The sequence below is a fragment of the Ruminiclostridium cellobioparum DSM 1351 = ATCC 15832 genome (genome assembly GCF_000621505.1).
GTDB lineage: Bacteria > Bacillota > Clostridia > Acetivibrionales > DSM-1351 > Ruminiclostridium > Ruminiclostridium cellobioparum.
Genome location: NZ_JHYD01000003.1, coordinates 173,014 through 230,684, shown reverse-complemented (window position 1 = coordinate 230,684; position 57,671 = coordinate 173,014). Strand labels below are relative to the sequence as shown.

The 57,671-nt window shown below is 41.0% G+C and carries 55 protein-coding genes (1 of these 55 running past the window's edge); 4 read left to right on the top strand and 51 right to left on the bottom strand.

Going from position 1 to position 57,671, the window contains the following annotated elements; translation table 11 throughout:
- The 3 genes in view from T344_RS0105025 to T344_RS0105015 are tightly spaced (at most 60 nt apart) and all read right to left on the bottom strand, a layout consistent with a single transcriptional unit that may run on beyond the window.
- Positions 1-4,367, bottom strand: partial view of a non-ribosomal peptide synthetase gene (locus tag T344_RS0105025; RefSeq protein ID WP_242842028.1) — the 5' portion only. 1,681 nt of this gene lie to the left of the window's left edge; 4,367 of the gene's 6,048 nt are visible here — the first part of the coding sequence; the start codon lies at positions 4,365-4,367; its stop codon lies off the left edge, out of view.
- A 40-nt stretch (positions 4,368-4,407) separates the two neighbouring features.
- Positions 4,408-4,839: an FMN-binding protein gene (locus T344_RS0105020; protein ID WP_027627795.1), complete on the bottom strand. Its 432-nt coding sequence runs from the start codon at positions 4,837-4,839 to the stop codon at positions 4,408-4,410.
- Positions 4,840-4,899: 60 nt separating this feature from the next.
- Entirely contained in the window at positions 4,900-6,936 is a 2,037-nt protein-coding gene (locus T344_RS0105015; RefSeq protein WP_027627794.1) for a non-ribosomal peptide synthetase, read from the bottom strand.
- Positions 6,937-7,395: 459 nt separating this feature from the next.
- Between T344_RS0105015 and rpmB the strand changes: the two genes are divergently transcribed.
- Together rpmB and T344_RS0105005 are read left to right on the top strand one after the other, a co-directional pair.
- On the top strand, positions 7,396-7,584 hold the full coding sequence (gene rpmB / locus T344_RS0105010; protein ID WP_004617754.1) for a 50S ribosomal protein L28: 189 nt from the start codon (positions 7,396-7,398) through the stop codon (positions 7,582-7,584).
- Positions 7,585-7,963: 379 nt separating this feature from the next.
- Positions 7,964-8,644 carry a PsbP-related protein gene (locus T344_RS0105005; RefSeq protein WP_027627793.1) on the top strand — a complete coding sequence of 227 codons (681 nt, stop codon included), beginning with the start codon at positions 7,964-7,966 and terminating at the stop codon, positions 8,642-8,644.
- Position 8,645: 1 nt separating this feature from the next.
- Here the strand turns inward: T344_RS0105005 and T344_RS0105000 are convergent, their stop codons facing one another.
- The 42 genes from T344_RS0105000 to T344_RS0104790 form a co-directional block, all read right to left on the bottom strand.
- On the bottom strand, positions 8,646-10,340 hold the full coding sequence (locus tag T344_RS0105000) for a sensor domain-containing diguanylate cyclase (protein WP_027627792.1): 1,695 nt from the start codon (positions 10,338-10,340) through the stop codon (positions 8,646-8,648).
- A 42-nt stretch (positions 10,341-10,382) separates the two neighbouring features.
- The gene (locus tag T344_RS0104995) at positions 10,383-12,470 is read right to left on the bottom strand and encodes a cell division protein FtsA (RefSeq protein WP_027627791.1); all 2,088 of its coding nucleotides are present in this window, start codon (positions 12,468-12,470) and stop codon (positions 10,383-10,385) included.
- A gap of 33 nt (positions 12,471-12,503) precedes the next feature.
- A complete protein-coding gene (gene nth, locus T344_RS0104990; RefSeq protein ID WP_027627790.1) occupies positions 12,504-13,136 on the bottom strand; it encodes an endonuclease III in 633 nt (210 codons plus the stop codon).
- On the bottom strand, positions 13,129-14,613 hold the full coding sequence (locus T344_RS0104985; RefSeq protein ID WP_027627789.1) for a glycogen synthase: 1,485 nt from the start codon (positions 14,611-14,613) through the stop codon (positions 13,129-13,131). The genes nth and T344_RS0104985 overlap by 8 nt, the downstream gene beginning before the upstream one ends.
- An 18-nt stretch (positions 14,614-14,631) precedes the next feature.
- Positions 14,632-16,104, bottom strand: a complete 1,473-nt coding sequence (locus T344_RS0104980; RefSeq protein ID WP_027627788.1) for an HD domain-containing phosphohydrolase — start codon at positions 16,102-16,104, stop codon at positions 14,632-14,634.
- 182 nt (positions 16,105-16,286) lie between these two features.
- A complete protein-coding gene (locus tag T344_RS27610) occupies positions 16,287-17,972 on the bottom strand; it encodes a S1C family serine protease (RefSeq protein WP_027627787.1) in 1,686 nt (561 codons plus the stop codon).
- A gap of 72 nt (positions 17,973-18,044) precedes the next feature.
- Positions 18,045-19,568: a sensor histidine kinase gene (locus tag T344_RS0104970; RefSeq protein ID WP_027627786.1), complete on the bottom strand. Its 1,524-nt coding sequence runs from the start codon at positions 19,566-19,568 to the stop codon at positions 18,045-18,047.
- A gap of 3 nt (positions 19,569-19,571) precedes the next feature.
- Positions 19,572-20,258 carry a response regulator transcription factor gene (locus tag T344_RS0104965; protein WP_004623862.1) on the bottom strand — a complete coding sequence of 229 codons (687 nt, stop codon included), beginning with the start codon at positions 20,256-20,258 and terminating at the stop codon, positions 19,572-19,574.
- 225 nt (positions 20,259-20,483) lie between these two features.
- Positions 20,484-21,320, bottom strand: coding sequence for a sporulation transcription factor Spo0A (spo0A, locus tag T344_RS0104960; protein WP_027627785.1), 837 nt, complete (start codon positions 21,318-21,320; stop codon positions 20,484-20,486).
- A 322-nt stretch (positions 21,321-21,642) separates the two neighbouring features.
- On the bottom strand, positions 21,643-22,968 hold the full coding sequence (gene spoIVB / locus T344_RS0104955) for a SpoIVB peptidase (RefSeq protein WP_027627784.1): 1,326 nt from the start codon (positions 22,966-22,968) through the stop codon (positions 21,643-21,645).
- Positions 22,969-23,394: 426 nt separating this feature from the next.
- Positions 23,395-25,101, bottom strand: coding sequence for a DNA repair protein RecN (recN, locus tag T344_RS0104950; RefSeq protein ID WP_027627783.1), 1,707 nt, complete (start codon positions 25,099-25,101; stop codon positions 23,395-23,397).
- A 318-nt stretch (positions 25,102-25,419) separates the two neighbouring features.
- A complete protein-coding gene (locus T344_RS0104945; RefSeq protein WP_004625711.1) occupies positions 25,420-25,872 on the bottom strand; it encodes an arginine repressor in 453 nt (150 codons plus the stop codon).
- Between the two features lies 1 nt (position 25,873).
- Positions 25,874-26,734, bottom strand: coding sequence for an NAD(+)/NADH kinase (locus T344_RS0104940; RefSeq protein WP_004625682.1), 861 nt, complete (start codon positions 26,732-26,734; stop codon positions 25,874-25,876).
- Positions 26,735-26,826: 92 nt separating this feature from the next.
- Positions 26,827-27,642 carry a TlyA family RNA methyltransferase gene (locus T344_RS0104935; protein ID WP_027627782.1) on the bottom strand — a complete coding sequence of 272 codons (816 nt, stop codon included), beginning with the start codon at positions 27,640-27,642 and terminating at the stop codon, positions 26,827-26,829.
- A 41-nt stretch (positions 27,643-27,683) separates the two neighbouring features.
- Positions 27,684-29,540 (bottom strand): 1-deoxy-D-xylulose-5-phosphate synthase, encoded by a 1,857-nt coding sequence (gene dxs, locus T344_RS0104930; RefSeq protein ID WP_027627781.1) that lies wholly within the window; start codon positions 29,538-29,540, stop codon positions 27,684-27,686.
- 23 nt (positions 29,541-29,563) lie between these two features.
- Complete coding sequence (locus T344_RS0104925; RefSeq protein ID WP_004625717.1) at positions 29,564-30,223, bottom strand: hypothetical protein; 660 nt, start codon at positions 30,221-30,223, stop codon at positions 29,564-29,566.
- Between the two features lie 1,011 nt (positions 30,224-31,234).
- The gene (locus T344_RS0104915; RefSeq protein WP_027627780.1) at positions 31,235-32,119 is read right to left on the bottom strand and encodes a polyprenyl synthetase family protein; all 885 of its coding nucleotides are present in this window, start codon (positions 32,117-32,119) and stop codon (positions 31,235-31,237) included.
- Positions 32,116-32,358: an exodeoxyribonuclease VII small subunit gene (xseB, locus tag T344_RS0104910; protein WP_004625684.1), complete on the bottom strand. Its 243-nt coding sequence runs from the start codon at positions 32,356-32,358 to the stop codon at positions 32,116-32,118. Before xseB ends, T344_RS0104915 begins: the two co-directional genes overlap by 4 nt.
- Before the next feature lie 20 nt (positions 32,359-32,378).
- The gene (gene xseA, locus T344_RS0104905; protein ID WP_027627779.1) at positions 32,379-33,581 is read right to left on the bottom strand and encodes an exodeoxyribonuclease VII large subunit; all 1,203 of its coding nucleotides are present in this window, start codon (positions 33,579-33,581) and stop codon (positions 32,379-32,381) included.
- A gap of 121 nt (positions 33,582-33,702) precedes the next feature.
- Entirely contained in the window at positions 33,703-34,179 is a 477-nt protein-coding gene (nusB, locus tag T344_RS0104900; protein WP_027627778.1) for a transcription antitermination factor NusB, read from the bottom strand.
- Positions 34,180-34,315: 136 nt separating this feature from the next.
- Positions 34,316-34,546 carry a DUF2273 domain-containing protein gene (locus T344_RS0104895; protein WP_004625708.1) on the bottom strand — a complete coding sequence of 77 codons (231 nt, stop codon included), beginning with the start codon at positions 34,544-34,546 and terminating at the stop codon, positions 34,316-34,318.
- A gap of 121 nt (positions 34,547-34,667) precedes the next feature.
- Positions 34,668-35,219 carry an alkaline shock response membrane anchor protein AmaP gene (amaP, locus tag T344_RS0104890; RefSeq protein WP_004625694.1) on the bottom strand — a complete coding sequence of 184 codons (552 nt, stop codon included), beginning with the start codon at positions 35,217-35,219 and terminating at the stop codon, positions 34,668-34,670.
- Positions 35,220-35,371: 152 nt separating this feature from the next.
- Positions 35,372-35,767, bottom strand: a complete 396-nt coding sequence (locus T344_RS0104885) for an Asp23/Gls24 family envelope stress response protein (protein ID WP_004625704.1) — start codon at positions 35,765-35,767, stop codon at positions 35,372-35,374.
- A 286-nt stretch (positions 35,768-36,053) separates the two neighbouring features.
- A complete protein-coding gene (locus T344_RS0104880; protein WP_004625676.1) occupies positions 36,054-36,626 on the bottom strand; it encodes a SpoIIIAH-like family protein in 573 nt (190 codons plus the stop codon).
- A gap of 152 nt (positions 36,627-36,778) precedes the next feature.
- Positions 36,779-37,420, bottom strand: a complete 642-nt coding sequence (locus T344_RS0104875) for a stage III sporulation protein AG (protein WP_027627777.1) — start codon at positions 37,418-37,420, stop codon at positions 36,779-36,781.
- A 43-nt stretch (positions 37,421-37,463) separates the two neighbouring features.
- On the bottom strand, positions 37,464-38,108 hold the full coding sequence (locus tag T344_RS0104870) for a stage III sporulation protein AF (RefSeq protein ID WP_027627776.1): 645 nt from the start codon (positions 38,106-38,108) through the stop codon (positions 37,464-37,466).
- Positions 38,109-38,116: 8 nt separating this feature from the next.
- Positions 38,117-39,421, bottom strand: coding sequence for a stage III sporulation protein AE (spoIIIAE, locus tag T344_RS0104865; protein ID WP_051571586.1), 1,305 nt, complete (start codon positions 39,419-39,421; stop codon positions 38,117-38,119).
- Positions 39,422-39,522: 101 nt separating this feature from the next.
- The gene (gene spoIIIAD / locus T344_RS0104860) at positions 39,523-39,909 is read right to left on the bottom strand and encodes a stage III sporulation protein AD (protein ID WP_004625702.1); all 387 of its coding nucleotides are present in this window, start codon (positions 39,907-39,909) and stop codon (positions 39,523-39,525) included.
- A 64-nt stretch (positions 39,910-39,973) separates the two neighbouring features.
- The gene (spoIIIAC, locus tag T344_RS0104855) at positions 39,974-40,168 is read right to left on the bottom strand and encodes a stage III sporulation protein AC (RefSeq protein ID WP_004625685.1); all 195 of its coding nucleotides are present in this window, start codon (positions 40,166-40,168) and stop codon (positions 39,974-39,976) included.
- A 121-nt stretch (positions 40,169-40,289) separates the two neighbouring features.
- Positions 40,290-40,808 (bottom strand): stage III sporulation protein SpoIIIAB, encoded by a 519-nt coding sequence (gene spoIIIAB / locus T344_RS0104850; protein WP_027627774.1) that lies wholly within the window; start codon positions 40,806-40,808, stop codon positions 40,290-40,292.
- Positions 40,808-41,782, bottom strand: a complete 975-nt coding sequence (spoIIIAA, locus tag T344_RS0104845) for a stage III sporulation protein AA (protein ID WP_027627773.1) — start codon at positions 41,780-41,782, stop codon at positions 40,808-40,810. Before spoIIIAA ends, spoIIIAB begins: the two co-directional genes overlap by 1 nt.
- Before the next feature lie 152 nt (positions 41,783-41,934).
- A complete protein-coding gene (locus T344_RS0104840; RefSeq protein WP_027627772.1) occupies positions 41,935-42,753 on the bottom strand; it encodes a hypothetical protein in 819 nt (272 codons plus the stop codon).
- Positions 42,747-43,445, bottom strand: coding sequence for an ABC transporter ATP-binding protein (locus tag T344_RS0104835; protein ID WP_027627771.1), 699 nt, complete (start codon positions 43,443-43,445; stop codon positions 42,747-42,749). The genes T344_RS0104840 and T344_RS0104835 overlap by 7 nt, the downstream gene beginning before the upstream one ends.
- 16 nt (positions 43,446-43,461) lie before the next feature.
- Entirely contained in the window at positions 43,462-43,824 is a 363-nt protein-coding gene (locus T344_RS0104830) for a GntR family transcriptional regulator (protein WP_027627770.1), read from the bottom strand.
- A gap of 26 nt (positions 43,825-43,850) precedes the next feature.
- Entirely contained in the window at positions 43,851-44,279 is a 429-nt protein-coding gene (locus tag T344_RS0104825; RefSeq protein ID WP_027627769.1) for a hypothetical protein, read from the bottom strand.
- A gap of 133 nt (positions 44,280-44,412) precedes the next feature.
- Positions 44,413-46,425, bottom strand: coding sequence for an elongation factor G (locus T344_RS0104820; protein WP_027627768.1), 2,013 nt, complete (start codon positions 46,423-46,425; stop codon positions 44,413-44,415).
- Between the two features lie 123 nt (positions 46,426-46,548).
- Positions 46,549-46,965 (bottom strand): CD1247 N-terminal domain-containing protein, encoded by a 417-nt coding sequence (locus T344_RS0104815; protein WP_027627767.1) that lies wholly within the window; start codon positions 46,963-46,965, stop codon positions 46,549-46,551.
- Positions 46,966-47,001: 36 nt separating this feature from the next.
- A complete protein-coding gene (gene efp / locus T344_RS0104810) occupies positions 47,002-47,562 on the bottom strand; it encodes an elongation factor P (protein WP_027627766.1) in 561 nt (186 codons plus the stop codon).
- A 184-nt stretch (positions 47,563-47,746) separates the two neighbouring features.
- On the bottom strand, positions 47,747-48,814 hold the full coding sequence (locus T344_RS0104805) for a M24 family metallopeptidase (RefSeq protein WP_117407495.1): 1,068 nt from the start codon (positions 48,812-48,814) through the stop codon (positions 47,747-47,749).
- 155 nt (positions 48,815-48,969) lie between these two features.
- Positions 48,970-49,416 (bottom strand): type II 3-dehydroquinate dehydratase, encoded by a 447-nt coding sequence (aroQ, locus tag T344_RS0104800; RefSeq protein WP_027627764.1) that lies wholly within the window; start codon positions 49,414-49,416, stop codon positions 48,970-48,972.
- A gap of 79 nt (positions 49,417-49,495) precedes the next feature.
- Entirely contained in the window at positions 49,496-50,356 is an 861-nt protein-coding gene (locus T344_RS0104795; protein ID WP_027627763.1) for a TIM barrel protein, read from the bottom strand.
- A gap of 101 nt (positions 50,357-50,457) precedes the next feature.
- Complete coding sequence (locus T344_RS0104790) at positions 50,458-51,894, bottom strand: aminopeptidase (RefSeq protein ID WP_027627762.1); 1,437 nt, start codon at positions 51,892-51,894, stop codon at positions 50,458-50,460.
- A 209-nt stretch (positions 51,895-52,103) separates the two neighbouring features.
- Here T344_RS0104790 and T344_RS0104785 point away from each other — a divergent pair, with 209 nt between their 5' ends.
- Together T344_RS0104785 and T344_RS31700 are read left to right on the top strand one after the other, a co-directional pair.
- Positions 52,104-52,907: a histidinol-phosphatase HisJ family protein gene (locus tag T344_RS0104785; protein ID WP_027627761.1), complete on the top strand. Its 804-nt coding sequence runs from the start codon at positions 52,104-52,106 to the stop codon at positions 52,905-52,907.
- Positions 52,908-52,984: 77 nt separating this feature from the next.
- The gene (locus T344_RS31700; protein WP_004625678.1) at positions 52,985-53,116 is read left to right on the top strand and encodes a hypothetical protein; all 132 of its coding nucleotides are present in this window, start codon (positions 52,985-52,987) and stop codon (positions 53,114-53,116) included.
- Between the two features lie 21 nt (positions 53,117-53,137).
- Here T344_RS31700 and T344_RS0104775 read toward each other — a convergent pair whose 3' ends face one another.
- From T344_RS0104775 to mnmA, 6 genes are all read right to left on the bottom strand, one after another.
- The gene (locus T344_RS0104775; protein WP_027627760.1) at positions 53,138-53,608 is read right to left on the bottom strand and encodes a GNAT family N-acetyltransferase; all 471 of its coding nucleotides are present in this window, start codon (positions 53,606-53,608) and stop codon (positions 53,138-53,140) included.
- 58 nt (positions 53,609-53,666) lie between these two features.
- Positions 53,667-54,437 (bottom strand): GNAT family N-acetyltransferase, encoded by a 771-nt coding sequence (locus tag T344_RS0104770; RefSeq protein ID WP_117407492.1) that lies wholly within the window; start codon positions 54,435-54,437, stop codon positions 53,667-53,669.
- Between the two features lie 82 nt (positions 54,438-54,519).
- Positions 54,520-54,744: a helix-turn-helix domain-containing protein gene (locus T344_RS0104765; RefSeq protein WP_027627758.1), complete on the bottom strand. Its 225-nt coding sequence runs from the start codon at positions 54,742-54,744 to the stop codon at positions 54,520-54,522.
- A 399-nt stretch (positions 54,745-55,143) separates the two neighbouring features.
- Positions 55,144-55,641 (bottom strand): hypothetical protein, encoded by a 498-nt coding sequence (locus T344_RS0104760; RefSeq protein WP_027627757.1) that lies wholly within the window; start codon positions 55,639-55,641, stop codon positions 55,144-55,146.
- A 520-nt stretch (positions 55,642-56,161) separates the two neighbouring features.
- Entirely contained in the window at positions 56,162-56,356 is a 195-nt protein-coding gene (locus tag T344_RS0104755) for a hypothetical protein (protein WP_027627756.1), read from the bottom strand.
- Positions 56,357-56,467: 111 nt separating this feature from the next.
- Positions 56,468-57,547 carry a tRNA 2-thiouridine(34) synthase MnmA gene (gene mnmA / locus T344_RS0104750; protein WP_027627755.1) on the bottom strand — a complete coding sequence of 360 codons (1,080 nt, stop codon included), beginning with the start codon at positions 57,545-57,547 and terminating at the stop codon, positions 56,468-56,470.
- Between the last annotated feature and the right edge of the window lie 124 nt (positions 57,548-57,671).

Below are 57,671 nucleotides of genomic sequence, written 5' to 3'. Positions count from 1 at the left end.
TCGGAAATCAAATGATGCCCTACTACTGCAATATCATAAAGCGAATCGGACACCCGTAGAATTATTACCTTGAGCAGAGGCCACTGTTCTACACTGAAACCCGAGACCGTCTCCCTGACCAAATTCCGCATAGCCTCCTCCCGCTCAACCGGTTCCATTGAACCGGCGTCATATACAGCTGCTGTCAAAATTTCTCTATGAGTGATGATTTTCTGATACCATCTGGAGTTTTCCTGAACAAATATGCATTGCAGAGAAGTATGCCGGTTTACCAGCTCGTTGAGCGCACGATTAAAAAGTTCCAGGTCTAAAGGCATTTTGTATAAAAACCGTGTGTATCCGGTCCAACTGTATGGATAGTCAAAATAAGTCATCAGCCAGCTTTGTGCCGGTGTCAGGGCAAGAAGTCCCCCAGGCCCGGCATCCTGCCTGGTTTGGATATTTGAGGACTCTGCCGCCGGAACAGCGAGGCCCGCAGAGTCAAACCTGCTGGCTTTATCCGCAGAAAGTGCCTTTCTGTCCAATTTCCCGTTTGGATTTTTCGGCAGGCACTCCAGCCATTGAAACCTGTGGGGAATCATGTATTCGGGAAGCTTTCGGGAGATACTCTCCTTCACTTTCCTATCCTCCAACCGTATTCCTGCCAACCAGGCAACAAGGAATTTCCGACCTGAGCCTTCCGGTTCTTCCATCATGGTCACCGCTGCCTCACTAATCCCGGGAACAGTTGATAATACCGCCTCGATTTCACCCAATTCGATACGGAAACCGCGAATTTTAACCTGATGATCAGCCCGTCCATGGAATTCATAGCTTCCGTCAGGTTTTCTCACAGTTAGATCTCCGGTTTTGTAGAGAAATTCACCGGGAATTTCAGGGAATGGATTTTGTTTAAAAACTTCGGCGGTTTTTTCAGGATTATGTAAATACCCCTTTGCCAGCTGTATACCTCCTATCCAGAGTTCACCCAGCTCTCCTTCGGGAAGCTCCCGCATATTATGGTCAAGATTCCGGATATATACATTGTCGATAGGTTTGCCTATCGGTATGCTGGTTTCTCCGTCCAGGCCGGGACGCTTATCGATGATGTGACAGGTCACGTCTATTGAGGCTTCTGTAGGACCATACAGGTTCGCCAGCCCGGTTGACGTACCGTACCTGTCCATCCATTTCTGTATCAGGGACATAGGTAATGCTTCCCCGCTGAATATCAGCCATCTTAATTTTTTAAAGGTATATTGATCATCTTCCAGTGCATTGACAAATTCTCCGAATAGTGAGGGTACAAAATGCATAATGCTGATTTCGTTATCTTCCATCCATTGTGCCAGTTTCCAGGGATTCCGGACGATATCCTTCCTGACGGGGCAAACTGCCGCACCGTACATAAGCGGCCAGAATAGCTCCCACACCGAGATATCAAAACAGCAGGAAGTCCTTTGGGCCACACATTCTCCCGGTTTCACCCGGAAGGTCTTCTGATGCCAGACCAAACGATTCATATAACCCCGGTGGTTTAACATTACCCCTTTGGGTTTACCGGTGGAACCGGAAGTATACAACACTGTCATCAAATCGTCCGGGCTGCTTTCATACACCGGTTCGGCAGCAGGGAAGGCCATCCATTCCCTGCGCGTTATCCTGCGGATCTGCCCGCTGGAAACCTCTTCAGCTCCTTCATCCATGCAAACCACTGTCCTGAGATGGGCAAACCTGTCAAGCAACACAGCCAGCTGTGTATTTAACTCCTGTTCAGTCACCAGCACCTCCATTTTGGAATGGTTGATGATATACTCTATACGCTCTGCAGGGTAAACAGGATCAACAGGTATATATGCTGCTCCCGCTTTCAAAATACCCAGCATCCCCATCAGCATGAAAGGACCCGGCAAGGTCAGAATACCGACAAAGCTGCCAGCCCTGATTCCCCGGGATCGCAGACAGTTTGCCAGCTTATTGGAGCTGTCATGCAGTTCACGGTATGTTAATTTCTGATTTCCGAACTTGATTGCAACTGCTTCAGGTGTTTTTTTGCATTGCTCCACAATTTGTAAATACGGAATCTCAGCTTGAATTATATTTATGTTATCCGGACCATTTCCTGCCGTATTAACGATTTCTGAAAGTGTCCGGCATGTGAATATGGCATTTTTGTCCAATCCCGGTATCTGCCTGGACAATCCGGCAATGAAACGTATCCTTTGCAGTGAATCCATTCCCAATTCTCCGTCCAGGTCCCTGCTAAAATCCTGCTGCGATATGTTGCGCAGGCAAACCTCTTCAAACAGCTGCTTTATTTTATCACTATAGGAAGGGGCTAACGTCAATACCGTTTCATTTGATTTTGTATCAGCCTGCTCTGATAATCCTGCCAGTTCCCTGATATTTTTGATGTATTCCTGCATAAATTCATCTATAAAGGAGCGGTCAAAGAAACCGCTGTCATAATTTGATGTGATCAAAAGCCTCCCGTGAAAGAGCTCCACAAGATTGTCAATGGTTCCCGGATTGGTGCAGGTGTATGCTTCATAATCGCAGACCTTCAGTTCGTCATACTGCTCCTTCAAGCCGGTATTACCGACATAGGAAAGGTACAGGTTGGATTTAATAGTCTGCCTGATAAATGCCGCAACCGACGGACTCATTTTCCCATTTTCCAATGTCTCCTGGGTCACGGCATTCCGGGCTGCCGAAAAAACCTGTGCCCGGTCCAAGCCGGAGGTTATAGCCCCTCTGATGTGTTCACCGACATGTTCCACCAGGGTTTCCCATGGCCCGGCTGCCAACGAAATATCAAAGCTTAGGGCCATATTTTGTGCAAAGCAGCCCAGAACTCCGGTGGCATCGGCATCAGGATAGACCTTGCCCCCGGTAGGCAGATTCAGGATAATGCTTTTCCCGGACTTTTCATACCCGGCAATGGTTTTGACATAGGCACTGACCAGCAAAACAAACAACGATGTCTTAAAAATTGCAGTGCAATGTGTGAGCCTGCTTGTTGTCCCGGCATCCAGCCAATACTTGGAAGTCTTTGTGATTACGGCATTGAAAGGTTCTGTTGAAAGTTTTTTGCTGAGAGGATTAAAAAAGTACCTGCTCTTCCCCTGACTTTTCAGATACTTTTCCATTTGGCTTAACTCTTCGGGAGAATTCCAACGGTTCATCCGGTCTACCAGTTGGTTGTATTGTTGAGGCAAAAAACCACCGTATTTGAGCTCCTCCCCACGGAGTTTCTTTCCGTAAGCCTCCAGAAGCTCCCGCAGGAACTGCTGGTTTCCCAGTCCATCGGTCACCGTATGATTAAAAAAGCATAGTATCCCGAAACATTCTTCATCAAAAAGGACAATCTCCATGCGGTGCAGGGGCCAGGTAAAGAGATCAAATTTGCCATTAATGCCTTTCTCCAGCCGTTCGATGACAAAGAACTCTTTTTCTTCAGCATTTATATTCCTTATATCATAAACGGGAATTTCAGGAAGTGTAATGTGTGAGAGCATTCTGAGCCTGTAATGTCCAAAATGCCTTGCTGAGGCTTCGGTTTCGAAAACCGAGCGTAAAATCGGATGGCTCATGATTACCGATTCCCATGCATCCTCCAGTACCTGAAGGTTGAATTCACCCTGAATCTTTACACAGGAATCGATAGTTATGTTGGAAACGGACCAGTAAGCTGCCAGAAAAGGATATTGTGCATGCAGGATTTCCAGATACTCGGGCTGGAAATCCTTTTCTTTTTCAGCCGTCCCGCCGTTATTTAAAGAAATTGTTGACTGCTCAAGCCCCCATTTACCAAAAATTTCAAGAACATCCCCGACAGTTTGAACCGACATCAACCCGGATATGGGATGAAGGGAAGTAAATTCCTCCCGTTTATCTGCCGGAACCAGCTTCATCAGCTCATTCATCAGGGACACCATCTTAATGGAGTCAATTCCCAGATCCCCTTCCAGGAACAAGTCGTCTTCCAGTTGGTTTTCCTTGTGACCTGTAATTGCTGCAATACTGCCCAAAACCATCGACCTGATACCCTCAGCCGAAAAAGGGGTACTGTCTTCCTGTTCCATCTGCTTTTGCTGCTGCGTTTCTTTACCGTCGAACAAACCCATAAGATCGCCGATGGTTTCCAGCGACATCAAATCGGAAGCAGGATGCTTCTGTTGAAAAGCTTCCCTCTCCTCAGAAGGTACCAACCGGATCAGTTCATTCATAAGGGATACCATTTTAATGGAATCCATCCCCAAATCTCCTTCCAGGTATAAATCTTCCTCCAGGTCCTCCACTGCATGCCCTGTCACATTGGATACCACCTGCAGTAAAGCTTTGTGCAGCTGGTCATTATTAACAAGTATATCTTTCAAAATTTTCACCCCCGGTATTGTTAATTAAATAAATCAATCAATTAAGTATTTATTGGTTGTCTTTTTGCGATTCCAATGCATTTTCCACGGCTTTCAGAATAACTTTCGAGCTATTGGTGGCCCCGGATATGACATCCACCGTTACTGACTGCTCTAAAATGATTTTATCCACGATTGCCTCTGCTTTGGCACCTCTTTCATTTTTATGTTTGACCAGGTCAATGCTTTCAATGGTATGATTTTTCACCTGCACTACTACTTCCGCTCCTACAAAGATGGCGTCGAAAGAACCCCTGTAGCTGCCGTCTCTGACATTTGATAAATCTACCCGGGAAATAACAATTCCTTCAATCCTTTTTTTGTATTCCTGGAGCTGCATATAATATCTCAGCCCGAAAAATATCCCCCCCGCCACAGCAAGCGCCAGAACACCTATTATTGCTCTTTTAATTACTTTACCTGTTTCTGCTTTTTTTAACACTTTACCACATCCTTTTTATATATTATTGATACATGCATAACTCCCTTCAAACAAATGTCCCTACCCTGCCCGCTTAATCCGGATGTATTCATCCATATCCTCAATGGTTCTGCACTGGATTAAAATATCGTGGGAAAATTCCATTTCAAGCCGCTCTTCCAAAAGCACCAGCATTTGAAATGCTTTTACGGAGGTTCCCCCTATGGAGGTAAAAGCAGCGGTATCGGTAATTTCTCGGGCAGGCTTTTCCAGGATCTCGGCCCATATTTTGCGGATAACCTCCCGGTTGGAGGTAGGATTTACCGAGATTGCATCATTTCCGGAAGAAGCGGCGGCTTTAATAGCCAAACTACTGTCTGAAAGAGGGTATAGAGTCGAGTCCGAATACTTTCCTTCCAGAAATTCCTCAATCATTTTGAACCTCTGGATTTTCCCACTGGTGGTTTTAGGAATTGAAGACAAAGGTACAACGCAATCTATCACAATACCTGTCTCTTCGTTAATAAATTGGAGAATCCGGCGATAGTACTCCATTATATCCCCCTCAATCCGTTTTAAACTGGAGAAAAGCACCACCTTTTCCATGCCGTCCCTGTGGTCATGCATTCCACATACGGCCACTCTGCCGCCCTCGGTTTTCTGGAAGACTTCCAGTTTGTTTTCTATATCATGGGCATAATAATTCTGTCCATTAACAAATATCACGTCCTTGATTCTTCCTGTCACCACAAGCCTGCCCTTTGACATATATCCCAGGTCTCCCGTTTTCAGCCAGCCTTCCTGGAAGGATCTCAGGTTCTGAGCAGGATTGTTGTAATACCCGGAAGTGACGTTAGGTCCCTTGATCTGAATCTCTCCGATAGAGTTTTCAGCCACTGCCCGGCCCATTTCATCCATAACTCTGATTTCCACTCCCGGAACCGGATAGCCCTCATCGGCAAATAAAATAGTCCGGGAAGCTTCCCGGCTCTCATAGACCTTCATTTCACCGGCCAGCAGATACCTGTCCACCCTGTGAATGACAGGTATCTCATCCAATGGCGGAAAACTGACCGCAAGACAAGCTTCTGCCATTCCATAGACCGGCTGGATAGCGGTTTCAGACAACTTGTACCGGGCCAGCTTCTGAGTAACCTCTTGCATCAGTTCCACCGAAATTGGCTCAGCTCCGTTAAAAATAACTCTTACCGAGCTCAAGTCCCAATTGTACAGTTTTTCCTGCAACTGCCTTAGAACTAGTCTGTACCCGAAATTAGGAGAACCCGAAAGGGTAATCCTGTACTTATCCATTAAGTCCAGCCACAAACACGGCTTTTTTATAAAACGCACAGGGGACATAACGTAAAAATTCAAACCGACCGCAACAGAAGTCAATAGAAATCCGATGAGTCCCATGTCATGATGGAAAGGCATCCATGAAAGCATATTGTCATCCTTTGTAACTCGGGCTGCTCTGATAATAGCCTCCAGATTTGCCAGCAGGTTTTCATGAGTCAGCATGACACCCTTCGGCGTACTTGTACTTCCGGAGCTGTACTGGACAATGGCAAGTGATTCCGGCCCGGATAGGTCCATGGTTCCGTTTTTACTTATATCCAAATTTGAGAAATCAACCATTTCCAGACCGTTCTCTTCATACAGTTCTTCTATTTCCCTCTGTTTTCCGGCAAGATAGTCGCCGGTGAGAATAACAGGTTTGTTCATGAATCTCCAGACCGCCAGGATTTTATCCAGCGGTGTGTTTTTTGCTTTGACGGAGGCCGGTGTGGCCAATGGGGCAGGAACATATCCGCCCAGAACACAGGCCCAGAAGTGTAAAATAAAATCGGCACTGTCATTGAGAACCAAAAGGATGACCGCCCCTTTGGCAACTCCCAGTTTTTGCAGCCCTCCCAGCCGTTTTAAAGCCTCTTCAAGGAGGACAGGGTAGGAAAGATACTCCTCAATTCCATTGTCCCTGATAACTGTAATCCCTTTATCGCAGGATTTTACAGCAGCTTCTATCAGCAAACCTGCGATGTTCCTTCTGGATTGATACTCTCCTGTAATGGCTGCGCCTCTTGCCACTGATCGGTTGTATTCATACATTGTTTTCATGCTCGTTCCTCCTGGAAATAAAACTTAAAAATTAGGAAATATTTAATCGAGTATAATTTTTCAATTTAAGGTAAAGTATAAACATTGGATATTCGGAAAGTGTTATTGTATTGTAAATTTTCCGTTATTTTACATATAAAACATTTATAAGTCATTCTCCTTACATTTTTCTATTAAATTATTATCAAATATTCCTTATTTTTGGTATTTAGAGTATAAATTACCATTTATTGTAACACATGTTTTGATTGAAAGAAAGTAAAATAAGCAAACAATTTTACAAGTTTTGCCTGAACCCCTTTATTTTACAGCCTGGGAATAATTCACGGACCTAATATTTTAAGAGAATTTTTGCATGAAAGGCTTGTTTATTGGCTATTGTTGTGTTAAAATAATTATTGCTTTGATGCCGATTTATGAGAAAGAAAAATTCTCCAATAATTAAAGGAGGTGTTATATATGGCAAAGTGTGAAGTATGCAGTAAAGCAACTACTTTTGGAAACAATAGAAGCCATGCGTTAAATGCTACTAGCCGTACATGGAAACCTAATGTAAGAAAAATAAAGATAATTGATAATGGCACACCAAAATCAATTAACATATGCACAAGGTGTCTTCGTTCAAACAAAGTTACCAGAGCTATCTAATTTTATTACGTTAAATATTTCATAAAAAAATAAAAAAGCGTCCTTACGCTTTTTTATTTTTTTATAATGAGGATTTTATTTTTTGTTGCTTAAAAATCTCATCTATAAGATGAATGACAGCCCATCATTCCATCATAAGTAATTAACCTATCCTGAATACCTTTTTTAATATGTTTCCGAAAAATTTAGGCATCTTGACAACTACTATTTTCATTCCAATTACACTCCCCCCAATATGGCTCCTCACTATCTATCATATTCCCGCATTTTTGTTTTCGTGAATATTATTGGAAAAATCTTTTGATTTTTACTGTCTAATTTTAATACAAGCTGAATAAATATATAGTACAAGTATTGATTTTTATAGCGGAGTGATCTTATGAATATAATCATTATTTCAAATTATAAACGAAAATTACTGATAATTTTCACTGTTGTTACATTATGGATTCTTTTTATAATTGCGGCAGGACATCTGTATTACAGTAAGGTTCAATACACCTTATACATTAACAGTAATGTTTCTCTTTCCTACCCTTCAACCATCAGCATCAAAAATGTATACTCCAAGTACAGTGACTCTGCTCCATATATACAGGCCAGCAATACCAACTACAAAAACTTTATTGAGTTTAAATCCCAGGAGGAAGGTTTTGAATTCAGCTACCCGTCCATATTCAAACTGAATCAGCAAAACTTCCCCGGAAGTGAAATTTTATACCATATTGATTTTCAAAACAAGGAAGACCGGAAATTTTATGGCTTTGTTCAGGTCTGGAATATGCCCCAGACACTTGAACAATTCCTTGAAGCCTCAAAAGAAGCGGCCACGACCGAGTTTATAAACTTTACCTCTAAGAAGGTCAAAGTAAATGGATTAAACGGTTACTTCTGGGAATATACCGTAGACAGTGCAGATGAAAAATACAAGGCCCTTGAGGTCTTTCTCGCAAAGGGCTCCAGGTTCTACAGGATCAGTTATTATATGCCTGAAAAGGATTATGGAAAAAATGATTATGATATGTTCTGGAGGATGGTTGAATCATTTAAAATCGGATAGGTTAATTTCTGCCTTTATAAACAGGTGCGGCTACTTTGAAACAGTTTCTCCCGCACTCCTTGGCTTTGTACAGTGCATTGTCGGCATCCCGTATGAGTTCCACCTGGTTCACCGAAATATCAGGGAAGCATGAAATGCCAAAGCTTGCTGTTACAGATACTGCAATGAGATTGTCCTTGATAATGTTGTTTTCAATTTTCAAACGCAGGTCTTCAACCTTTTCAATACCTTCCTCAATGGAAGTCCGGGGCAGCAATATGACGAATTCTTCCCCCCCAAATCTCGCTATTGTATCTGTGGACCTGAGATTATTTTTGACGGTCTGGGCTACACTCTTTAAGACCACATCACCAAACAGATGTCCGTATGTATCATTGAATTTCTTGAATTTATCAATATCCAGTATAACCAGTGTCAAATCATAACCAAGTGTCCTGGCTGCATTGAACTCCTCCTCGAATTTCTGGTGGAAATAAACCCTGTTGTGTACGCCTGTAAGGCCGTCTATGGTAGCCAAATCCTGCAAATTGGCATATAGCTCGGCATTTTCTATAGCCATACTTACCTGTTTGCCGATAGTTGTCAGAAGCCGGAGATTATCCTCATCAAAGGTATTGATATTCTTATGTTCGATTAAGGTCAGTCCAAATTTTCTGGACTTCGAACTCAACGGCAGACATATGAAGGAACCGATTTTACGGGTTCTGATAAAATCAAATTTCTCAGGTATTACCGAGTTTTCCATGACAGGTTTCCCATTTTCCAATATATCAAGCAGCAGCTTACAGTTTATATTATCGTTTAAGACTGCCAGATCCTCTTTATTCCGAATATTGGTAAACTGGACCTTAAGTCTGTTTTTTCTGTGATCCAGCAGAACTATCGTTGAGTAATTAACCCCCATGACACCGATTATTACGTCATTGACAAAGTTTAGAAGATCGTTTATATCCAGAATGGAACCTATTGCCTCACTGATCTGCTGAAGAGTATAGAATTCCGCAATGCTTGAAGTAAGCCTCCGGTTGGTATCCTCAAGCTTATGATTGGTTTCCATGAGCCTATGATATTGACTTTTGATCTCGTCCTGTGCAACTTCAAGCTGTTCATATTTTTCGCCCAATTCAATAACCAGCCTGGCATTTTCCATCTCATTGCGGATACTGCTGTTATATACCGCCGAACTCATCCTGAGCATTACCGCAAGTATGAAATACAGACAGGTTATTTTGAACAGATCATAAGTAAACAATCTGTAATCAGGGATGGAGCTCTTCAGCCAAATGAAATCGGTAATAAGATACGCAAATTTTAAGACCGCACTGAAGGCTAAAAGTGTGTAACCGGCCTTGATACCCCTATGGAGTGTCAAAAATATAAGAGGGATCAACAATATTGCAGCTTCAATTCCCTCATAAAAATTTATTGTTACAATATTCAAAATTACAGCTTCTGTATATCTGAAAATCATAAACAACTTTTCCGAATACAAATTTGAACTGTTTATAATGGTTGTCTTTATAACATTGAATAAAAATAAAATTATTATGGAAATATTCAGCATCAAACCTTGTTTGATCAATATGATAGATCCGATATTAAAAATATCCCTGAGGACATAACCTGTTATAAGCAATATAATAAATACCCAACCAAGGTTAACTAAAACCTTTTCAAATTTGTGTATCTTATTCATAGTTCCTCCATGAGCTACACGGCAGTCATTTATTTCAGAATGCTAAATCTTAAATTTCTCCCAGAATATTTCGATTACGTCGCCCGGCACTATGCTGTCAGTAAAATTCGCTACTTTTCCGTTAAGTTTTAATATTATATTTCCTTTCGGAGAAGTCAGGTCAAAATCTATGTAACTGAAGACATCCACAAAAATGTATTGCTTCCCCTCATTCAACTTGACTTTTTCACCATTAACAGTTATGACAAAACCTTCGTCCTTCAGATCATTTTCTATTGCTTTCCCGGCCAAAGCCAGGCTCTCTTCAGCTGAATCCGGCAGCTTTTGGGTTTCCTTTTCAATGCCGGTACAGGATATGCTGTCATTTTCGGCCAGGCAATAATCCATTTCTTTCTGTTCACCGTTCACAGTCAGAACATTATTTGCCGGATCCAGATTAAATTCTGCTGCAAACTGTCCCAGGGTCACAATCTCTTTAACCGTCACATCATCCCCGTCATTTATGTCGGTATGCGGATTCCTGTTTTCCCCATTGACCGCTGCCCGCGGTACCAGCTTCAGAGTATCATTATTAAGACTTACTTTAAGTCCATTGGGGTTAATAATATATTCCCTGAGCTGTTTGACGGCATCTCTTCCGTTTACGGCAGCTTTGACCGTAATATTGTCACCCACGTTAATAATGGTATCAAGGCTTGCAGGAGCTTCATTCACCAGGATCTCGGCTGCCTCACCATGCTCTCCCTTAATAAGCACAGGCTTTCCGTTATAATTGAATTTTAAGGATTTACCCGTTCTCCCTATGAGTTTGTTGGGATTGAAACCCACCAGTATCAAAGCATCTGCAACTGTAAGCTTCTTGGAGTTCAAAAGCTGTATCTTTTCCCCATTTACACTGACTGATAAAAAATCCTGTCCTTTTGTAGAATGAGCCATCATTGCAATTCCAAAGGGTGTTATTGACTCCGGTCCCGACAGTTTCCTCAGTTTGGTTTTTATATTATGTATAACATCCCTGCCCCTCACAGCCACTCTGTCACTATTAATTCCAAGCCTCCCGGCAATTTTGCTTGTAAGACCGGGAATCTGGCTTCCTCCGCCTATGAGGAATACGGCATTTGGTGCCTTCTGATTAAATTCAAGTATTTTATCCGCAATACTGTTTGCAAGAACTTCTATTGCAGGCTGAAGTGCCTCCAAAGCCTGCGCGTTGTCAACTTCCCTTTTATTGCCTAATATGTCGGTGTATTTAATGGATTCAACCCCTGATGTTATTGATATCTTTATTTTCTCGGCAGCATTAAAATCTACAAGGAATTCCTGTGCGATTTTTTCAGTGATTTCATCACCGGCAATGGGCACCATACCATATGCAACAACCGAACCATCCTTTGTAATTGCAATATCCGAAGTTCCTGCCCCGATATCCACCAGTACCAGATTAAGGAGTCTCAGATCCTTGGGTATTGTCACACTGATCGCCGCAATAGGTTCCAGTGTAAGACCGGCAACTTTAAGCCCCACCTTCTCCATAACGGTATAAAGGCTGTCCACTACCACATGGGGTAAAAAGGTAGCCAGGACCTCGACCCCTATTTTTTTCCCTTTATGCCCTATAAGTGATGAGATGGTATAACCGTTAAGAAAGTAATTGACAACACTGTAGCCCACGCAGTAAAAAGGGACTTTCTCTTCTGCCGATAGCTCATTGTCAAGCTGTATCTGGGCATTTTGGATGGCATCCACCTCCATACTTCCTACAATGTCGGGTGTTATTTCCCTGCCCTGTTCAATTTCGTATTCCAATTTAGTCTGGCTGGTTTTTAAAACCCTTCCCGCCGCTGCAATGGCAACCTTTGTCAATTTCAGCCCCAGAGCTGTCTCAAGTCTTTCCTTAACTTCACTTACAACCTCCGCAACCTTATTTATATCATGTATCTGGCCGTCAAGCATGGCCCGGCTTCGGTGTTCATATACCTCGGCCGCTATAACCTTAAAATATTTATTTTCATAAAACCCGACAATGCCTACTACTGTTCTTGTTCCGATATCCAGGGCAAAAATAAGATCTTCCTGGCTATAATTTTCTTTTATTTCAACTTTTTTAGCTGTCTTTGGTTTATTTGGCATGTAATATCCCCACTTTGATAGTAGTTTTAACCGCTAATGCTTATTATAGTAGTCACATAGGCTATTAATCCTGCAATTTTCACAATCCGGCTTTCTTGCATTACAAACTTCCCTTCCATGATAGACAAGCTTGTGGCAAAAATCCGCCCAGCTTTCCTTTGGTACGATTTTTTGCAAATCGTACTCTATCTTTTCGGGCTCCTGGTTTTTAGTCAATCCAATACGATTTGAAAGTCTTTTGGCATGTGTATCAACCACTACGCCCGGAATACCGTATACTTCATATAATACAAGATTTGCAGTCTTCCTTCCCACACCCGGAAGCTGAAGCATCTCATCCAAATTATCGGGGATTTTGCCGTCATACTTCTCTACCAACAGCTTACAGCATCCAATAATATTTTTTGCCTTGTTCCTGTAAAAGCCTGTTGATTTAATGTCCTGTTCCAGTTCGGCCTGATCCGCATTTGCAAAATCCTCAGCAGACCTGTACTTTTTATACAGGTCCTTTGTAACAATATTTACTCTTGCATCTGTGCACTGGGCTGCCAGCTGTGTTGATATGAGCAGCTGCAAGGGCTCCATGTATTCAAGTGAACACTCTGCCTCGGGATACAGTTCATTAAAAATATTTAATATTTCAATTACTCTTTCTTTTTTATTCATCGGAAGTTACCTCTTTTTTAATTTTTTCCAGGGCAAGCTCATATAGCTTCAGATATTCCCTGCCCGGCTTTTTCCAGGAAAAATCACAGCTCAGTGCCCTGCGTACAAGCTTTTCCCATATATCGGGCTTATCCTTATATATGTTAATTGCTCTTTGCAGCGTTTCCCTGAAGGCCCTTACAGAAAACTCTTCAAATGAAAAACCATTGCCCTTTTCATTATCTGCATCATAATCTATTATTGTTTCGGCTAAACCGCCGGTTGCCCTTACTACAGGTATTGTTCCATATCTCAGGCTTATTATCTGTCCCAATCCGCAGGGTTCAAACCTCGAGGGCATTAAAAACATGTCTGCGGCAGAATAAATTCTCTTTGCCAGCTCGGTATTAAACTCAAAGACAGCAGCAACATTGTCCGGATATTTGATTTGTAATCCGGAAAATGCTTTATAATAATATTCATCCCCCAGTCCTAAAACCGCAAGCTGGACATTTTCCTTTTTAATAAGCTCTTCTATACAGCCGATCAACAGTTCCAGCCCCTTTTGACCGGTGAGCCTTGTTACCAGGCCCAATAGCGGAGAGGTGCTTTCCTTCAGTCCCAATTCCTTTTGCAGGGCCTTTTTATTATCCTTTTTCAAAGCGGCGCTGTTTATATCATAATTGACCTTCAGACACCGGTCCCTTTCAGGATTAAACTCTTCATAGGATATGCCGTTCACTATTCCGAAAAGGTCCTTCTTTCTTTTAACCAGCACACCCTCCATTCTTTCACCGTAGGCAGAGGTTTGTATTTCTTCGGCATACTGCCTGCTTACGGTATTTATAATGTCGGCGTAGACCAATCCGCACTTCATAAAGCTGAACATTCCATAAAACTCCGCTTTTTCAGGAGTAAAATACTCAGCCTCCAGATTTAAATATTCAGTTATTTCGGCACCAAAATTGCCCTGATATTCAAGATTATGAACGGTATAAACCGTAGCAATATCCCTGTACGGTTCCTGGCTGTGATACCTTTCCTTCAGCAGGAGGCAGACAGGTCCCGTATGCCAATCGTTGCAGTGAATCACATCCGGTTTAAAATCAATATATTTAAGCATCTCCAGTGCAGCCTTGCACATCAAAATAAATCTTTGTCCATCATCATTATAACAGTAGATGCCCTCTCTATTATAATAATGGTGATTTTCAATAAAATAAACAGGTATTGTTTGGTTCTGACTATTGGAAAAGCCACCTTGTTTAATGATACAGGTCTCTTTTCTGCTGCCCATTTCAACCGGAAAATCACAGACATAAACCATATCCTGACTGATAAACCCGTACCGCGGCATTACAACCCTGACCTCATGTCCAAGCAGGGATAATTCTTTCGGCAGCGATCCTGCCACATCAGCCAGGCCTCCTGTCTTTGCATAAGGATCCACCTCGGCGGATACATATAGAATGTTAAGTTTTTTATTATTAAATTTCACTGCTACCTCCAGGATTAATCAAACTAGTTCTCTTATCATTTTAATGAATACATCTGAAATTTCAGGATCGAATTGAATCCCCTTGCAGCGTTCAATTTCGTTGATGGCCACCTCCATCGACATGCCTTTCCTGTAGGTTCTGTCACTGGTCATGGCATCAAAAGCATCGGCTATACATAATATTCTGCCCAATAAGCTTATTTCCTCACCTTTTAATCTATTTGGATAACCGCTGCCGTTATATTTTTCATGATGCTCAAGGATAGCCCTTAAGCCCCTGCCTAAAAACTCTACATTCCTTAGTATATTATAGGAAATCTGCGGATGTTTTTTGATCTCTTCATATTCCTGATCGGTAAGCTTGTCGGTTTTGTTCAGGATCGACGCAGAAATGCCTATTTTACCGATGTCGTGAAGAATTGCTGCATATCTCAAATCTTGTATGACTTCCTCCTCAAGATTCATATGTGCGGCTATTTCACAGGAAATTTCCATAACTCTTTGACAATGGCCGCTGGTATAGGAGTCCTTGGCCTCAATGGCGTTCACCAATGACATAACAGTCTGAATATATCCGGTATTCAGACTTTCCGAGTACTTTAACAATTCTTCATTCTTTAACCGGAGTTCTTCTTTTGTAATATTCAAATTATTGATATTGTCATTCAGATCATCGTTAACAGCTGCTGTTTCTTCATACAGTGCTTCGATTTCCTGCTTCTGGGCATATACATCATTAAACAGCTGGGATTTGTTCATGGCCACAGCTGCATAATTTGCAATGCTCATTAAAAAAGACAGATTGACCTTTTTAAATGAATTTTTTACAGTGGTTTCAATGAAGATTACTCCCAGCTGTTCATTTGATATGCTCAAAGGGATAGCCAGCTTATCTCCGACTATTCCCCTTTTTTTAATTAAAATATTTGAATTAACCACTATGGAATTTGTATTAAAGCACTTTGTTACAACAGAATCCGGTGTAAAAGCCTTTCCTACGTCATTAAAGACACAGCCCAGTTCGTACTTGCAAAAAATTTCCGACGAATCCATGTCCTTTATACAGATAAGGCATCTGTCACAGCCGGTAAATTTTCTGAAAACATCAAAAACATATTCCACTATATTGCCCATATCAATTGTCGAATTGAATTTTTCAGAGGTAACTCTGAGAACTTCAAGTTCATTTTGTTTTTCAACCAGCAATTTGAAGGTTTTAAGAGCATTTCTTTCACTGACCGGGTATGAGAACCGTCTATGGGTATTATATAAACCCGTATACTTGCCTATAACCTTTTTTGCCTTATTATTTCTCCTTATGACCAATATACCAAAATCGATCAAATCCAACAGCAGAATAATGACTCCCAAAAAAAAGCTAAAATATAGTATACTTTTAACTCCTTCAGTTATACCATACAGAAATAGGGGTATAGCAATTATTCCTACCATATACTTGGCAATATGGGAATAATACCCAAAAAAGTTCATGTATCCCTCCATCAGATTAGTATAAGTGCAGTATATTATTACATATTAATTTTAAGGTTTTTTACTAATATTAGCAATATAAATAGCATTTTTTATATAATTTATATTTATTTGGGCTATTTTAAGCAAAAAAAATACTGCTATTTTCAGCAGTATTTTTTCCTTAAATTATTCATCAATGTTTATTTGGTTTCACCCAACTTGACCTGAACGGTTTTGGTATTTCCGTCCCTGTAGATTTCTATCTGTACGGTATCACCGGGTTTATGCTTATTTTTTTCGTCTTCCAGCTCAGCGTATGATTTTACAGACTTACCGTCAAATTTTGTAATGACATCTCCGCCCTGTATACCTGCTTTTTCAGCGGCGCCAAGAATTTCAACATCGGCTACGTATACTCCCATGGGCATTTTATTTTCTTTTGCAACATCTTCGGTGTATCTCTGATCAACTGAAATTCCCAGATATGGTTTTGATATATAGGTATTCTTTATAAGCTCATCCGCAATCTTCTTTGCATCATTAACCGGAATGGCAAATCCAAGTCCTTCAAAACCTGTGGCAACCATCTTAACGGTATTCACACCAATGAGCTGCCCTTTTATATTTACCAGGGCTCCCCCGCTGTTTCCGGGATTTATGGCCGCATCCGTCTGCACAAGTTTTATTTTTCTGCCGCCGTCAAGCTGTACCGTCCTGTTTAAACCGCTTATCACACCCTGTGTAACAGAGCCCATATATTCAAGTCCGCCAGGATTTCCTATTGCTATGGCAGGTTCTCCGATTTTTAAATTGTCGGAATTGCCAAACTCAATTGCATTTAAATTATTTTCGTTTATTTTCAGGACGGCAAGATCGGTCTTGGAGTCATATCCCTTTACTTCCGCCACATAGGGCTTATCGATTTTATTGGGAAGGAATACTTCTATTTTGGCACCGGCCTGAACTTTCCTTGTCCTGTCATTCAATGCATTTTCTATTACGTGATGGTTGGTCATTATATACCCGTCCGAACTTATAATAATACCGGAACCTTCTCCGCCGCTGGATTGAACTCCGAACAAATCATTGGTGTTCTGATAAGTAGTTCTGATACCCACAACCGAAGGTCCTACTTTTTCAGCAACACTTGTAACTGCAGACTCGGCCGTCTGGACTATTTCCACTCTTTTGAGTTCACCGGCAGGGGTTTGGGTATTCTGCTTTTCTTCTGCCAGATTTGCTCCGAAAAAGCTTTTCAGTCCTGGCTGAATGGCAGGTGCCACTACTAAAAGCATGGTTGCCAGAATAGCTCCTCCAAGGATTGAACTGACAACCGACACCAGAATGTATTTCCAGGCATCGGATTTTTTTTGAGACTTCTTATAATTTTCCTTATAAAAGTTATTATAATTTGGAGAACCATAATTTGGAGAACCATAATTTGGTGCATTGTAATTTGGCGGGGTAAGATTCTGAGTATTTGAAAATCCTTGCGGATTGTTCATCTGCCATATTCTCTGAGTCTCATTAATTTTATTTTGACCGGACTGATCAGGCAAAGCTTCAAAGTTATGGCTATTATCCGGATTTGTCTGAAAACCGGAATTTTCTTCAGCTTTGTTTTCCACTGGCCCGGAAGGCTCTGCATCTGCATTAATGACAGTTGAAGCCTGGTCATTTGAATTCTCTCCGGTATCAACGGTATTATTTTCAGCAGGGACGCCTTCTGTTTGGTTATTTTCTAATGTGGTATTGTCAGCCGCCGCATTGTTATATGTTTCAGATGTATTGTCATGCTGAACACTTTCCTCTGTCTGTCCTATATCGTTCAGCCGGTTGTTAAGTTCTTCTGTTACATCATTTTTTTCAATTTTGTCATCATTCATTGAAAAGTCCCCTTTCTCATCAATATATTTAATATTTTAATCATGCAATTTTAAAAAACTATGAACAAAGTGTTAATCTTCAATACTATTTTTAAAGTGGTCCAATGTAAATGTAAATTTAGTTCCGGTTCCCGTTTCGCTTTCGACCCATATTTCCTGTTTGTGTTCGCTTATTATGTTTTTAACTATGGCAAGCCCCAGACCGGTGCCGGTTTTATCCTTTCCCCTGGACTTGTCGGATTTATAAAATCTGTCAAATATCCGTTTCTGTTCATCCTGATCGATTCCAACACCATTATCCTTAACCGAGATTAAAACCTTATCTTTATTCTTTACAGTTTCTAAAATAATTCTCCCGTTTTCGTTTGAAAATTTAACCGCATTGTGTAAAAGATTAATTATGACTCTTTCGATGGAATCTCTGTCTCCTATGACTATCAAATTTTCAGAGTCGAAATTCGCTTCAACCTCCAGGTTTTTAGAAGTTATTAATGTTTCATTTTTAATTACGCATAATCTTACAAGTTCATTTATATCAAAGGGCTTTAAATTGAGTTTTAATTCTCCCGCCTCCATCTTTGCCAGATCCAGAAGATCATTCACAAGTCTGTTCAGGCGGTTTATTTCATCTCTGACAATAATCAGATAATTTTCGTGTTTATCCTCAGGAATAGTACCGTCAAGTATGCCTTCAATAAAGCCGCGTATTGATGTCATTGGTGTTCTGAGTTCATGTGAGACATTGGCAATAAAGCCGCGCCGCATTTCCTCCAATTTTTGCAGGTCATCGATCATCTGGTTAAAGCTGGTAGCCAGCTGGCCGATTTCATCATCGTTTTTTACCGTAAGCCTGTTTCTGAATTCTCCTGCCGCTATGATTTTTGCAGCATTATTTATCTGTTTCAGGGGTTTTGTAAACCGCAGTGAGAAAACATAAACCAAAACTATTGCCAGAAAGATTGCTACTCCGCCCGACCACACAAACAACTGGAATACCTGGGTCCTCAGCTTCTGTATCTCAGGCATGGGCGTATGCAGGTATATGGCTGCTATGGTTTGCTGCTTGCCGCTGCTGGGTGTAACCTGAAAAGGCACTTGAATCGTCAGCCAGGAATCCCCATAACGTTTGTATTCGTCTGTGCTGAGCAAACCGAAAAAGTCTCCGATTTTTTGAATGGTTTTGCCGCCGTTGTTCATCACATCTTCATACATCTTAGGTTCAGGCAGCTGCGGGTGATTGTATTCATTTTCGTATTTCTCCAGGGCAGCCTTGGCCCAATCCGGTGTACAGAATGCCACCTGTCCTTTCGCATCCACAACCCATATGATGGAATGACTGAATTCGCTGGTCTGTGCCAAAGAATTCTGAAAATACTGCTGGACTACCAATGAATCCATGTTTTTTAAATAAAATACAAAATTATTCTTTATATCTGCGGCTGCCTGTTCAAGTGTACTTACCTTTTCTTTTGTTGAATAGTTGTTCAGGAAGTAATACAAAAACCCGCCTGTAACGATATAGCTTAAAATAAGCAGTCCTATAAAAATACTCACAAGTTTTTTAAAGATAGTCTGTTTAAATTTGAATTTTGCCATTAATTATTTCACCTCAAACTTGTAGCCCACACCCCAAACTGTTTTAAGCTGCCAGGGCTGTCCTTCGAGGTCTATTTTCTCCCTTACCCTTTTCACGTGGACGTCCACAGTCCTGGAATCGCCATAGAAATCAAAGCCCCACACATGTTCCAGCAGCTGTTCCCTGGTGAATACCTTGTTGGGGTTTGAAGCCAGGAAAAACAGAAGTTCCAGTTCTTTCGGAGGCAGTTCTATAAGATTGCCCTTTAATCTGATGGTATAATTGCTTTTATTGACGATCAGGTTTGGGAATACCACCTCCTGTGTATCCACATCCTTGTGCTCATATCTTCTTAACACGGCCTTTATCCTGGCGACAAGCTCCTTCGGTTCAAAAGGCTTGACCATGTAGTCATCTGCACCCAGCTCCAGTCCAAGCACCTTGTCAAAGGTCTCTCCCTTTGCCGTAAGCATTATAATGGGGATGGAACTGACTTTCCGTATCTCTCTGCACACCTGCCAGCCGTCAATTCCCGGCAGCATTATGTCCAGCACAACCAGGCTGGGAGTATGTGTCTTGAATGCGTCGACGGCACTTATCCCATTATATGCGTATAAAACTTCGTAACCTTCCTTTTGGAGGTATAATCCGATCAGCTCGCAAATATTCCTGTCATCATCCACAATTAATACTTTACTTTTGTTATTCATAAAAACTCCTTAATATTGCTTTTATAAACTAGTTAACTTTATTATAACAATAGTGTCCTAAAAAGGAATATCAAAATAAAATTGTTATCAAAAAATTAATAAATTAACGAGTCAAATTATTAGTTTTTTATATTAATTTTATATCAAATAAAAAACTCCTCCGGCTAATATTGTAAACAAATTTTGTTTACTTAAGCGGAGAAGTTTTTTCAACAAATAATTAAATCACCCAACTTTTAATTCCAATCTCAATTTGTCGGCTATCATTGCAATAAACTCTGAATTTGTTGGTTTACCTTTTCCAATGTTGACGGTATAACCGAACAATGCATCAATAGCTTCAACCTGCCCTCTGCTCCATGCAACTTCTATTGCATGACGGATGGCTCTTTCAACTCTGCTTGGAGTTGTATTATATTCTTTTGCTATACTGGGGTAGAGAAGTTTTGTGATGGAATTTATCACGTCCAAATCCTTGACAACCATCATTATTGCATCCCTGAGATACTGGTAACCCTTGATATGGGCAGGAACACCTATTTCGTGCATGATGTTGGTCACTTCAACTTCAAGACTTCTGGATGTGTTTGGTATATGTACCGGTTTCTTTTCAGTAAAAGTTTCGTTTTTATGAACTGATATTGACGAAGACATAGAAGTTGAAACAGAAGGAACGTACGTACTATCTTTTAATTGTCTGATTCTGTTGACGAGGACATCCATATCAAAAGGTTTTACAATGTAGTATTCTGCACCCAGTGCAAGTGCGCGCTGTGTGATTTTGTCCTGTCCAACAGCCGATAGTACAATAAATAAAGGTCTCTTGTCCATGTTCGATGATGCTATTTTTTCCAAAACTCCCAACCCATCAAGATGTGGCATAATAATGTCTAGAATTGCAATATCCGGAGTATTCTGCAGTATTAAATCAACTGCTTCAAAACCGTCTCTTGCCAGACCGACAACCTCAATATCGCTCTGATTTGATAAGTATTCGCACAAAATGTCGCCGAACTCCCTATTATCGTCCGCAATAAGAACATTAATTTTTTTACTACTCAACGCCATAACCCCCCAAGATTTTATTTTTCCAAAATATGTCATGCATCTATTATATTTTGAACTCGACATAATTTCAAGTTTTTTACTCTAATTGCCGAAGTCAAATAATAATAACATAAACAAAATTCACTCTCCACGCCTTAATACTACCATATTTCTCTATATTATAAAATAATAATATAAATAATAAAATTTGTATTTATTACCCAAATGTTAATAAATATATAGTTTTTTTACATACATAATTTAAGTATATACCCATAAATTAAAATTTTAAACTGAACCTACCATTTTTTTTGATAGATTCAGTTTAAATTATTTTTTATCCGGCTTTAGTTTCTCCTATTGGGGCTGCTGCCTTTTCGTTGATATTCTTCAGCATCCACTCAATAAATATGCCGTAACCCCTGGTTGGATCATTTACAAGAACATGGGTTACCGCACCGATCAACTTGCCATTTTGTATTATGGGGCTTCCTGACATACCTTGCACTATACCTCCTGTGGAATTCAGCAGTTTTTTATCGGTGACCTTGATTACCATTCCCTTAGGTCCGCTGAAGGACTGTCTTGCCACCTTCTCAATATAAATGCTGAATTCCTGAATTTCATTTCCTTCAATATTTGACAGTATTGTGGCCGGACCCACCTTTACCTGGCCTCTTATTCCTATGGGATACAACCTCTGATTGAATATTCTGTTCTGCCCGTAGACCTTGCCGTAAATGCCGCATTCATCATTTTTATAAATATTGCCCATGGGCGGTTTATTTTCCATAAATATTCCTTTTAATTCCCCCGGTGTTCCCTGCTCACCTTTTTTGACGGCTATGATATTTGATTCCAGCACTTCACCGCTGTTTACAGGCATCAGCATTCCGGTGTCTATATCGGTAATACCGTGACCCAGAGCACCAAAACTGCCTGTTTCGGGATCATAAAAAGTCAGGGTGCCAATCCCCGCCGTGCTGTCCCTTACCCATAATCCGATGTGATATTTCCTGTCATTAACCCCCTGGGTAGGATAAATTGTCGTCGAATAAACCGTATTGTTACGTTTATACTTTATATCCAATTTACCTCCTTTGCTGTTGTCGATCTGTTTTATCATGTCCCGGATATCGGTAAGCTTTTTATTATTTATTTCACAAATAATGTCTCCTGCCTTGATACCTCCATCTTTTGCCGGTGCCAATCTCACACCGTTGGCAGTGTCCACTTCACTTACTCCTATAACCAATATTCCGTCCATTCTGATTTTAACCCCCACCGTATTGCCGCAGGCAGCTAACTTTTTACTTGGAATAATATCAACCTGCATTGTCTTTAGAGGAATGACACCAAAAGCTTTAAAATTAAGCTTTACCGTTCCTTTTTTCTGAGTTTTGAAAGCCAGAGGTGATATCAGCTCTAAATAATTTCCATTTGCTTTAATACTGCTGTTATTAAGTTTTAATACTTCATTATTATCAGCTTTTATATTTACAAAATAGAGACTTTTAAAATTGTAAATATATTCTTCTCCTTCTAAAAGTGTCAATCTTTCAGGTATGACAGAAAATGTCTGCAAATAACTAAGTGTAGCAACACAAAAGCAGACAAATAATAATACAAACAGCTTTTTTTTATTGGATTTTAAATAGTGCATTTAATCACGCTCCCGATAAATAAAATACCATTTTCTGGCTGCTTGCTTTTGCTCCCCATATTATTCCAATGAGAACAAAGTCACGCAATTTTGTATTAGCGTGACCTTGCAATCATAATCATAAGTTAACCTTTATAGATTTTTATTATTCAAGTAAAATAAAACATGGCAGGTAATTAACACTCAAAAAAAACCTTAAATTCACGTTTATGAATTTTCAAAATGCAAAATCTGATAAATAAATAGTTGAGCATCCATTTTCAGAAAAATTTATTAATATTAACAATAATCCTTGATAAATTCACAGAAACAAAAAATTTTATATTTTCCTGGGCAATAAAAAAAATCAGCCATATTAACAGCTAATTTTTTATCGAAAAATTCAAAGGTTGGCTTGCAAGACGGGCATTAGCAAAATTTTGCATACTAGCTCTTCTTTTTAAAAAGCCCGGCAGCCTCTATTAGTTCCTCGGAATGCTTCAGGGCCAGGGCAGTTATATCGGAGCCGCCTATTATTCTTGCTATTTCCTGAACTCTTCCCTTATGATCAAGTTTTCGTACGGTAGTGTAAGTATTTTCACCATCGGAGTTTTTTTCTATGTACAGGTGGTTATCAGCCATACAGGCCAATTGTGACAAATGGGTTACGCACAGCACCTGGTGTGTTCTGGATATGTAGGACAGTCTTTCTCCGACCTTTTGTGCAGCCTTGCCGCTGATTCCGGTATCTATTTCGTCAAATATCAAAGTCGGAATGGCATCCACATTTGCCAGAATTGTCTTTATGGCCAGCATGATCCTGGACATTTCACCTCCAGAGGCAATCCTGCTCAAAGGTTTCAACGGCTCTCCGGCATTGCTTGAAATAAGGAACTCAGCTGAATTCAATCCATTTTTCGAAAAATATTTTTCATCTTTATTAAATGACAGCTCTACCTTGAAGCTGGAATTTTTCATCTCCAGGTTTTCAAGTTCGGCAGTAATATTTTTTTCAAGCACAACCGCAGCCTTTTCCCTTTCGGTATTCAGCTTTTCAGCGCTTTCATACAGCTTTTGAGATAATGACGCCAGCTGTTTGTTCAGCTCCTCCGCAAGACTTTCACTTTGAAGCAGCTCTTCATATTCCCGCCGGGACCTGTCCAGAAAGTCCATTACATCCTCCAGCGTAGAACCGTACTTTCTTTTTAATCTTGTAATAATATCAAGTCTTTCATCAATACTCATCAACTCATCCGGGTTATACTCGTCCGCTTCACGTCTGCTTCGAAGTTCTTCACAAATGTCCTCAAGCTGGTAAATTACAGATTCCAATTTCTCAGAGATGGAATTCAATTCAGGGTCATATTTCAATACCGACGCTAATTCCTGCAATGCCTTATTTGAATTGTACAGGACAGATTTTCCTCCGGTATCGCTGCCTTCGTTTAAAAGCTCATACGCACTGACAATGGAATTCATTATCTTCTCAGAGTTGGCCAAAACCTGGCGTTTAGCTGTCAGACTTTCGTCCTCGCCTTTTTTCAGTCTGGCATTTTTGATTTCATCAATCTGAAAATTAAGCATATCCATACGGCGGGCCATTTCTCCCTTGTCTCCCGCAAGTGAATGAAGTTTTGATTTTATATTTTTATACTGCGCATACAATTCCAGATATTCTGTTTTGACCTTTTCAATTGCCTTACCTCCGAAGGCATCCAGTAAATCAATATGCGTTTCTGTTTTTAACAGTGATTGATTGTCGTGCTGACCGTGAATATCCAGAAGGAGTTCCCCTATCTGTTTCAGCATTGAAACATTAACCAGTCTCCCGTTTATTCTGCAGGTATTTTTCCCGGACAGACTAATTTCCCTTGATAAAATAATATTTCCTTCATCTCTGTCTATTCCGGTTTCCTCAAGTATTCTGTCTATGCCGGCATTTTCATATTGAAACACTGCTTCAATAATAGCTTTATCCTTTCCTGTTCTTATCAAATCCCTGGATACTCTTTCTCCAAGAACGGCATTGATCGAATCTATCAATATGGATTTACCCGCTCCGGTCTCACCTGTTAAAACATTGAGTCCCTGGCCTATCTCAAGGTTCAGCCTGTCAATAAGCGCTATATTTTGAATATCAAGCTGTGTCAGCATATTAACCTCCATGAGCCACATTTGTGGCCACAAAATGTTATGCAAGTAATTATCCTTTATCGCAATGTGGCGAATAAAGGAGGTTAATTGGCCATGTGCGCTTTCAAAGTATTGGTAAATACTTTGAATATTTCGCACGGCCATAAATTCACAGGTTAGTTTTGGAAGACGAACGCAAGTGAAGTCTTTCAAGCTAACCTCCATGAGCCGCATTGCGGCCACAAAACTGTAATGAAATCTCTTCACCCCCTCATCCGCTATAAGGCGAATAAAGGAGGTTAATTGGCCATGTGCGAACAGTTTCACGCAGACTTAATACTACTTATTTATCATTTTATTGAATTTATTAACTATATCTTCAGCAATTTTCTCTGCTCTGCAAACCATTATAAGAGTATCATCACCTGCTATCGTACCCAGTATTTCCTGCCACTTCAAGGAGTCTATGGCAGAGCCCGCTGCCTGGGCCATTCCTGAAAGGGTTTTGACTACCACGATATTATTTGCATAATCGCTGGATACATAAGCTTCGGTAAGGATTGTTATGAGACGGTTGGATACCTGATTCTCAGACTGGGAAAAGGTTGCATATTTATATCTGCCGTCCGATGACATGACCTTTATTAGTCTCAAATCCTTAATGTCCCTCGAAACAGTTGCCTGAGTGACATCCATCCCCTGTTCCTTAAGCCTGTCCGCAAGTTCCTCCTGCGTTTCAATCACATTGCTTTCGATTATCTCCAAAATCTTGGCATGTCTGTTATATTTCATACTATTCCTCTTTCCTGTCATAGATTTTGTTTCTTAAGACTGTAAAAAAATTTTTCGAGTGAATTTTCAATATTTTTACCTTTGAAGCCGCCTTCTCAATCTCAATATAGTCTCCGCCGGTTATTTCATAGTTCTTTTGTCCGTCAACGGTCACCAGAGCCTTATGCTCAAAGCCGTCCGATACCGAAACCTTGACCCGTCTTTCCTCAGAGGCCACAAAAGATCTTGAATACAGCATATGCGGACATATAGGAGTCACTATTATAAGTTTTGACGTAGGTTCGGCTATGGGGCCTCCCGCCGACATGGAATAGGCCGTCGAACCCGTTGGTGTGGCAACTACTATGCCGTCGCCGGGAAACATATCAAAAAAATTGTCATCGATATAGGTACTCAAATGCAATATCCGCGGTATCCCGGCCCGGGATATGGAAACATCATTAATTGCCACATCCTCTGCAAACAGTTTTCCCTCTTTGTATATTCTGGATGAAAGCATCATTCTCTCTTCAATTATATAATTATTCTGAAAGATACTTTCAACAGCTTTATCAATTTCACCTTTTTCTATATCCGTCAAAAAACCCAATGATCCAAGATTTATTCCCAAAATAGGGAGATTGTACAAATAAGCAGTTCTGGCAGTCTTTAAAAAAGTCCCGTCACCGCCCAGACATATGATAAGCTCACATTTACTGCAAATTTCCTCAACCTCATTATCCAGCCCTTCCATACCCTTTGTTACCGATCTGGTAGGTATAACAGCCTGTCCTCCAAACTTTCTTATACTTTCGATAAGCATATTTGTATAGGCAAATCCCACGTCTTTTTCATTATTAGTAATTATTCCGATATTTTTCATATTGCCCTCCAAATGCCAGCTTTATAACTGCACCTTTACAGTTTAGCAAAAGCCCTGACTTTTTGCAAAGAATTGCTGTAAAATAAAGACGTCTATGTGTTACAAAGCTCACTGTGTGCGGCATCAACCACTTTTCCGACCAGTTCCTGCAAATTCTCCAGGGCCTGCACAGCATCACTTTTTGATATATGCAGCAAATACTCTATGTTTCCCTCAGGTCCCTTTATGGGCGAAAATGACAGGCGTTTGATATAAAGATTTTTTGAAAGTACAAAATTAATAATATTATTTATTACCTCTTTATGAACTCCGCTGTCTCTGACCACACCATGCTTTCCAACCTTTTCTCTACCCGCCTCGAACTGGGGCTTTATCAGGCAGACCAGCTCTGCTTCAGCCTTCAGCAGCTCCAGTACCGCAGGCATAACCTTTGTCAGAGATATAAAGGATACGTCAATTGATGCAAAATCGGAAAGAAAACCCACATCCTCAGGTTTTACATATCGTACATTGGTTCTCTCCATGCATATGACCCGCTGGTCATTTCTGAGCTCCCATGCCAGCTGTCCGTAACCCACATCTATGGCAACCACCTTCTCGGCCCCGTTTTTCAGCATGCAATCGGTAAAGCCTCCCGTCGATGCACCGATATCCATGCAGGTCTTCCCCTCCAGCCTTATATTGAATTCGCTTATTGCCTTGGCCAGCTTCAGACCTCCCCTGCTTACAAAGGGATTTGCGTTCTCCTTGATTTCCACCTGGCATTCAGCCGGAACTTTTGTCCCCGGCTTGTCCTCACGCTGTCCGTCTATCCAAACTACTCCCGCCATTATGGCACTTTTGCTTTTCTCCCGGCTTTCAAACAAACCCCGGTTCACCAATAATATATCTAGTCTTTCCTTTTCCAATTTAACCTCCATGAGCATGTTATGGCTTTGAGCCGCATAATTCAGAATAGATTTTTAATACGTTCTGCAAGTGCTTCTGCGTCCAGGCCAAGTATTTTCAGTAATTCAGCTCTTGACCCGTGGGTTATGAATTCATCCGGAAGCCCCAGGATACTTATATTCCTGTTAATTCCCTTTTGGTTTAAAAATTCCAGAACCTTACTTCCAAAGCCCCCGCTCCTGCTGTTGTCTTCCAGAGTAATTATATAATTGAATTCATCTGCAATTTTTAAAATCAAGTCCTCATCCAGCGGCTTGATGAATCTGGCACTTACCACCTGTATATCAATATCAGACCCCATGAGTATTTCAGCCGCTTGAAGCGCCGTATCCACCATACTTCCGGCAGCAAGCACACAAACTTTTTCACCTTTTTTTACAATGGCCGATTTTCCTGCTTCAAGAGGAATTCTTTGTCCCAGGCATTCCTTGCCCCTGCCCCTTGGATATCTGACGGCAATTGGTCCCTTCTGTCCGTTTACCGCATAATCAAGCATCTGCCTGAGTTCATAATAATCTGCCGGGGCCATTACCGTCAGGTTTGGTATATGACTCAGAAATGACAAATCAAATACTCCCTGGTGGGTTTCACCGTCCTCCCCAACTATCCCGGCCCTGTCAACACCAAAGATCACATGCAGATTTTGAGTTGCAACATCGTGAATAATCTGGTCATAGGCTCTCTGCAAAAAGGAAGAATATATGGCAACAACAGGAATCAAGCCTTTTACAGCCATTCCTGCTGCGGATGTCACAGCATGCTGTTCAGCTATTCCCACATCAAAGAATCTGCCTTGAAACTCGTTACTGAAGCGGAATAAGCCCGTTCCCTTTGCCATAGCGGCAGAAATAGCCACAATTCTCTCGTCCGAAGCTGCAAGTGTGCACATTGTATCTCCGAAAACTTCCGAATAATCAGGAACGCTGCTGCCGTGTGTTTCACCTGTCTCAACTTCAAAGGGCGCAATACCGTGAAACCTGTCCGGACTTTCTTCGGCAAAGGAATAGCCCTTTCCCTTTTGAGTGTTGATGTGCACTAAAACCGGTCCTTTGATCTTTTTAGCAGCAATTAAAGCTTTGCTTATCTCTTCAATATTATGACCATCAACCGGTCCATAATATTTGTAACCCAGTTGTTCAAAAAATACACCCGGTGTAAAAATATATTTCACAGTGCCCTTTAGTTTTGAGATTACCCTTTTAGCCTTTTTACTGAATTTAGGCATCCTGTCCAAAAAATTTTCTATATCTTCCTTAGTCTTTGTATAAAAGGGATCTGTCCGCAATTTGCTCAGGTATCTGGACATACCTCCCACATTTTGTGCTATGGACATTTCATTATCATTGAGTATGACAATAAAATTGGAAGTATATCTGGCCGCATCATTCAGCGCCTCATATGCCAGTCCGCCTGTCATTGCCCCGTCCCCAATTACGGCAATTACGCTGTAATTTTTCTTCATCAGATCTCTGGCTCTTGCAATGCCAAGGGCAGCCGAAATCGATGTGCTGCTGTGTCCCGTATTAAAGCAATCATGCCGGCTTTCACAGGTTTTAGGGAAACCTGCCAGCCCCCCAAGTTTTCTTAACGTATCAAACTCATCTTTTCTTCCGGTTATGATTTTATGAACATATGATTGATGTCCCACATCCCATACCACCTGGTCCGAGTCGGTCTGAAAAATTTTGTGTATGGCCAGGGTCAGTTCAACCACTCCAAGGTTTGAAGCCAGATGTCCTCCGGTTTTTGAAACCTTATATATGAGAAAATTCCTGATCTCGTCAGCAAGTGCGGATAGTTCTTCATTATTTAATTTTTTTATGTCATCAGGAGAGTTTATACCTTCTAAATACCCCACGAGTTAATCTCCTTTGTTTCCGGTCATTTTTTCTTTTTACCATTTTTATTCTTACTATTATCCCATCTATTCTTAGTTTTAACAAATTTAAAACGTCCAAACAAAAAGTTTGTAACCACAGCTACCTTATATATTATGTAATTGCTGTTCTGAAGTGCAACGGATTTTCCCAGGGCCTTTCCTCCCACAGTAAGTGATGCCACCATGGCAGTTATGGATAACCCGAATATACTGTTTTCAACCTGGCTTCCTTCCCCTGAAATTTTGTATACGATATAAGCTGCCGCAGTACCGCTTATAACACCGCAGATATCACCGACAACATCATTGCAGAAATTTGAAACCTTGTCTGCATTTCTTATTAACCTTATAGCCTGTTTGGCACCGTAAAGCTTTCTTGAGGCCATTGAATGAAAGGGTGCTTCATCTGCCGCCGTTGCTGCAGTACCTATAAGGTCAAACAGTATACTGATTATGATTATACCAAAAACTATAAGAAAGGAAACTATTGTAGAAGCATATCTTATTGTTTCATTCGAAAAAAAAGACATGAAGACAGAAATAAAGAAAGTAACTATTGTAATCAAGAGCGTCCATACTCTTGTTTCTTTTTTTGAACCAATGGTATTTGATTTAAATTTGACTTTACGTTCATCGGCTGGATGCTTATAATTGTCTTCCACACCAATCCTCCAAAAATATAACGGCACTGAAAACATATATTTGCCGTTATTAACTGACTTATAAAAACCGGGTGGCAATTTATTGAGTAAATTTTGCGGCTTAGGTCAGGCAGGATTTCCCTGATGCGTACTGGAATGTCGCCAAACCAGAGGTTTCCCTTTAACCGCATCACCATTGCGTTACCGCATATGGGGCCTGATTACCACTTAGTCCACACTTTAATCCCCAATAAATTACATTTCGAACAGTCTAGGGGTTTTCCCCGACAGTCAAGATGATTCCTAGCCTCTTTTGCAAAAAGGGTTTCAAACAGCAATAATGCCCATATATCGGCCAATACATCAGGCATCCGATCCATTATCCACCAAATTTCACTCAAGGCAGGCTACTCTGTTCACAGCATTATTAATACCGCATAACAGGTTTAATCCCTAGTCGTAGTCGAGGTGGCAAGTACAGGGAACAGTTTTATCGCTCCTGCGCTCAACTTTTCAACCACAAGAAAGGGTCTCCACGGAAAAGGGGTCAACGCCCGCATGCCATTGCAGATCGCCCCTAAGCCTTAACTCCCAGCATCAGCCCACCACTGGGCGTAGCAAGCCGACACAAGGAACTTCATCGATGTGCCCTTAAACGGATTTTTAGGCCCGTCTTCAGAATCATGAGTACTGACTAGAATACTGCGCCACCCTGTTTTTGTGTCATCGAGAACACATTATAACATAGAATACATTAAATTACAAAGGGATATTGATCCAAATTCAGATCTGGAACAGTGATTGATTTTAATTTTGTGCTTTACCTCGTGATTTTTAAGTCAACTGGTAACTCCCGCACTAACTTCATGAAATAAGGCTGCACCCAAAACAATTACGGGAATTGCTTTTTACCGTGCATCTTATTCCATGAAGTTGTCCTCGAGTTCCAGTTGATTTTAATAAATCTTATTTGTAAGGCAAAACGAAATTCAATTAGTACAACGAGTTAATTCCGATTCACTGTTACAGAGCTTAATTTGATCTTGTCGCCAGGGCCGAGGCCAGCTCTCTCAGGAAATCAGCCCTGCTGCCGAAGTCGGCCAGAAAGGCAATTCCTTCGCCGGTCACGTCCTGAAGCAGCTGCTTTGACTTATCCAGCCCGTACAGCGTCACGTAGGTTGACTTATCACACTGTGCATCGCTGCCCGGCTTTTTGCCCATTTCCTCCATGCTGCCTTCCACATCCAGAATGTCATCCTTTATTTGAAAGGCCAGACCAAGGTTTGCAGCGTAGTTTGACAGCGCGGCAAATTCCTTTTCCCCGGCTCCGGAAATTATTGCCGAAGCCTCCACCGGAGCTTTTATTAGTGCTCCGGTCTTCAGTTTGTGCATGGCCTTCAGTTCATCACTGTCCACTCTTCTTCCCTCACCGTTCAAGTCTATGACCTGACCGCCGATCATTCCAAGGGAGCCGGCACACCGGGAAATAACCTCCATAGCCTTCAGCTTTGCCATACTGTTGCCGGTCAGCGCATCCTTGATCATGGTTTCATATGCCAGATTCAACAGTGCGTCACCGGCCAGGATGGCCATAGCCTCCCCAAAGACTTTATGATTTGTGAGTTTTCCCCTGCGGTAATCATCATTGTCCATGGCGGGCAGATCATCGTGGATCAGAGAGTAGGTATGGATCATTTCTATGGCACAGGCAAAAGCAATAACCTCCCGGGGTTCTATTTCAAAAATCTCGGCTGTGGCAAGAGCCAGGGAGGGCCTCAATCTTTTTCCGCCTGCCATCAGGCTGTACAGCATAGCCTCTTTAAGCCTGATATAGTACGGGTTTTCGATTGGTATGCTGTTTGCCAGGCTTTCTTCAACAATAGTCGAATAAAATGCTTGTTTTTGGGTAAAGATCATAGTTCAAAATCCTTTTCAATTAAATTTCCCTCTTCATCCTGGAGCAGGATGGATATTTTTTTCTCGGCCTCATCCAGTTTTGCGGCACAATATCTGGATAATTCAATTCCCTGCTGGAAATTGGTTATTGATTCCTCCAGGGATATATCACCCTTTTCAAGCCTTGATACTATCTGCTCCAACTGGGATATAGCTTCTTCAAAGCTCTTATCCTCCCGTATATTTAAGTCCTGATTCATTTATTTCCTCCTTTGCCGATTTATTTCCTGTCTGTGGATACTACACTGCAGTTGGCCTTTCCATCCTTCAGAGACACTTCCAGCATATCACCGGGCTTAACCTGCTCCAATCTGCTGACTATGGTCCCATCGGAATTTCTGACCACGCTGTAGCCCCTTTCCATAATTTTCAACGGACTCAGTGCATCCAGTTTTCCTGCCAGTAAAGCAAATTGTGCTTTTTTGTCTTTAATGAGCATCTGATTATCCCTGAATAAATGTTTCACGTCATTGTCCAGTTTCAACCTGTACTGATTCAACCTGTCATAGGGCTGCTGGAAAACCGGACGCGTCTTTATCTTTTGCAGCTGAGTTTCGCATATATTGAGTTTTTTCACCAGCGCACTTTTCATTCTCACATTGTAGTTTTGCAGTTTGTATTTCAATACCTCTACGTCTGGAACGGCAAGCTCGGCAGCAGCCGACGGTGTGGGAGCCCTCATATCCGAAACGAAATCACATATGGTAAAATCCGTTTCATGGCCCACGGCAGATATCACCGGTATTTTAGAGGCATACACGCTCCTTGCCACCACCTCTTCATTGAACGCCCAGAGTTCCTCCAGAGAGCCGCCGCCCCTGGCAACTATTATTACATCCACCTGGCCCAGCTGGTTGAGTTTCTGAATTGCAGCCGCTATCTGGCTGGCGGCCTGCACTCCCTGCACCGCCACCGGGTACAGCACCAGCTTCATTTTACCGTGCCTTCTGTATGTAACATTTATAATGTCTCTTATAACCGCCCCGGTTGAGGAAGTGACCACACCGATGCTCCTGGGCAGCAGCGGCAGTTTCTTTTTTATCGCAGTATCAAACATTCCTTCTGCCTGAAGCTTGTTCTTAAGCTGCTCAAAAGCAAGGTGCAGCGCTCCCAGTCCGTCGGGCTGCATATCACCGGCATACAGCTGGTACTGTCCGTCCCTCTCGAAAACTGAAATGTAACCGGATACGATTACCTTGTTCCCGTTTTGAGGCATGAACTTGAGCTGGTTGGCCTGTGTCTTGAACATAACGCACTTGAGGACGCTGTTCTCATCTTTTATAGTGAAGTACATATGTCCGGTGTAATGATGCTTGAAATTGGATATTTCACCCCTCACCGATAAGCCGGACAGTATCCCGTCATTTGAAACAAGCTGTTTTATATAGCTGTTTATATCCGAAACTGAAAAAACTCTGTTCAATTTATACCCCATTTCTGCTCCGGAAAAATAGTTTTTGCCAAAGCATAAAATAATCCATACTTCCCCTTTAAACAAAAAAAGATAATGCAGAAACTCACATTACCAGTTTTGATAAACCATACTATTTATCTGAGGTGTCTGCAGCCTCCGACGTTGCTGCTTTGTCAGCAGGCCCGGAGGTTTCAGGTGCCGCCTCCTCCGCATCGTTTTTGGTTACCTTTGCAAGCAGTCCGTTTACAAAAGCACCGGCATCTTCATTACTGTATTTTTTAGCAAGTTCAACCGCCTCGTTTACAGAGACACTGAAAGGAATATCCTCGCGGTATAAAATTTCATAAATCCCTATACGAAGTATTGACAGATCGACTTTTGACAGTCTGTTGATTTTCCAGCCCATGGCATATTTTTCTATAACTCTGTCAAGTAAAGCCACCCTTTCACTAACCCCATCGATAATGCCCCTTATATATTTCCTGTCGCTGTCGGTTAAATTCTCGTCATGAAGTGCGGTTTCAATCTGTTCGCTCCTGTCACTTTTCTGAATCTCAAGCTGATACAGCAGTTTCATGGCAGCTTCCCTTGATGCACGGCGTCCCATTAACAATTCCTCCTATGTATATCAATTGACATTTTTTATTATTTTCAAACTACAAATTGCCATTACTATAAAATACCATTTCTTGATACTGCTTTTTCTGGAACCTCTCGTCTTACTTATTATTACCTCACACCTTCTACCGGTAAGTTCCCGGAGGAAGTATCCTGTCCAGGAGGTTCTTGATATAGTCTTTGTCCTGGGACAGCCTCTTGCCTATATAGAAACCGACAACAACACATATAACTATAAACAATGCCTTTAACACTCCCAGAAGCAGCACAATAATGGCTATGGAAAGCCCTATTCCGGCTCCGATAATTTCACCTTTATGCTGCCTGTATACTTCATACAGTTTTTGCTTATCCATCATTACCTCCCATCCCGTGTATCACACGCCAGCAACAAGTTGCAATAAAAACACTTGTGTTCTTTCTGCGTGAAATGTATGATGAATTTTTAAATGCATTTTCACGCTGCACCTGCATATGTCACTCAACTCTCGAAGACTTATATCCGGTGAAAATACTTTCTACAAGTACCTTTACACTTTCAACCTGCACTCCGGTACACTCCTCTACAGAGGATTTAACCTTGACCTGCATATCCTCTGAAAGCAGCGGAATGTTTATCTCGGGAAGCACTATGGCCTTGACGGTGATGCTGACGCTTTCCCCGATTTTAGTAACATATGCTTTTGAATCACGAATACCCGACAGTTTCCTTGAGGTTGCAAGTGCAATATTCTCAATTGAGTTCAAGGTGATCCTGATATCACCGTTTTTATTATATTTGATAATAGCCTTTTTATCTCCTTCAGGCTTAAAACCCGAGAGCAGGAACGTCAAGCTCAAGCAGAAAAATATCGAAGCAATAATGAACATGACTATAGATGGATTTCTGTTGGCTAATACCTCTTCATATAAATATGTATATGTGTCGGTCAATATGTCCGACCTTATAGTAACCAGCATTGCAAACATTGAAGCCAATGTAAGAAAAAATGCGTAAATAGCCAGCAATACACGTAATATTATGTTCATGAATCCTCCACCTCTTTTCATTTATTTTACAAAAAACTGCTGCATTTGTAATATAAATCTACAGCTAATTATATTTCATGCATGGTCAAAAATCAAATTTCTGCATTTATATGAATTTTATGGTTCTTTTATATTATCCCCAGCAACAGGGCTTATATACTCTTATTAGATTCGTTTTCCTTCTTAATTTCCTTGTCGAAATTAACTCCCTGGACATGAATATTGACTTCAATGACATTAAGTCCCGTCATTGACTGAACGGCATTTTTAACCTTGTCCTGAATGTCCCATGCAACCTCCGGAATCCTGGCCCCGAATTCCACAATAATATAAAGATCTATTGCCGCCTCTTTTTCGCCAACCTCAACCTTAACACCCTTTGACAGGTTCTTCCTGCCGAGTATTTCTGCTATTCCGCCTGCTATCCCGCCGCTCATGCCTGCAACACCCGGGACATCGGTAGCAGCGATCCCTGCAATAATGGCAACTACCTCTTCAGATATTTTCACTGATCCGTAATCATCCAGAATATTATTTTCTTCTTCCATTATGCACCTCTCCATTTAACAGGTTAACATACTTGAACCATAAACAATGTTCAAATGCCCTCATCACCATATTATGGCTCAGTTTGGTAAAATTATATCACTTCAGCACTTATTAATCAATGAGAATAAAACCAACGTCTTTAAAAAGAAATAAAACTGACGGCTCCAAAAAGGCAAAAGAAAAAGGTTATCCATAGGAATGATCAACAGCTGCGCCTGAAGCGGCTGTCGGTCGTCCCTTTGTAAGATAACCTCAATGATATTGTTGAATTTAAATATTTTTTAGTTAAAAATACTTCTTTATCACGATTTTTTCCATTGGGATATTGGCCTGTCTGGTAACTATATCAACTATCTGTGCTGTCTGCTGCTTGGATATAGCCGGCGCCTTAACAACTATATCTACACTTCCGTCATCACCAAACAATGCAACAACATCACTGAAGCCCTTACCTTTTATCAGGTTTTCGATATTTAATTCCTTTTGTGAAGTTTCAACTATCTTCATCATTTTAGCCTGGGCTTCGGCTTTTGCTTCCTTGGTAGCACTCTGATCATCAGTTATGCTCTTCATGATTTCTATATCTTTGCCTCTTACAACATCTCTGTCCATCTTTGTCTGGGCAAAGTAACTATTTGCCTCTTTTGAAGCAGTTACTGTCTTCTCCGAATCATCAACCGATGCGGTCCCATCCCCGGTTACATCCTGATTATCCACATATACAGCGTCGCCGATCTGGGCAGAGTCTTCCTCACTGAACTGTGAGCTCTTGTTGTAGCTGTACTGTAGATACCCGGCAATAACTAGCATCAATACAAGGGATAGTACGATAATCTGTTTTCTTTTTAAAAATTTCATCACATAGACCCTCCTAACAATCTGAATAGTTTATTGCTCCCGTTGGCTTTCAGCCATAAGGATTTTTTTCGAAATGGGCGGTACGGCACCATTCCCTTCTCAAGATTATGTATATTCATTGGTATCACACTTTATTTCTATTTTTATAAAATTTAATTGTTTCTCCTCTGAAACACTTGAATCTTATGGGCAGCCACCTCCAATAACGCTTCGGCAGCCTTTGTCAGGTTACTCCTGACTTCGGCATCTCCTCCGCCGTCGGCCACGATGACCACACCTTTTACTTTGGGAAGTATTTCCTTGACAACAAAAGGCTTCTTGACCCCCTGGCTTTCCTCGTAAACGATGCTTCTATCCCTGCTGTTCTCTTTAATGTCCCTTGAACCTCCTTCCTTGTCTCTCTCCTGGGTGCTGTTTTCACTTGAGTTTACATCTACCGCAGGCACCGACTCGCTTCCCGAAACAAAGGTAATCATTACATCCACTTTTCCGGCCCCCTTTATCTGCGACAGGATTGACCTGAGGTTTTCCTCTATTTCGGTTTTTGACTCACCTTTGGCCTGACCCAGGGCTTCAGCTGCAGTGGGATCGGCAGGTTCCTGTTTTTGGTTTACTGTCTGGGGAGTGGTCGTTGCCGCATTTTTTTTAAATGTATCTTCGAAAAGTACACTTCCTGCAATCAGGCATATTACCCCTATTATTGCAATTATTACAGCCTTTTCTATAATTTTTTTGCTGCCGTATTTGCCTATTCTCTGTTGAATTTTTTTTGCCAATTCGCCCAATTTATTCATCTCGCTACCTCCCAGGATTTTATATGAAATTACCCGGTAAAACTTAAGTAATGGTTACTTCAATGCTTTCCTTATTTACCTCAAGAGACTTGTTCAGATTCTGTTTTACCAGTTCGGTTAGTCTCTTGTCTTCAGGATCGACAAATTTCAGACCTTCCTTTTCCTTCTCTTTCTTTTTGTTCAATCCGGCATTTATATCTATTTTTTCCACTGTTACCACTGGTTCTATGGTTTTCTTGTCCTTTTCTTTTGATGCCTTTTTTAATTCGACGGATATCTTTGTAATTTCACCAAATTTTTCAGAATTGTAGTCTTCATTTATTTCCACTGTGGTCTTTGTTACCGAAACACCTTCCAGCTTGCCGGCTTCTTCCTCTATCCGCAGTGCCAGCTTTTTTTTGTAGACTTCGGCAATTTGTCTGGCCTGGGTCTCCTCCAGCAGCTTGCTGCTGTTTTCAACCTCTTTCTGGTCTATGTAGAAGCTGTCGGCCTGTACCGCTTCACTCAAATCAAAATTGCTGTTTTTCAATTGGAGAAATGGATTTACCACGGCAATCAAAAGTACGAAACCCGACACCAGAGTTATTATTTTCTTTATTTTCCCTGACGGAACGATTATTTCAAATAAAATCAAAATCAATGAAATTGTTACAATATTTATTATCCAGCTTCTCAGAAATTCAAGCATGCCCTCACCTACCTTATCATTGCAGAAACATTTGTGGTGCTGATCACAACCGTTATGACAATCAGAAACATCACTGCCACGGCTGCTGTGACTCCAAGTACATATGTCAGCGAACCTGCCATATCATTGAGGCAATTTGTTATTTTTTTATCTGAAATAGGCTCTACAAAAGCACAGGCCAGCTTGTACAGAATAATTACGGCAAGTATTTTAAGCAGCGGAGCCAGGCAGATAATGATTATACCTATCATGGTAATAAGTCCCGAAGCATTTTTAATTATCAATGTACAGCCCACAACCGTATCGGCGGCATCGGCCAGATACTTTCCCACCACCGGAACGAAAGTCCCCAGCGCATATTTTGCCGTTTTGCTGGTCACCCCGTCCACAACGGCCCCCATAGAGCCCTGTATGGAGACTATTCCTATAAATACGGTGAGTATAAGGCCCAGGCCCCAGGTGCATATCTGTTTTATAAAACCTGAGAGCTTTGTAAGCTGGACTTTATCCGAGATGTTATTTACAATATTCAAAACCGTCACCAGAAATATCAGCGGGATAAAGAAGTTTTTGATTACTGTTGCACCAACCTCCACAAGCATTATGAGTATGGGCTGGAACACCCCCGCTGAAGTGAAGTTTCCCGCCGAAACAAGCAGTGTTATCAGCAGCGGTATTATTGCATGCATGAAGGTCACCATACTGTCTATAATTGACATGCACATTTTCATTGCGCTGCTGAAGCTCACCATCAGCACTGAAACAATTACAATGTAGCAAACGAAAAATGCCAGTTCTCCCACGCTTTCCCCTAAAAATGAGTTTTGAAGGTTTTTGAGTACTGCACAAATTATTGAAAGCACTACTATCTTAAAAAGTATGTCAACATTGAGGAAAACCTCCTCCAGCAAATATTTGACCACCCTGTCGAGTATTCCTTTAATGCTGAGATCAAAATTCCCCTTGGCTGCACCGGCAATAATCTTTTCGGGATCAAATTGAGGAAATAGTTTCTCTGCATCGTCATTGTAATACTTTTTTATGCTTTCACTGATTGCCGTACTGTCATTGGCTTCCAGCTGTCCGTTTATTATGCTCATAGTGTCGTCAGGGGTCTCAGTCTTTTTTTCCTTCACTGCCGAGTCCTGATCCGCCCTGTTGGAAGTGCCGGCATATGGAGGTTTCTCTTCGTTCCGGGATGCCGCATTGATTTCTACAGGATAAAAAAGGCTGAGCAGCAGAACAACAAATAAAACACCAATTTTTAGCTTCCTTCCCTCTTTGGATTCTTTAAGCTTCCTCTTCCTTTGCATACTACCCCCATTTGCTGCAATACAGCAGCATTAAAAAATAAACAAAGCTTCCAGCTGTCTTAATAAAACTTGTCCATATGTGAATTAAAATGTTACAGCCGCTAGGGCATCAGCTTGACGACCAGGTCCAGCAGTGATGTAATTATGGGAACTGCCAGTATTACAATTGTTACTTTACCTGCCAGCTCGATTTTTGATGCTATTGACGACTCGCCTGCATCCTTGCATACCTCGGCTCCGAACTCTGCAATGTATGCGATGCCTGCTATCTTCAGCAGAATTGTTATATAGGTGGCATCAATATCTGCTTTTCTGCTGAAAGTCTTTATGAAATCAATAACCGAGGTAAGCTTGACCACTATCAGAACAAATATCAGAAGTCCGGCAACTATGCTGACCAGCATGGCAATTTCAGGTTTCTGCTGTCTGATTGTTACTGTTAAAATAACTGCTATAATACCAATGCAAACAATTTGAAGTATATCCATATCATCTGTACCCTCATAATTTTAACCCCTTTGGATTTGTCCATTGAAATTCGTATAAACCTCATTAAAACTGAAACATTGTTTTTACAGCGGCAAAAAGTCCTGCTATTTCCTTGGATACCATCATTAAAACAACTATAATACCTGCAAGTGTGGTCATCATGGCCTGTTCCTCCCGGCCCGACCGTTCCAGCACCTGGTTGAGCACCGATACCAGAATCCCTATTGCAGCTATTTTAAATATAAGATCTACATTCATAATGACCTCCATGAGCCATATTACGGCCTTGGGCCGCAGCGGCTGTAAATTATTTATGGAACCTCTACCTCTTATCCGTTCTATGTGAAAAAGTATGCTGTGGGGCCTTGCATTGAAAGCGCTAGAACAATATTATGGCCAATGCCAGACCGCTTAAAACTCCAAGAGTTCTATACATTTTTTCGTTTTTCCGTTTCATTTCTTCCGACTTGGCTTCCTGCAGCTTCAGCTGGGAGGAAACAAGCCTGATGTTGTTAAGCTGCCCCTCAAGGTCGGAATTTCCAAGCATCTTGCCAAAAGTGATCAATATGGCCCTGTCCTCCCTGTTCAGTGAAAGCTTTGAATAATATTCATTAACAGCCTTGTCCCATGCCATGTCTGCAGTTACCCCACCGGTTTGAAGGTTCAGGGCGGCAGCTTTGAAAAGTATGGCTGCATCTACCTTTGAAGTTTCATATATTCTGAAAAAGGCCTCTGTCAGCAAGTTCGACAAATAGCTTATTTCATTTTCCAGCATCTGGAGCAGGGCCTGCAGCTCCCGCAGGGTTCTGGGCCTTTTGGAACAATCGGCGGCCAGCAGAAAACCTATCAAACTTGTAGCCCCTGTTAAAACCACGGCTCCAATCATTTTCAGCAGCATCAGGAACACCTCCTGTAGATGGCCGACTGTTGGGAATCAAACACCTCTTCCAGCGTTCCGGGCCCGTTGCTTGAGCTTAAAACTATATATCTCTCAAATGTATTTGCTTTGATCATTGCCAGAAGTTCCTCGCGCATTTTCAGCTCTGAAATGTTATAGCCATGTGCCGAGGCAATGATTTTGACTCCGGAGTTAAGTACTGTCATTATTGCCGCCTTGTCGCCCCGGGTACCGATTTCATCCGTTACGATAATATTCGGGGACATGCTTCTGAGCAGCATTTCCATTCCCAGAGCCTTGGGACAGCTGTCCATAACGTCTGTTCTGAAACCCACGTCATTTTGTGGAATTCCTTTACTGCAGGCGGCTATTTCCGATCTCTCATCTACAATTCCTATCTTCAATCCCTTAAAATCAATTCTTTCACCGCCATTGCTGAGAAGCCTTGCGGCATCACGTAAAATTGTCGTCTTTCCGCTTTGAGGCGGACCTATGATAAGGGTGTTGTATATATCATCACTGCTTTTAATTATGAAACTGACAAGTTTGCTTGAACAGCCGTAAACTTCCCTGGCCACACGTATGTTCAAACTGTTGAAATCCTTGATATTTCTTATTTGCCCCTCCTGAACTATTACCCGGCCGCTTAAACCGACACGGTGGCCCCCTCTGAGAGTCAAATAACCGGATTTTATCTCTTCCTGAAAGGCGTAAACGGAATTTTCACTCATTAATTCAAGGGACTTTATTATTTCATTCTGAGCTACCATATACGCTTCCCGTATATCGGAAGATATTTCACCGTTTGCAGTCACAAACAGGTCCCTGCCGCCATAAAAGACCATCAGCGGTTTTCCTGCCCTCATTCGTATTTCCTGAAGATTGTCCAACTTTTCAGCCTCCAGCTTCATTAAAATTGCCCTGATACTGGGTATCAAATAAGGCAATATGTCACTTTGCACCCCTTTAATCATGTGTATGCATCTCCTAAATTAAGTTATTTATATATATTAGGCTTTGTCCATGTTTATGACATGTAAAAAAAATAACCCAACTTTATTTTTCAGGTAAAGTTGAGTTATCAATTTTAATATTTTATTAATGATTTTTTTTATTAATACATCTATTATTTCAATGACACTTTGTTTTTCATCATACGTGACGTTACATAAAACAGGACACAAACCATCACGATTTCAAATACATAGCCTCCAAGACCGATTACAATGCCTGTGGGCTCGGAGCCTTTTACGGTTTCCAGTATAAAGCCGAACATGTTTTTTGATGTCAGAGAAGCATTTATTTTTTCAAAGCCAATTTCAATTGAGAAGGGAATAAAAACAGTAAATATTGCTTCCACTATCTGTAAAATTATGTTTGTTGCTATGAAAACCAGGAAAGCCGCTGCTATACCCATACTATGAAGGGCCGGCGTGTTGGCCACAGTTACTGCGAAGTATATCTGCCCCAGTAAATACAGAGTTGCAAGTACGATGGCCGGTATGAATAAATAGATCATTTTTTCGGCACCAAGGCTTTTTATTTCATCCATTGCCAAAGCCAGTTCGCCTGTGACTCCAAAACCATATAAGCTTACCAAAAATGCCCCGGCAGTAAAGCAATAGCTTAAAATCATCCAGAAAAATGCCGCTATGGATTTGGAAGCCAGCAGCAAACCAGGTTTAACAGGCAGCGTAAACATCAGATAACCTTCGTTTGAATACAGGTTCTTATAAAATCTCATAACTATAATTACAAAAGTAATTATTGAGACAGCGATTCCCAGCAGCATGAGTACCACAGACGTGGTAAATTGAAACCATTGGATATGCAGCAGCTTTACCGAAAAAAGCACCAAACCGGCAAAAATCAAACCGACAAGATAAAGCAGAGGAATGGTGCGTGCAGTATCTTTGAATTCGTATTTCAATAATTTACTCAACATTTGAATACCTCCTCAAATAATTCCACCACGGATTTGCCGTTATTCTCGCGTATATTGTCCACGGTATCATCAATCAGTATTTTGCTGTCTCCAATCATGATCACCCTGTCAAATATCCTTTCCACATCATTGATCAAGTGTGTGGAAAGAAGGACTACCGCGTCTTCCGAGTAGTTATTCAATATAATGTCCAGCATTGCCTTTCTGGATGCCGGGTCCAGACCTCCCAGGGGTTCATCCAGAAGATATATCTTTGCTTTCCTGGACATGACCAGGGTAAGCTGTACCTTTTCCTGCATGCCCTTTGACATGCTTTTTATTTTCTGGTCGGGATCAAGCTTAAACTGAGTCAGCATTTCTAACGCTTTCTTCCTGTCGAAGTCGGCGTAAAAATCCTCAAAAAAGTCCAGTGCTTCCCTTGCTTTATAATTTTCAGATAAATAAGTTTTTTCAGGCAGGTAGGAAATTATGGATTTTGAGTATTCGCCGGGTTCAGAGCCCTCAATCAGAACCTTTCCCTTATAATCTTTTATCAGACCTGCTATTGTTTTTATCAGAGTAGTCTTGCCGCAGCCGTTAGGTCCCAGCAAACCCACTATTGTTCCGTTTTCAAGTGTAAGTGATATATTGTCCAATACCTTCCTTGAGCCGTATTTCTTATCCAATGAACTTATTTCAATTATCCTGCTCATATATTATCCTCCTTTATTAAAGGCTTGATTTATTTGATACTATTTTGATTATTTCCTCATTTTTGTAGCCAAGCTTTTGCATGGCATTATAATAGCTCTCGGTATACTCTTCAGCCATACCGCTTCTGGCTTTGGATATCTTCTGCTGGTCCTGTGAAACATACCTCCCCGAAGTTCTTTCGGTATAAAGCAGCCCATCTCTTTCCAGCTCGGACAGAGCTCTCTGCATGGTGTTGGGATTTACCGAAAATTCAACAGCCAGGTCTCTCACAGACTGCAGCCTCTGCCCCGGCTCCCAGACACCGGATACAATTCTGAGTTTTACATCATTCATTATCTGAAGATAAATGGGCACATTTGATGAATAATCATTTGCCACGGAAATACCCCCTTTCGGTAATTTTTCTATCCCTTTTTATCTGCTTCCTGCCAGGTTACCTTATAGCTTCCCTTGTGTTCCTCGGCCGTAACGGTAATATCGTAATCACCGGGTTTGTCAAGTGTCACCCTGAACTCCGAAGTGGGAAGGTCGTTTTTTTCGTAAACTGTCTCGTCCTTTTGATTCTTTTCAGCTTTTTTATCTGCTTTTCTAATAATAATAAAATCAAGCTTTCCTTTTTTTGAAACTATGTTAACACTGACCTCAAGGGCTTCTCCTTCTTTTACATGCAAATCTGCAGTTTTGTAACCGCTGAATTTTTGATAGGACGCCGACATCCTGGAAAAGGTATTTATCTCCACCGATCCAGTTGAACTTCCGCTTCCATAAGTACATCCCGAAATAAAGGCCAGTGCAAATATGAGTGCCGATAAAAGGCCTGTTTTTTTATTCATACGTTATACCCTTTCAATAAGTTATAATATTGTATCACTGTATTGTTGTACTAAGTTCTTAATACAATAATACAACAATTGTATTAAGGTGTCAATACAATTGTTGTATATTTGCTTTAGCAGTTGCTTGCAATTATAAGCAATGCATATATTCCTCAACTTTGCCGGCCTCTACTGTAAAACCCGCACCCTTGGCACAGAAAATAGAATTTGAGGTATATTCCGGATCCGCATTTTTATTGTAACCCGAATTTTCAATTACTTCGGATTCATTATGGCATATGTCATAACCGTCAAAAAACAGGTTTATACTGCCCTTTCCCTTTGTAAAGGAAACCAGCTCCATACTGTAATTCATAAAGGTTGCAACCGGCCCCCTCCCCCTTATTGTCACCTTGTTTTCCCGGGTTTCAGGCGGCTCAAAATCACCATGCATTTTCTGTATATCCGACAAAACCCTTCCCATGCTGTCAGTATCCACTTCAATCCTGAAACGGTAGAAGGGCTCCAGCAATATGCATCCGGCTTTTTCAAGCCCCTGTCTCAGGGCGCGCAGAGTTGCTTCCCTGAAATCACCCCCGCTGGTATGCTTCAGATGGGCCCGTCCTGTCAAAAGGGTGATTTTAACATCTGTAACCGACGAGCCGGTAAGCACTCCGTTGTGCTCCTTCTCAAACAGATGGGTGCGGATCAGATTCTGGTAACTGGGCAGAAGGTCATCGATATGGCAGGCGCTTTCGAAGGAGATACCGCTGTTCCTGGGTGCCGGCTCCAGTCTCAAATGTACTTCGGCATAGTGCCTCAGGGGCTCAAAGTGCCCATAGCCCGTTGCCAGCCTGGATACGGGCTCCCTGTAGAGTACCTGGCAGGGGCCGAAATCCACTTTGTATGAAAACCTTTGTTCTATTACCTGCTTCAGCACCTCCAGCTGTATAACGCCCATTATGCTGAAATGCAGTTCCTGAAGCGCTTCATTCCAGGAAACATTAAGAGCCGGATCCTCTGCTTCGAGAAGTTTCATTTTGTTTAATACTTCCTTGTTGTTCAAACTTTTATCAAAGACAAGTCTGGACTTAAGTGCAGGTATCACCCTGTACACGGCTCTTTCCTCCAGAGTTCCGGCCCCATCTCCGGCACAGGCTTTGGAAAGGCCTGTAACGGCGAAAATCTCTCCTGCCGAAACAAATTCTCTTGTTGAAAATCTGGTGCCGTTATATATTCTTATTTGATTGATTTTTTCAGAAGGCCTGCCACTGCCGGTAACTTCATCCTGCCTGCCGTATTCCAGAGCATCCTTTACAGAAAGCTTCCCCGAAAGGGCCTTTAAATATGTAACCCTGTTCCCCTGCTCATCATGGCGTATTTTATATACTCTGCCGCTGAATTTCTCGGAGCTTTTTTCTTCATAATCGGAATATGACAGCAGGTCAAGAACTTCCACAAATTCTGTTATACCAACATCCTGGAGAGCCGAGCCCGCCATGCAGGGAAAAACACGGCCCTGTTTTATCAGCTGCTTCAATTCCAAGAGCCAATCAACCTTCTCAACCCTTCCCTGCAAATAAAGTTCCAACAGGTTTTCATCTCTTTCAGCCACAAATTCCATCAATCCGGGACTTGTATTTTTGAGCTCGGATATGGAAAGACAGCCGGTATTTTTTACGGCTTGTGGAACCAGACCGGCTGTAAACAGGATTTCTCCTGTCAGCTTTACTTTTATTTCAGCAATAACATTTTCAATATTTGCCCCTACACGGTCGATTTTATTTATAAAGAAAAAGGTGGGAATATTCAAGTTTCTCAAGAGCTGCCATACGGTTTCAGTATGTCCCTGTATTCCTTCCACGGCGCTTATAATGACAACAGCATAGTCCATTATCTGCAGTGCTCTTTCCATTTCAGAGGAGAAGTCGGCATGTCCGGGGGTATCTATCAGGTAACAGGTTGATTCCCTATAGGTAAATACAGCCTGATCGGTGAATATTGTAATACCTCTGTCTCTTTCAATTTCATGGTTGTCAAGAAAGGCATTTTTATGGTCAACCCGCCCTCTGCTCCTGATGCTTTTGGTATGATATAAAATCTGTTCTGCAAATGTAGTTTTTCCGGCGTCCACATGTGCCAGTATTCCTATGGTCTTTTTCACCTTAACCCCCCAGGCCATATTATGGCTTTTGAGCCGCAGCAGCGGCCAATAATATTGATGAAATTTTTCCTATACGCAAAAAACTGCCAACAAGTATTTGTCGGCAGTTTTAAATCTTAATAATTACTCTTTATCGTGGTCATGTCCACAGCCACATTCATCGCCATCACAATCGCAGTCCCATTCAAGTTCTATCTTCTGATGGCAGTGAGGGCATTCGATTGCTTCTGCATCCTCATCGATCAAATCAAGGTCAACCTCTATCTCCTCACCACAGTAAGGGCATTCGATTTCTTCAAATTCGATCTCATCTTCGGCTTCATAAACAATTTTTTCGAGTTCGGCAAGATCCTCGTCAATACCATCCACCTGCTCGCTCATTTCATCCTGAATCTCTTCAACATCTTCGATAGCAAGGGAAATATCGTCCAAAACATCAATGATAGCAGTCAAAAGCTTGCCTTCATTTGTAGTATCATCTACTTTCATGCCCTCTGCCAAACCCTTAATGAAAGCAACTCGTTCACTAATATAACTCATAATCCTACCTCCTCATTTTTACTTGTGTATATTTAATTATTTTACTCTTTCCATGTATTCATTTGTTCTGGTATCTATTCTTATAACATCTCCAGTATTAACAAAAAGCGGAACTTTTATAACAGCTCCTGTTTCAACAGTAGCAGGTTTTGTAGCACCGGTGGCAGTATCACCCTTGAAGCCGGGATCAGTCTGGGTAACTTCAAGCTCTACAAAGGTTGGCGGCTCAATTCCGAATACATTTCCCTTGTGTGAAAGTATCCTGACTACTTCATTTTCCTTGACGAGATCAAGAGTGTTTCCTATTGCAGCCTTGTTTATAGGAAGCTGCTCATAGGATTCGACATCCATGAAATAGTACAAATCGCCATCGTTGTAAAGGTACTGCATATCTTTTCTTTCAATATGAGCTTTTGGCATTTTATCGGTTGGATTGAATGTTCTTTCAACTGTTGCACCGGTTACTATATTCTTCAGCTTTGTTCTTACGAAAGCGGCACCTTTACCAGGTTTAACGTGCTGGAATTCCACAACCTGAAATATATTATTATCCAGTTCAAAGGTCACACCGTTTCTAAAATCGCCTGCTACTATCATATCTTACCTCCATGATATAAATAAAATTTACATTTTATGAATTAATAAATAACATAAAGAATTTTTTATGTTTAATTGTTCCTAGTTTATATTAAATTAATTTTAACGTTTAGGCAAGTAAATTTTCGAATTTAATCACCAAATACTTTATTTCTGTTTAATTTAATACTTAAATCTCTCATTTTCACAGTATGATGATTTCTTTTGGAGCCTGGGTTAAAATCTGCGGAGTTTGATCTCTTATAATGATAGTATCTTCAATTCTGACACCGCCTAAACCCTCAACATATATTCCAGGTTCGACAGTAACTGCCATATTGTTTTCAAGCACCTTATGTCCGCCCACCGAAAGCCTTGGATTTTCATGAATTTCAAGCCCCAAACTGTGTCCCAGTCCATGTCCGAATTTTCCTTCAAAACCCTTTCCATAAATGATATCTCTTGCAATCTTGTCAACTTCCCTGCCGGTTCTGCCTCTTACCGCTCCTTTTTCTGCAGCCAGCTGCGCCTCCAAAACAACATTATAGATATCCAGCAATCTTTTGTCGGGCTGTCCCAGGAATACCGTCCTGGTTATATCCGAGCAGTAATGGTTGTACAGGGCTCCGAAATCCATGGTTATAGTATCACCCAGTTCCAGCTTTTTTGGGGACGCCACGCCATGGGGCATTGAGGATCTCAATCCCGAGGCTACGATTGTTTCAAAGGACGGACCGGCTGCTCCCAGCTTCTTCATTCTGTATTCCAGCTCAGCAGCCACATCCAGTTCGGTGATTCCCGGCTTTATTAACGGAAGTACCTGCATTAATGCATCATCAGCTATCTTAACGGCTTTGGCGATTATTTCTATTTCCTGCTCGTCCTTTATACTTCTCATTTCATCAACCACCGGACCCATACCTTTAAGCACAGTGCCCTTGAGCTTCCCTGCCAGAACCTCATATTCGGAGTAGCTTACCGACTGATCTTCAAAACCAATGGCTCTTATATTTTCAGAATTGATCAACTCCATTATTGTTTCATTTATATCCTGTTTATGCTGGATTATCTCAAATAGGGGGGCCTGCTTTGAAGATTGTTCGGCATACCTGAAATCGGTAAGCAAATATGCCTTGTTTGGTGTTATAACCAAATTTGCCGATGTACCTGTGAAACCCGAAAGATACATGTAGTTTTCCCTTTTGGTTATCAATGCGGCATCCAGCTGCATGCCGTCAAGTTTTGTTCTGAATTTTTCAAGTCTGTTCTGCATGTTATTAATATTAAACATTCCAGCTCCAATCTGCGTCATAAGCGCATACTCTATTATTTTTTGTAATTCAATTCTTATAATTATTTCTTATTAATATTTCTTTAATTATGCCTTCAATCATGCCTTCAATTATCTCTTATATAATTGCTTTGTTATCAGCCGTATATATAGCCGTTCAGGTTTGCTGCCGCATGCAAAGCCAGAATATAGCTCATTTTTCCAAAACCGCATATCTGTCCTGCACACACAGGCGCTATTACAGATATATGCCTGAATTCTTCCCTGCTATGTATATTCGAGAGATGTATCTCAATTGTAGGTATCTCAATTGACTTTATGGCATCTCTGATAGCTATGCTGTAATGGGTATACGCTCCTGCATTGATTATCACAGCTTGGTAAACTCCCCTTGCAGCATGCAGCCTGTCAATAATCTCTCCCTCATGGTTGCTCTGGATAAAGTCGGTTTCAAGCCCCAGCTGCTCTGAGGTGATATTCACTGCCTTTGCAATGTCCAGAAGCGTTTCACTTCCATAAACTCCTTTTTCCCGGACTCCCAACAGATTTAAATTGGGACCGTTTACAACCAATACTTTTTTCATTGTTAACCTCCATGTCAATATTTTCCTGCAGTCACCGACAAAAGCCCATAATACGTACATTCAAGCTGCCGGTCTCTGACTATTCATATTTTTTTTTGGCCTGCAAATAAAGCCTTTTCATTTCAAGGGCATCCTCGGCCATCATTCCTCTTGACTCACAAATAATTACAGGCTCCATTTTTCTTTTGACAAGTATTGGGGCCAGATGTTCAAACTCCGGTCCATACTGTCTGTCAGAAAAATTCCAGTGTCTTTTTTCTCCCCCTTTTGAAAACTCGATTCTGCTGAAATGACAGTGAATATTTCTCGTTCTTTCCTTGCCGATTGAGTTTTCAATTATGTCTATCACAGCTGCAAAATCCTCTTCGGAATTAAGCCTTCCAAGCCCACGGGCGTGTACATGTCCAAAATCGATGGTGGGGATGATCCTTTCATCGACCTTGCACATTTCCAGTACCTCTTCTATAGTGCCCAGTTGATTGTGCTTTCCCAGCACCTCGGGGCAGATGTGCACGTCTCCGTAACCTGCAGCATCAGAGAGTTCCAGTGTTTCCTGCAATATCTGCAGAGCATACTTCAGAGCAGTCTCTCTTCCCACCTTGCTGCAGGAGCCGGTATGCACGACAATTCTTTTAGCGTCCATCCATTTTGCTGCTCTGAGTGTTTCCAGAATATATCTCTTTGAATTCTCTCTCTTTTCCTCTTCCTCACTGGCCATGTTTATATAATATGGGGCGTGTATACTTAAAAATATGTTGTTATCCTTTGCCTGCCGGCCGATTTCGGTTGCAGTTGCCTCACCCACATTCACACCCTTGGTACAGGAGTATTCGTATGCGTCCAGACCCATCCCGGCCAGCCACGCAGGCATTTGTGAAGATGATTTGTAGCCTTGTTCATAAAAGCTGTCAGAATTTCCGGAAGGTCCAAATTTTATCATGTTTTTCTCCTTAAAATGCAGTTTAGCTTCATTAGTCGCTAACATCCAATTGATATATTGCAATTCACATATTGCAGATAGTTAAAACCACTATAAAAATTTCAGTCCAGATTGCTTTCCAGGAAAACCCTCATAGCCTTGTAGAACATATAAACATCTATCTTACTGGTAACCTCCACAGGGGAATGCATTGAAAGCAGCGGTACTCCGCAGTCAAGTACTTCAACGCCAAGGTTTGCAACATACTGTGCTATGGTACCTCCTCCGCCCTGGTCAACCTTTCCCATCTCGGAGGTATGCCAGATTATTCCTTTTTCATTGAAAAGCTTCCTTATTAGTCCGACCACCTCTGCATTTGCATCACTGGCATCATATTTTCCCCTTGAACCGGTATACTTCTGGATTAAAACCCCATTGCCCATGTATGAGGCATTTCTCTTTTCCTGAACCTCCTGATATGCCGGATCAACGGCAGGGTTGACATCAGCCGATAACATCATGGAATTTTCCAGGCATTGGTTCAGCAAAATATCCGAATAATTGCTGTTTGTCAAATAAATCAACTTTGAAATGAAACTCCTGAGAAAATTGGATTGAGCTCCTGTATTTCCCGTGCTTCCGATCTCCTCCTTGTCGGTCAGTATACACAGTGCGGTCTTATCTGCCGGCTTTGCATCCATCATTGCCTTCAAACAAGTATAAGCGCACACCCTGTCATCCTGTCCGTATGCTCCCACCATGCTTCTGTCAAGTCCGATGTCCTTTGCCTTGAACGCAGGAACAGCCTCCAGCTCGGCAGAAAGAAAATCCTCCTCAACCATGCCGTATTTTTCATTGAGAATTTTTAGTATGTTCAGCTTGATTTTGTCCTTTACCTTCTTATCATTATACGGTCTGGAGCCTATCAATACATTCAGGTTCTCTCCGGCTACAACTTCGGTTGCCTTCTTCTGCATCTGGTCCTGTGCCAGATGAGGAAGAAGGTCTGTTATTGTAAATACAGGATCCGCTTCATCTTCTCCAATGCATATTTCAATTTTTGTTCCGTCGGCCTTGACAACAACCCCGTGGAGGGAGTATGGGATAGCAACCCATTGATATTTCTTTATTCCGCCATAGTAATGTGTCTTAAGCAGAACAAGGCCTGAATCTTCATACAGTGGATTCTGTTTGATATCCAGTCGTGGGGAATCAATATGAGCCCCTACCATGTTAATACCGTCAATGACCGGTTTATCGCCGATTATTGCGAAAGCAACCGCCTTATGCCTATTTATGTAATAGACCCTGGCTCCCCTGTTTAATCTTTTGCCCTGCTTGAATAAAGTTTGCAGGTTCTGATAACCGTTTTTAATTAACTCCTTTTCTACAATAGCTGCAAACTCTCTTTCTGTTTTACCTTTATCTAAATATTCCTTGTAATTTTCACAAAGGTCAAAGGCATCCCTTATTTCTTTTTCACTGTGTTCCCATGCATTCCTGGGCTGGTAGGAAAGCTTTTCCTTCAACAGCTCTGCTTGTGATTTTTCTTCACTCATGACAATCTCCCATCCGCATACCATGTATGCTTATCCCATTATTTTGACTTAAATTAAAAAAATTGATAACATTATTTAAGACATTAATTTAAGATTTTTTAATAATATTATCTGTATCTATATATTTAAGATATCCAAATCAATGTATAATAACACAAATCCGGATAACTTATTCAGTTTTATTATACTTACCAAAGGAGAAAGTTACAATGTTTGACAATCATATTCATTCAAAATTTTCTACAGATTCCAAAATGGACGCCGAGGAAGCTTGTAAAAGAGCTGTTGAAATAGGTTTGACCGGAGTTGTGTTTACCGATCATGTGGATTATGACTATCCTGACTTTGACGAAAGCTTCTTAATAAATTTCGATAAATATTTTGAAGCCTTCGCTGCACTAAAAGCTGGATGGAAAGAAAAGCTTGTTGTGCTGACAGGCGTCGAAATGGGCTTCCAGCCGCAGGTTCTGGAGCCCATAAACAGTGTTTTGCTGAAATATCCTTTTGACTTTGTCATAAATTCCGTCCATATTATTGACCATATGGATCCGTATACAGGTGCATTTTTCAGAGGGCGGACCCAGCAGCAGTCTTATGAGCGCTATCTGGAGGAAATCCTGGTTTCGGTGGGAGCATATGACAACTATGATGTCATCGGCCATATCGGATATGCTGCACGTTATGGAGACTTTGAGGACAAGCCGTTAAGATATGCCGATTACAATGATTTGCTGGATCAAATACTGAAAGCCGTCATCGCCAGGGGCAAAGGCATTGAAATAAATACCTCTGGCCTGCGTTCCGATTTGAAACAGCCTATTCCCGGTTATGATGTATTCAAAAGATATTTTGAACTTGGAGGAGAAATAATAACCGTAGGTTCCGACGCCCACTTTACCGAGCATCTTGGCCATAGTTTCAAAGAAGCCCTTGTTCGTCTGAAAGACATAGGTTTTAAATATGTTGCTCATTTTGAGAAAAGAAAGCCGGTATTTGAAAAATTATTAATATAAATTTAACATAATATCCCATTGCAATTTAGCTGTAATGGGTATATAGTAAATATTGTAGTAGAAAGAAGGTGATAAAATTGAATAAGGATAACGTATTTATTAATCCCGACGTTATTGAGGATTGCCTGAGCGAATGCTTTGATGTTTTTGAAAAACAATCTCACGCAAACACTTCCGCCAATACCTCAGAAGCAGTTGAAACAGCCTAGTGAAAAGGGCTTTTTTACTTTCTAAAGCTTTTTTCCCTGAAGTTCCTTCATCATCAAGGATTCTACAACCCCATTTTTATATAGATCAGGAATACGTCCCACTTCCTTAAATCCATTTTTTATATAAAACCTTTTTGCACCGGGATTAAAATCCGCAACAACAAGAAACAGCCTGGAGGAATTACATACCCTTTCCATGTAATTTAAAAACTCCTTTCCTATCCCAAGGCCCCGGAACTCTTCTTTTACCGCGACAATATGCAGGTAGGGAAAACTGTGAAAAGCTCCGTTTTCAATAATCCACATGAAACCTAAAACAATGTTATCCCTGTTAACGGCAACACTTATTTCCCCCTTCCATATACCCTCGCTTATGGCATTCAATGCTTTATTCTCAGCTGAGAAATATATTTTTCCCAGTTCCGATTTCTGCAAAGCAATTATACAGTCATTCAAATGCTTGTTTTCAGCTTTTATTATACTTACATCCATATTTTAGTATTCTCCTGCCTCTTAACTGTATTTCCAGACTTTTTCATATTGTACGATTTTATTTCACCGGTACCGAGTAAGTGACATACTCCCTGTCGAAATGATATCCTAATTTTTCGGACAAAGCCACGGATTCCCTGTTTGCGGCATCCCAGCTGGGATAAAGATTTCTGTCCAGACACTCCAGTATCAATTTTGACGCGCAGGCAAGAGCCAGGCCTTTTCTGCGGTATTCCGGCTTTGTATCTATTTCAATTTCTATACCCCCGTTATATACCGTATACGAAGCTGCACCCGACACCAGCTCTCCGCCGTGAAGGATTACCGCTCCCAGACCATATCTTTCAAATTCCCTGTAGCCCGGAAATTGGGAACACAAGTCTTTTGACCAGCCTTCTGACCCTGCCTTTTGAAAAATTTCCTCATCAATCATTTTTATTGTATATTCTGGTGAAAGTTTTTCAATATAAGCATTTAACTTTTGCCTGTCAAATACCCCGGGTTCCTTTTTTATAGCATATCTCATGAATTTATCAAATCTGTTTTTATATGCTGTTTCAATCAGACCGGCCCACTCATCGTCCCGTGGAACCATTAAAATATTTTGTGCCGAAAAATCATCAGGTATATTTTTTACCAGTTCAATATCCGGAATACCTGCAAAAAAGCAAAAATCCCCGGTTATGATCTGAGCAGCTTCCGGCTGTTCTGCTTTATCCACCCAGGCATTTCCCATTATGCCATGCAGACATGACCATATTAAGGTTTCCTTCCAGCCCTCAAAGAACGGAGCTATTTTATCCATTTCATGTTTTTTCAAATGATACATTGTTATCCCCCATATCTTCTATAAGTGCAATATACTTTATGATAAAAAGCAATGTCTACCGTCCATATCTCCACCCATGAAATCACAAATCATTTTTTCCGGCCTCTCTTCTATACTCAATAATATCTCCGGGCTGGCAATCCAGAACATCACATATGGCATCCAGTGAAGAAAAACGAATAGCCCTTACTTTTCCTGTTTTTAAATTTGACAAATTGACATATGAAATTCCGACTTTCTGAGCAAGCTCATTCAATGTTATTTTTCTGTCTGCCATAACCCTGTCCAGTCTTAATATAATAGCCATAATATCTCCCTGTATGCTTTCAATATTATAGTGTTGCTATTTTTTTGCGTTATGCTGATTAATTTAAATTTTGCTTTACATTATTTTTTTATTTCAACTGGTAACTTTCGTACTAACTTCATAAAATAAGAATGCACCCAAAACGATTACGCAAATTGTATAGCCTCAGTTAAAGCAGTTTTGTGGTCGCTCAAACTCGACATCCTGTCTCGATTTGAAGCTCAAAGCAGCATCCTGCTGCTTTGCCGGCAAAACCGCTTTAACTTCGTCGACAATTTATCGTAATTGTTTTTAACCGTGCATCTTATTTTATGAAGTTGTCCTCTCGTACCAGTTGATTCCAAATAGAGCTATCTATGAAGCAAAACAAAATTTTAATAGCACAACAGGTTAATTTTATTAAATGGTAGTATCCCAACGTTTCTGATATATGAAGCCGTATTTTATTACCATTGAAAATAAAATGCCAAGGATTCCGATCATAAAAAGCTTTCCATCAGCTAAAATAAAACTTCCTTTGCTATAAAGTGTAAAGTTACAGTTATATCCTTTGAAACGAGGGAACATAAACGCTGATAAGAGAATAAGCACACCGATTATCATGGTACACCAAACTAAAATTTTTGAAAACGGTTTTTTAATAACGGCTATACCGATCAACGATATAAAACAACAAAATGTACTTATAAAAAATAAAGAATCATATAAAAATATATTTATTTGATTTGTTGACCACATTTTGTCAATACTACCGGATATAAAAAATAAAATTCCAATTAAAGTTACTAATCCCGTCACACATATCGATATGGCCAAAATCAATTTAAAAGGTATGCTGAATTTTACCTCCGGCTCCTTTTCACATTCAATCAATGCATCTTTAAATTCTTCACTCATTTAATTTTCCTCCACAATTGGATATTATTTCTAATTAAATTGTAATACCTGGCTATAATGAAAGTCAATATATTTTTAACGTTTATCATTAAATATTGAAAAATGATATGAAAATATGAATTGTAGTACGAGATTCCCATTTGCAACGCGAGAATCCCAATTTGAAAACGAGTTTCTGATTTTGTAATCAAAATCCCGTTTTGTAAAGAAGAATCTAGCTCCTAAGTACTATTTTTTCAGAAAATTGGCTATAATGACGTTGCTTAGACATAAAAAAGTGTATAAAAACCAGAAATGAATTTAAGGTCAACCTATAATTTGTAAGGGAAAAAGCCATATTCCCTGTTAAGGCAATAAAAATAAAATTAAAGAGTAAAATATGGAAATTCATTTTACAATTGAGGAGTGGAAATATACGAAGATGTGCAAAAGTGTACGAATGTGAAGACCATAGAAAAGGCATAGGTAACTCAGGAACAGGCAGATAATATGGAAAGGGGTGCTTTCGCACCCCTCTGATTTATTTCTGAATAAGGTCAATGGAACCTAATACTACGTGGGCCAATCCAAAACCAATTATGCCAGCGCCGATTGCAACCGTTGAATCACGCTTGGTCATTCTATGTTTTTTCATTTTCATGTCATAGCCTCGCATTGCCAATCCAGTTGCCGTAACTGCTGTTCCCAAAACGGCAGGAAAAAGTCCTTCGCGCAAAAGAATCCCTCCTCTTTGGAACCAGCCGAAAATCAATCTGCTGACTCCAATGAAATAAAATCAATTATTAATGTCTGCAAATTATTATTTTATATGTGTCTTTTTTTGTTTTTAATCTATCGTTCCTCCGCCGACTACTACATCATCATTATAGAAAACTACCGACTGTCCGGGCGTAATGGCTCTTTGGGGAGTATCAAAAACCACACGGATTTTCTGACCGCCAATAACACGGATTGTAGCAGGCGCCTCCTTCGCTGAGTACCGTATTTTAGCATTGACTCTCATACCGTCAACAGGTTTCTCTATTGAAATAAAATTTAAGTCCGAAGCTGTAAGCGTATCTGAAAACACTTCATTGTCGTCACCGAGAACAACCCTGTTGTTTTCCGCATCCAGTGCCACAACAAACATAGGTTTTCCAAAGGCTATGCCAAGCCCCTTTCTCTGACCTACCGTGTAATGCACTATTCCCTTATGTGTGCCCAGTACATTTCCTTTTGTATCAACAAACTTCCCGGGAACAATTTTTTTATCACTGTTTTCACTCAGGAATCTTCCATAATCATTATCGTTTATAAAGCAGATTTCCTGGCTGTCGGGCTTTGTCGCCACAGAAAGCCCTATTTCCTTTGCTATCTCCCTAATCTGTTCCTTTGAATAGTCTCCTACCGGCATCAGGGTCCTTCCCAGCTGCTCCTGCGTCAGATTATACAGTGCATAAGTCTGATCCTTTTTATCAGTCACAGATTTCTTAAGAATGTACCTTCCCGACGCAGGGTCAAGCATTACCTTTGCATAATGGCCTGTGGCGATATAGTCAATTCCCATTGCAACAGCCTTGTCAAGCATGGCCTGCCATTTGACATGCCTGTTGCAGGCAATACAAGGGTTGGGGGTACGTCCTTTAAAATACTCTTCCTTGAAATATTCAATAACGGTTTTGTTGAATATATCCTTGAAGTTTAAAACATAATAGGGTATTCCAAGCTTGTTTGCAACTCTCCGCGCATCATCAACGGCAGACAGTGAACAGCAGCCGCCCTCTGATTTTTTCGCTTCTTCATCCATATCCTGCCATATCTGAAGCGTTACGCCTATTACCTCATAGCCCTGCTGCAACAAAATGGCGGCTGCAACAGAACTGTCAACGCCGCCGCTCATTCCAAGCATAACCTTTCTTGAGCTCATTACCTCAATCTCCCATACTAAAAAAATTCACCGTACGTTAAACCGTACGTTAAAAAATGGTTAAATAATAACCGGAATATCATTTATTATTTAACCATTTTTTAATTAATTCAGAGTTATATAC

Bases quoted from the DNA above. Each gene is read 5' to 3' on its own strand.
- amaP (WP_004625694.1), bottom strand. From the start codon at position 35,219: ATGAACATAATATTACGTGTATTGCTGGCTATTTACGCATTTTTTCTT.
- spoIIIAD (WP_004625702.1), bottom strand. From the start codon at position 39,909: ATGGATATACTTCAAATTGTTTGCATTGGTATTATAGCAGTTATTTTA.
- T344_RS0104980 (WP_027627788.1), bottom strand. From the start codon at position 16,104: ATGAACTTTTTTGGGTATTATTCCCATATTGCCAAGTATATGGTAGGA.
- T344_RS0105000 (WP_027627792.1), bottom strand. From the start codon at position 10,340: ATGAATAAGATACACAAATTTGAAAAGGTTTTAGTTAACCTTGGTTGG.
- T344_RS0104785 (WP_027627761.1), top strand. From the start codon at position 52,104: ATGTTTGACAATCATATTCATTCAAAATTTTCTACAGATTCCAAAATG.
- T344_RS0104915 (WP_027627780.1), bottom strand. From the start codon at position 32,119: ATGATCTTTACCCAAAAACAAGCATTTTATTCGACTATTGTTGAAGAA.
- T344_RS0104940 (WP_004625682.1), bottom strand. From the start codon at position 26,734: ATGAAAAATATCGGAATAATTACTAATAATGAAAAAGACGTGGGATTT.
- T344_RS0104775 (WP_027627760.1), bottom strand. From the start codon at position 53,608: ATGGATGTAAGTATAATAAAAGCTGAAAACAAGCATTTGAATGACTGT.
- spoIIIAE (WP_051571586.1), bottom strand. From the start codon at position 39,421: ATGCAAAGGAAGAGGAAGCTTAAAGAATCCAAAGAGGGAAGGAAGCTA.
- T344_RS0104825 (WP_027627769.1), bottom strand. From the start codon at position 44,279: ATGAATAAAAAAACAGGCCTTTTATCGGCACTCATATTTGCACTGGCC.
- aroQ (WP_027627764.1), bottom strand. From the start codon at position 49,416: ATGAAAAAAGTATTGGTTGTAAACGGTCCCAATTTAAATCTGTTGGGA.
- recN (WP_027627783.1), bottom strand. From the start codon at position 25,101: ATGCTGACACAGCTTGATATTCAAAATATAGCGCTTATTGACAGGCTG.
- T344_RS0104995 (WP_027627791.1), bottom strand. From the start codon at position 12,470: ATGCCAAATAAACCAAAGACAGCTAAAAAAGTTGAAATAAAAGAAAAT.
- spoIIIAA (WP_027627773.1), bottom strand. From the start codon at position 41,782: ATGATTAAAGGGGTGCAAAGTGACATATTGCCTTATTTGATACCCAGT.
- T344_RS0104805 (WP_117407495.1), bottom strand. From the start codon at position 48,814: ATGCAGAACAGACTTGAAAAATTCAGAACAAAACTTGACGGCATGCAG.
- T344_RS0104790 (WP_027627762.1), bottom strand. From the start codon at position 51,894: ATGAGTGAAGAAAAATCACAAGCAGAGCTGTTGAAGGAAAAGCTTTCC.
- T344_RS0105005 (WP_027627793.1), top strand. From the start codon at position 7,964: ATGAATATAATCATTATTTCAAATTATAAACGAAAATTACTGATAATT.
- spoIIIAB (WP_027627774.1), bottom strand. From the start codon at position 40,808: ATGCTGCTGAAAATGATTGGAGCCGTGGTTTTAACAGGGGCTACAAGT.
- T344_RS0104765 (WP_027627758.1), bottom strand. From the start codon at position 54,744: ATGGCTATTATATTAAGACTGGACAGGGTTATGGCAGACAGAAAAATA.
- T344_RS0104880 (WP_004625676.1), bottom strand. From the start codon at position 36,626: ATGAAATTTTTAAAAAGAAAACAGATTATCGTACTATCCCTTGTATTG.
- efp (WP_027627766.1), bottom strand. From the start codon at position 47,562: ATGATAGTAGCAGGCGATTTTAGAAACGGTGTGACCTTTGAACTGGAT.
- nth (WP_027627790.1), bottom strand. From the start codon at position 13,136: ATGAATAAAAAAGAAAGAGTAATTGAAATATTAAATATTTTTAATGAA.
- rpmB (WP_004617754.1), top strand. From the start codon at position 7,396: ATGGCAAAGTGTGAAGTATGCAGTAAAGCAACTACTTTTGGAAACAAT.
- T344_RS27610 (WP_027627787.1), bottom strand. From the start codon at position 17,972: ATGAATGATGACAAAATTGAAAAAAATGATGTAACAGAAGAACTTAAC.
- T344_RS0104885 (WP_004625704.1), bottom strand. From the start codon at position 35,767: ATGGAAGAAGAAAATAATATTCTGGATGATTACGGATCAGTGAAAATA.
- T344_RS0104770 (WP_117407492.1), bottom strand. From the start codon at position 54,437: ATGTATCATTTGAAAAAACATGAAATGGATAAAATAGCTCCGTTCTTT.
- spoIVB (WP_027627784.1), bottom strand. From the start codon at position 22,968: ATGCACTATTTAAAATCCAATAAAAAAAAGCTGTTTGTATTATTATTT.
- mnmA (WP_027627755.1), bottom strand. From the start codon at position 57,547: ATGAGCTCAAGAAAGGTTATGCTTGGAATGAGCGGCGGCGTTGACAGT.
- T344_RS0105015 (WP_027627794.1), bottom strand. From the start codon at position 6,936: ATGAAAACAATGTATGAATACAACCGATCAGTGGCAAGAGGCGCAGCC.
- T344_RS0104835 (WP_027627771.1), bottom strand. From the start codon at position 43,445: ATGAGCAGGATAATTGAAATAAGTTCATTGGATAAGAAATACGGCTCA.
- nusB (WP_027627778.1), bottom strand. From the start codon at position 34,179: ATGGGACGCCGTGCATCAAGGGAAGCTGCCATGAAACTGCTGTATCAG.
- T344_RS0104815 (WP_027627767.1), bottom strand. From the start codon at position 46,965: ATGAGTTATATTAGTGAACGAGTTGCTTTCATTAAGGGTTTGGCAGAG.
- T344_RS0104970 (WP_027627786.1), bottom strand. From the start codon at position 19,568: ATGGCAAAATTCAAATTTAAACAGACTATCTTTAAAAAACTTGTGAGT.
- T344_RS0104875 (WP_027627777.1), bottom strand. From the start codon at position 37,420: ATGAATAAATTGGGCGAATTGGCAAAAAAAATTCAACAGAGAATAGGC.
- T344_RS0104945 (WP_004625711.1), bottom strand. From the start codon at position 25,872: ATGAAATATAACAGACATGCCAAGATTTTGGAGATAATCGAAAGCAAT.
- spoIIIAC (WP_004625685.1), bottom strand. From the start codon at position 40,168: ATGAATGTAGATCTTATATTTAAAATAGCTGCAATAGGGATTCTGGTA.
- T344_RS0104760 (WP_027627757.1), bottom strand. From the start codon at position 55,641: ATGAGTGAAGAATTTAAAGATGCATTGATTGAATGTGAAAAGGAGCCG.
- T344_RS0104895 (WP_004625708.1), bottom strand. From the start codon at position 34,546: ATGGATAAGCAAAAACTGTATGAAGTATACAGGCAGCATAAAGGTGAA.
- T344_RS0104840 (WP_027627772.1), bottom strand. From the start codon at position 42,753: ATGTTGAGTAAATTATTGAAATACGAATTCAAAGATACTGCACGCACC.
- T344_RS0104795 (WP_027627763.1), bottom strand. From the start codon at position 50,356: ATGATAAAATTTGGACCTTCCGGAAATTCTGACAGCTTTTATGAACAA.
- xseB (WP_004625684.1), bottom strand. From the start codon at position 32,358: ATGAATCAGGACTTAAATATACGGGAGGATAAGAGCTTTGAAGAAGCT.
- T344_RS0104870 (WP_027627776.1), bottom strand. From the start codon at position 38,108: ATGCTTGAATTTCTGAGAAGCTGGATAATAAATATTGTAACAATTTCA.
- T344_RS0104965 (WP_004623862.1), bottom strand. From the start codon at position 20,258: ATGAATAACAAAAGTAAAGTATTAATTGTGGATGATGACAGGAATATT.